The following is a 57122-nucleotide window of genomic DNA, read 5'->3' as shown; positions in this document are numbered from 1 at the left end:
TCAAATTGCTCGCCGCAGCGTTCCGGAAAATGCCGGGCAGGTTCGCCGGTGGCTCTCCTTCACCGATGCCCTGTTGATTGGCATGGCAATGGCCATGTCGAATTTCAGCCTGCTGCCGAGCCTGCTGTTTCTTACCATGGTGCAGTTCAATGCCCTGACCCAGGGAGGCGGGCGCCGCTGGTTTGAGCACAATACGGCGATGCTGCTCGGGGTTGGTATCGGCTACCTGATACACCGCCCTGCCCTTGTGGTCAACGCCGACCTCAATATCAGTGCGGCGAGCCTGATTGGTGTATTCACTTATTTCTGCTGCTACGCCTTCTACACACACAAGCAGATTGCCCGCCTGAAGGAGGACAATCAGCAACTGCAAAAAGAGCAGCGCATTGCCAATCTCGCCAGCTACAAGCTCTCGCGCTACCTTCCCAAGCGCCTGTGGCGCGCGGTGACTACCGGTAAAGAGAAAGAGATTGTTACCGAGCGCAAACTGCTGACGGTTTTCTTTTCCGATATCAAGGACTTCAGTCAGCTGACTGAAGAGATGGAGGCAGAGACACTCACCCGCCTGCTGAATAATTACCTGACGGAAATGTCCCGTATCGTCGCCCACTACGGTGGCACCATCGACAAGTTCATCGGCGACGCGGTGATGGTGGTGTTTGGGGATGACCAAAGCAAAGGCCCCAAGTCAGACGCCCTGCGCTGTGTGGCCATGGCACTGGCAATGCGCAAACGGGTGAGCGAGATGATGCAGGAATGGTACGACCAGGGCATCTCCCACCCGTTGCAGATCCGTATGGGAATCAACACCGGCTACTGTACCGTGGGCGTATTCGGCACTGCCGACCACCAGACGTACACAGTGATGGGTACCCATGTAAACCTGGCCGCGCGGCTGGAAAGCGCGGCAGAACCCGGTGAGGTACTGATCAGCCACGAAACCTGGGCGATGATCAAACAGACGGTCATGTGCCGCGACAAGGGTCACGTCACGGTGAAGGGTTTCAGTACTCCAGTGAAAGTTTACTCGGTTACTGACCTGCGTAAAAACCTGGGCGGACAGCAGAGCTACCTGGAAGAGCATGCCCCCGGTTTTGCGATGCACCTGGACCTGGACAAGGTGCGCAATTACGACAAGGATAAAGTGCTGCAGGCTCTTCAGACGGCGCAGGCGCGTCTGAAAAGTAAAGTAATTCTATAAACATCGGCCTGATTTACTTCCGGGTGAGCGCTCGCTGAACGTCTCATAAAGGTAGCAGCAACCTGATTGTTCCCCACGGCACCAATGAACGGAAACCAACCGATACCCGGACTGACGGACCAGCTTTATCAAGAGCTTCGGCACTGTGCGCGACGTATTCTCGCCAGCCAGAACGGCAACCTGACTCTTCAGACCACCGACATAGTGCACGAAGCCTGTATCCGGCTTATCGAATCGCCCTCTGAATATCAATCCAAGGCACACCTCTATCGCTGCGCCGCCAAGGCCATGCGCCACCTGTTGATTGACCACGCCCGAGCAAAATCGGCCCAAAAACGGAATGGGCAGCATTTGCGGACCATCTGGGTCGACGACCTGCTGGGAGATATCGATATCAATTTCGGTCTGCTCACCATCGACAAGACGCTGACCGAACTGGCCACCATCAGTGACCGCCTGGAAAGTATCGCTGAGCTCCACTACATGGCGGGCTTTACCCAGAAGAAAATTGCCGAATTCATGTCATTGAGCGTGGCCACTGTCGAGCGGGAACTAAAGTTCGTGCGTACATTTCTGACTGATCGCCTGCAACACAGCCATGCGTGACGCCACCGATCTGAAAAAAATCAAGCAGCTGTTCGACACCTGCGAGCCACTCAGCCAATCTGAGCGAGAAACAGTCTTCGCTGAGTCTCACCTCGACCGCCAACTGATAGACGAAGTGAAACGGCTCTTGGCTATTTCCGACGATGAACAGCCTGAAGAGCAGCAAGCAAACATCATTGGCCTCCAATTACAGGACCTCACCCAGAACCTCGAAACTAACCATCGACTCGGCATTTACCGGGTAGAGCGGGAAATCGGCCGCGGTGGTATGGGCATTGTTTTTCTGGCCCACCGTGACGATGGCAGCTATCAACAGCAGGTAGCGATCAAGATTGCTCCGAGTTTCGCCAGCGAAGAAGAACTGAAGCATTTTCACCGCGAGCGACAGATCCTCGCGCAACTGCAACATCCGAATATTGCCATGCTGCTTGATGGCGGCACCACACCGGAACAACGTCCGTACCTGGTCATGGAGTACGTTCAGGGCGTGCCAATTACTGACTATTGCGATCAGCACCAACTGGATTTGCGACGCCGCCTGAAGCTTTTTCTCGCCGTTTGTGACGCGGTGAGTTTTGCTCACAACCATCTGGTGATTCACCGGGATATCAAACCAGAAAATGTACTGGTTACCGCCGAAGGCAAAGTAAAGCTTCTGGATTTTGGTGTCAGCAAGATAATGAACACCGGGCAGAGCCCACAGCACACCACTCGACTCTCAGGGCTCACCCCAGCCTATGCCAGCCCGGAACAGCTCGCGGGCAAAGCAACGTCTATGGCAACCGACGTTTACGGCCTTGGTACGCTACTCTACCGGATGCTTTCCGGCACCACGCCCCACCAGAATGAAAACGCCTCCACAGAACAACTGATCCGTGCAATCTGCGAAAAAGAACCGGCCGCGGTCAGCAAAGCGGCAGCCAGAAGTGGATCAGCTATCAAGCAGAAGTCTCTCAAGGGGGATATCGACAACATTACGGCCACCGCGCTGCGCAAAGAACCGCAGAACCGATTTGCCAGTGTCGGTGAACTGCAATCCGATGTAGGCCGATTCCTTCGCGGTGATCCCGTCATGGCCACCCCTCCGGGTTTCCTATATCGGAGCAGTAAGCTTATCCGCCGATATCCTTTTGCGTCGGCACTGGCGCTGACGGTCTTCGTCACCGTCAGCGGAGGACTCGGCGCCAGCGCCTACCTCGCCAACAAGCTGAGACTTGAACGAGACAATCTATTGGTTGCAAAAGCGGAGACAGAGCGCCAAGCGGAAATCGCGCAAAGGGTCACAAAACTGCTGACAGAAATGTTCGACGCTGCGTCTCCGGCGCAGGCACAAGGGCATACGATCGATGTAGGGGAGCTACTACAAGGCGCTGCGCGCAAGACCAGATCATCGTTGAATGAAGAACCGGCTGTCAAAGCACAGCTACTCAACACGCTCGCGCAAGTGAGTTACAACTCCGGTAAATACCGGCAAGCGGTGGAGCTTCAACTGGAGGCCCTGGCACTAATACCGGAACCCGCTTCAACCAAAAAGTCTGATCGGGCAATAGCTTACGCTCACGCCCAGGCCGACTCTCTAATCCGGCTCGGGCGCTATTACCGCGAAATCGGTGAAATGGACTCTGCAGGACAGAAGCTGTCCCAGGCTTTTGACCTGCTAAATCAGTACCCCGATGTAAGGCTCAAGGCCCGAGCCCTACACAGGAAAGGCCAGCTGGTATCCAGAGTCGGGACTCCCGATCAAGCCATTGAAATTCTGAAGCAGGCTCAGGATCTCTGGGGTGAGCTTCCCGATAAGGGTGCGGAGCTCGGCTTCGCAGCCCGCCACAGCCTATCCAACGCGTATTTCAACAAGGCCGATTTCAGTATGGCAGCCAGAACGGAAGAAGCCGTACTGGCCGATCGAATCGCTCACCTCGGAGATACTCACCCGGACACTCTGAATAGCTATCGATTCGTTGCCAGAAGCTATATGCGCGTCGGCCGCTGGAACGAGGCACAAAAGCTGCTGGAGCATGCTTACCACACCAGCAAAAATATCTTTTCCCGCGATAGCAAGATTTATCGTCATACAGCCATCGCCTATGCACGACTCAAACGCAGACTGGGTTACCACCAGTTGGCGCTTGAGACATTAAGCGACTTGCTGTCAGAGCAAAGGGAGCAATTGGAAACCACGGCAGAGCTGCTCAACCACCGCGGTTACACGTATTTCCTGATGGGAATGTATACAGAGTCCAGGCGTGATCTGGAAAAATCAAATGCGATTCTGAGCAATTTATATCCGAGCTCTGCTGACTCCACACTACTCCCTCGCGCAAATCTGGGGTACGTAATGACGGCTACCGGTAATTTAGATGCGGGCGTAGCCCTGATTAATGCCGTAATGGAAGATAATATCGCCATGTTCGGCCAGGACGACTATGGTGTCGCAGCCTGGAACCTGATGCTTGCCCGAGTCGCACTGCGAGAGAATGACCTCGAGAAAGCCCGGGACCTTACCGAGCTATCGCGGACGATTTTTCTGAAAACCTACGGCCGCGGCCAACCACAGGTGCTCGAAACGGATGAGGTAGACGTGGCAATTTCCATGGCGCAGGGTGACGTTTATCAGGCGACTGCGCAGTGTCATGCGCTGCTCAACCGTTTCAAAAAAATATTTCCCGCCGATGCGCCAATTATTGCCAAATACGAAGCATTGCTGAACGACCTGCGCGAGCAAAATGAAAACCCTACCCGGAAGGCAATCGCAAATGCCACGCCCAGCGCCCCCAAATATGCCTCAAAAAATCGCTAACCCACCAGGTATTTCTGCGTTTCCGGATAATCCGACTGAAAGCGAACCAGCTGACCATCTGCCCGAATTTTCACCATGACCTGACTAACATCACCGGTCGAAACCCAGATTTTGTTGCGATCGGCCGACTCTATCGTTTTGATAGCGCCAGTATCGCGGTCATATTCCCCAGCCCTGACCGGGAAATTATTTTCTTGCGCGCGGGCATTGATCACTTTCGCGAGGGCGGCAGGCCAGCGCCAACTTTTGCCGTGATACTCACTGGGAACCTGGTAGCGGAAGCGCATTTGCTGGACGTTAGCGCCGGAGTTCAAAACAAGGACATCAACAATCTGGCCTGCCGCCAGTGAGCGGCCACCGATCGTAGTCATCTGCACAGGATCTAAGCGATCGATACGAGCGACATAATTGCCTTCCGGACCCCATATCCAATTCAGGCACGAAGAGCCGCTAGCACGCAATGAGCCGTCGGCCTGACGCACCCCCGCGGATATAGGAATATCTTTCTGCACGTTAATCGCACTGGCGAGATCCAGTGCGTACTCGTACTGATTCTGGTACCCCACTGACACCACATGGTCTACGGAGCCGAATCCTATCCCCCCTTCTGCAGCGCCATCCCCACTCAAGGTAACGCGCAACAGGGTACCTTCTTTTAGCGCAGCGCCTCCGCTGATTGCGCGGGTTTTGATTTGCACAAGTTTATTGCGGTGCAAGCGGGCCTTTATCCGCTTACCGCCTCGGCACCCCTCTACGTGCAAGCTCGCCAGGCTGCGACCAAAGCCCACATCCACAGTGTTTGCGTTTTCCATTCCGTACCATTCCACATTGTACTTACTCGCGGAAACATCGACGCCCACTGAATATGCTGCGTCAACGTTTCTCGGTCCAATGAAGTTAGTTACGGGATACGGGTACAAATCCCCTCATAGAGGGATGACTTTTTGAACGTCGAGTTTGGGTTGTGCGGGTGTTTACTGCCGGGCAAACCGCCCCGGGAACTCGATTTCACCCGAGGAGCTTCTCAGGGGGTTGATATCCAACCCACCGCGACGGGTATAACGCGCGCAAACGGTAAGCTTTTCAAATTCAGCAAGTCGCTGCAGATCACAGTAAATTCGCTCCACGCAGTGCTCGTGAAAGTCCTGGTGCTCGCGGAAGGAGATAATGTAGGCAAGCAATGATGCCCGATCGAGCGCCGGGCCACGGTACTCAATCGATACGGTAGCCCAGTCGGGCTGACCAGTTACCGGGCAATTACTGCGTAAAAGATGGCTGTAGAGAGTTTCCTGGACGATAGCCCCACCATCTTCCAACTTAAGAAGCCCCGCATCCGGCTGATAGATCCGGGCCTGAATATCCAGCTTGTCCACACAGATTCCGGACGGTGTGTGTACCGCCAGTACCGGATCTTCAACGTCGAACAGGGTCACGGCCACGTCGCTACCGGCGGCCGCACTCAGATCCTTCTCCAGTGTCTCGCGCACCGCATCAACAGAGGTGAACTCGGTCTGATTAAGGGAGTTCAGGTATAACTTGAACGATTTAGACTCGATCATCGACGGGCTGGAAGCGGCGAAACAGAAGCGGGCTACCGCTACCTGCGGTACCCCCTTCGGGTTCAGCCAGGACAACTCGAAGCCCCACCACTCATCCGCGCCGCTGAACGGCAGCGCCTGCCCTTCCAGCCCGAGGTGCGCGCGGGATACCGAGCGCGGAATCGGGTGCAATAGCTGCGGGTTGTAGTTGGATTCGTATTGGGTTTCTTGTCCCAGAGGCAGGTTTTGCCAGTCTTCTCGGTTCATGTTTTGACTCAAGCTTATTTTTCGCCTGCGGGGCAGGCTCCTACAAGGCACCCTGTAGGAGCCTGCCTTGCAGGCGAACCATTAATTTCTGATCAATGTCGCAGCCGCTTGCCGTGGCTCATCAGGTGCAGCGCCCAGGCCGACAGCAAGGCAATAAACACCAACACACCGGCAAAGGCCCAGCCCACATTGATATCGGAAACCCCGAGCACGCCGTAGCGGAAGGCATTGACCATGTAAAGCACAGGATTGAGTTTGGAGAGCCCCTGCCAGAACGGCGACAACAACTCGATGGAGTAGAACACCCCACCGAGATACGTAAGCGGTGTCAGCACAAAGGTGGGAATGATCGAGATATCGTCGAAACTGTTAGCGAAGATTGCGTTGATAAACCCGGCCAGGGAGAACAGCACCGAGGTCAGGAATACAATCAGTACCGTCAGTCCGATATGCTGGATGCTCAGGGAGGTGAACACGAGCGCGATCAGGGTAACGATAAACCCCACGATCAGGCCCCGCGCCACGCCGCCGAGAACGTAACCAGCCATCACCACCCAGTTGGGCGTGGGTGACACGAGAAGCTCCTCAACACTGCGCTGAAATTTGGCACTGTAGAAGGACGAGACCACATTGCCATAGGAGTTAGTAATCACTGCCATCATGATCAGGCCCGGAACCACAAACTCCATATAGGAATAGCCGCCCATCTCACCGATACGGCTGCCAATCAGGGAACCGAAAATCACAAAGTACAGGGACATGGTGATCACCGGCGGCACCAGGGTCTGTGGCCAGATACGGGTAAAGCGGCGCACTTCCCGGCGAAAGATTGTGGAGAAAGCGGTCCAGATTAGTTGCGGGCTCACGACTGCGCCTCCTGGCCTTCACCGGCATCATCAGATTTTTGCTGCTTATTTTCAGCCAACAGGGAAACGAAAAGCTCCTCCAGGCGGTTGGCGCGATTGCGCATACTGGTTACGGAAATACCTTGCGGGGTCAGAAGGGCGAATAGGTCACTGAGGGACTGGCCCTTTTCCACGGTGATCTCCAAGCTGTGCTCATCCAGCAGGCGACCTTCAAAGTCTCCGAAATCCGGTGCATCTCTCAGTGCTTCCCGGGTATCGAGAATAAACACTTCCCGGCTCAGGGTCTTGATCAGGGACTTGATCGAGGTGTTCTCGACGATATCGCCCTTGTCGATAATGGCGATATTGCGACACAGGCTCTCCGCCTCTTCCAGGTAGTGCGTGGTCAGGATGATGGTGGTGCCCTGGGCGTTGATCTCTTGCAGGAACTCCCACATGGAGCGACGCAACTCAATATCCACACCGGCGGTGGGCTCATCCAGAATCAGCAGCCTGGGCTCGTGAATCAGCGCGCGGGCAATCATCAGCCGCCGCTTCATGCCACCGGACAGCATGCGTGCCTGGGTACTGCGCTTGTCCCACAGGCCCAGTTTGCGCAGATACTTTTCTGTGCGCTCTTCCGCGAGTTTGCGCGGCATTCCGTAGAAGCCGCCCTGGGTGCAAACGATATCGAACACCTTTTCAAACTGGCTGAAATTGAACTCCTGCGGCACCACGCCGAGCTGCTGCTTGGCCTTTGGGAAGTCCTTGTCGATATCGATACCGAAGATCGAAACGCTGCCGCCCGTCTTGCGGACCAGGGAGCAGAGGATACCAATGGTGGTGGACTTGCCGGCGCCATTAGGACCGAGCAGGGCGAAGAAGTCGCCGGGTTGAACCTCAAAGCTAATGCCTTTGAGGGCCTGAAAACCGTTGTCGTAGGTCTTTTGCAGATCGCGTATGGAGAGTGCGGCTGTCATGCGTTCAACTGTATTCGCTAAAGGAAGGCGCTATTCAACGCTTATAGGGAGCACAATTCAACCGGGACCGGCTATAGCGACTTCAGCGCCGATCAGACTGAATCTGTGCTGTGCGGAACTCGCTGCCCGATTAACGGGCAAAAAAAAGCCGCTCATTGAGCGGCTTTTATTTTGGAGCGGGAAACCGGGTTCGAACCGGCGACCTCAACCTTGGCAAGGTTGCGCTCTACCAACTGAGCTATTCCCGCAAATTTGACCGAGCTGAAAGTAAATCTTCCTGCCCGGTAATGCAAGATCGTCGTTACGTTGCGACCTTGCGGTATTGGCATCCCCAAGGGGAGTCGAACCCCTGTTACCGCCGTGAAAGGGCGGTGTCCTAGGCCTCTAGACGATGGGGACATAGGAACTGGAGCGGGAAACCGGGTTCGAACCGGCGACCTCAACCTTGGCAAGGTTGCGCTCTACCAACTGAGCTATTCCCGCAGTGGCATCCCCAAGGGGAGTCGAACCCCTGTTACCGCCGTGAAAGGGCGGTGTCCTAGGCCTCTAGACGATGGGGACCCAGAATCCTTCATCGGCGGCGCTGAGTGCTTGGTGACAGTTCAGCTCTGCGTCAGAAGTGGGGCGCATTCTATGGACAGGCCGGGGGGCTGTCAACACCCGATTTAAAACTTTTCTGTAAATTTTTCCTTTCCATACAGGCACTTACAAAACCGCCGGCAAAATGCCGCGCTGCTCCAGTCGATTTCGTCAGCATCTCGGTCCACTGCCCAGTTGGCAATTGAGGCGCCACGTATACATCCGCCGATATCAGCTACTGCACCCGCTCCTCAAGCCTGCGCATGAACTCCCTGATTCTGTCTGCATTGCTACCGAAATCCCGCTCCCCGGTACGGGATGCCGAGCGCATATCCACCAGGGTGTTCCCCACGCCTTTCCCGGCACCTTTCCCGGCACCTTTCTCCGTACCCTTCGCCGTCTCGGCAGGCTGCGGCTTATCGGGGGTGCCTTTCTCTCCCTTGGCGTCGCTTTTCTCGCTCTTGGCGCCGGAGGTGTCGTTTTCAGGCCGGATTCTTACCACCACATCCTGGGTGATAGCCAGTACAGGGGTCCGCGCCACGGCCTCCAGACGCCCCTGCCCTGCCCGTACCGCAATGACCCGCCATCCGAGATCGCGTGCCACGGCTTCCGCGGCGGTCATCACCTTATCCGCGGGCACAGGTAGAACCAGGGTCTGGATATCCCGATACATGGTGGCGTCCTTCTGTACCGCTGCCGCAGCGGCCCCGGGATAATCGGCACTGTGGTCGCTGCTGTCGCGCAGGGAGAGCAGCAGGTCAAACTGGGGAGGGTCCGACAGGTCGGTGGTGATATCGTACAGGGCGGGTGCATTCAGGTGCTGCTGCCCGACGGTGAAAAGGGGAAGCGCTACCGGGATAACCCCCAGCACCATGGCCCACAGGGCCGCGGTGCGCGCTTCGCTGTGGCGGCGAATGAGCCCCCACAGAAACACCAGCATAGAGAAGAGTGCCACGGCCACCATTGCCAGCCCCAGCCCACCGAACAGAGAGAAAGCAGAGTCCAGCCCCAAAACGCCGGTGCGCACAGCTACGACGCCCAGACCTATTGCGGCGAGCAGCAGCCATTGGACTCGGTACAGCCAGCGCCCCCAGTGGCGAGGGCGGCCCGATCGAATCATGTCCATTCTCCTGGGTATCACGGTACCGGCGCTGGCCACCAATGGCACAGACGCGAGAGCGCAGAACGCAGCGCTCCGATACCGTGACTGAAGACGGCCCGGTCAGTCCGCGTTCTTATCCGGGTCATCCGGGTCGTGTTTTACTGACAGTGAATTAACACAATAGCGCAAGCCGGTAACCGTGGGTCCGTCCGGAAAAACGTGGCCCAGGTGGGAGCCACAGCTGGCACACAGGATCTCCGTGCGTTGCATCCCCAGGCTATTGTCCACCCGCTCCTCGACAACCCCCTGCTCCGCTTCGGCATCGAAGCTCGGCCAGCCACAGCCGGCATCGAACTTGGACTCCGCATGGAACAGCACCTCCCCGCAACAGCGGCAGCGGTACCTGCCATCCTCGAAGGTATCCCAGTACTCGCCGGTGAACGGCCGCTCGGTTCCCGCCTCGCGACAAACGCGAAATTCTTCCTCGGTCAGGCGCTCACGCCAGTAGTTATCGTCTTTTTCTTTTGACATACTGTTACTCCTTTTTTTTGCCTGATAAGTCAGTATCCAGCGGCACTACCCTGCCCGGCTCAACGCTTAGCGGCAGCACCTTCGCTACCCACGGTGTATATCCCATCGCGCCCGGTTCACCCAACCCCGTCCGGTGGAAAGCCCCGATTCCAAGACCGGCAGCAAAGCCTACTAAAAAACAGGCCCCGGTTAGAAGAATTTGCCAACTGGGCAGTCGTTGCAAGACTGACCGGTTTACTGTTCACAAGCCTATTTAAAGAACACAGCAATGAAGGATATTCACAAGTCGGAAAAACTCCACGGCGTCTGTTACGAGATTCGCGGCCCTGTCATGGAGCAAGCATCGCGCCTTGAAGAAGAGGGCCACCGGATCATGAAACTGAACATCGGCAATCCGGCACCCTTCGGTTTCGATGCCCCGGATGAAATTCTTCAGGACGTAATCTACAACCTGTCTCAGGCGCAGGGATACGTGGAATCCAAAGGCCTGTTCGCCGCGCGCAAGGCGATCATGCACGAGTGCCAGAACCTCGGAGTCCCCAACGTCGATATCGACGATATCTACCTGGGTAACGGCGTTTCCGAGCTCATCTCCATGTCCACCCAGGCGCTGCTGAACACCGGCGACGAAATGCTGTTGCCGATGCCGAATTATCCGCTGTGGATGGCCGCCACCAACCTCACCGGTGCCAAACCGGTACTCTACCGCTGTGACGAACAGGCCGGCTGGCTGCCAGATATCGACGACATCAAGTCCAAGATTACCCCGCGCACCCGCGGCATCGTGGTCATCAACCCGAACAACCCCACCGGCGCGGTTTATCCGAAAGAACTGCTGGAACAGATCGTCGAAGTCGCACGCCAGCACAACCTGGTGATCTTTGCCGACGAGATCTACAGCAAGATTCTGTACGACGATGCGGTGTTTACCCCCATGGGTACTCTCGCCGAGGATGTGTTGTGTTTGAGTTTCAACGGCCTGTCCAAGTCCTACCGACTGGCCGGGTTCCGCTCTGGCTGGATGGTGATTAGTGGAGCCAAGCACCGCGCGCGAGGATTTATTGAGGGCATGGACATCCTTTCGTCCATGCGCCTATGCGGCAATGTGCCGGCGATGTTTGCCGTGCAGACCGCCCTCGGTGGATACCAGAGCATCAAGGATCTGGTGCTGCCCGGCGGCCGCCTGCGCCAGCAGCGCGACCTGGCGTTGCGGATGCTGAATGACATTCCCGGTGTCAGTTGCGTGAAACCCGAGGGAGCCATCTACCTGTTCCCGCGGATCGACCTGAACAAACACAAGATCGAAAACGATGAGAAGTTCGTGCTCGAGTTCTTGCGCCAGGAAAAAATCCTGCTGGTACAGGGCAGCGCCTTCCACTGGGATGCACCGGACCACCTGCGCATCGTGTTCCTGCCCCGCGCCGATGACCTGACGCACGCCATCGATCGCCTGGGCAATTTCCTCGAGCGCTATTCCAAATAACAAAAGAGCGGCAAGCAGTAACGAGAGCGACCGATGCTGGACGATTTACATATCCACGATTTCTACCGCGATGCCGGGCGGATTCTACTGGCCCTGTTCCAGCAGTTTCCGGCACCGACCACGATTTACGTGGAAGATATTGCCGGCCCCGACACACCAGATGAATTCGGCCTGCACTCCCCCCGCCACCTCGCCTGCCTGGGGGCCATGACCTGGCTGAAAGAGTGCGGATATATCAATTTTTCGCAACTGGTGCGGCAAGAAGCTGTGGAAGAGGCGTCTTTGACCCATCACAGCTTTTTGCTTTTAGTGAGTCGTGGGGACGATGGCATCAGCAACGCGGAAAAGTTGAATAGCGCGGTACACGAAGGGTCCTCTCCCGAGCTGGCGAATCTGATGGTGGGTCTCATGAATAAACTTGGCCACTGATTGTCAAAACCGGGAAAAATATTTTGGCACGGGAGTCAGCGTGAGCGTGTTGACTCAGAGAAAGTCAAGCGTATGATTCTCACCACTTTCGAAACCGAACAAAGCAAAGACGAACAAATTGAAGATGAACTTAGCAAAGACGAACAAACACCTGGCAGCCGATGACGCGAGCTTAGCAAGGCAGCAGCCCTGCACGTTTATCTCGCTGTGGCGAGCTTATAGTGCTATGTGGTAGAACACCTTTTTTCGGGAGGGTGTGGGCCCTTCCGGAATTTCAAGTTCGTCAAGAATCTGAAAGCCCGGAAAGAAATTTCCGGGCTTTTTTCATGCCCTGAAAAAACCAAATATCAGGACCAGAGAAATGTATAGAAACACGGATAGATTAAGCAAGCGCCTTTGGGCGCGGTTACCGTTAAAACAATGGCGGAAGCCTGTATTTAGCAGGCCTAAAACCATCAGTACTAATGGAAATCAGTGCTTTATAGCCCCAATTTAACTTGCCGGCATGCCGGCATTCGAATGCCGGCTGCGTGGAATATCAAAACCCCGCGTGGCACAACACGCGGGTTTTTTTAGTTTTGGCCTTTTGATTTTCTCTGATGCAAAGCATTTGAGGGGTGATCAGGAGGTCGACACCGAGTTTATCGTTGACGAAGCGGACTGCGGCCCTGGTTCCGAAGACCAGGCTGGCGCGGTGGCCAGTGGCTTACCGTGTACCGACCGTTGTACGGGCGATAGGCATTGCTATTTAGCTCAATTGGTAGAGCAACGAACTTTGACTTCGTGTGTCGTGGGTTCAAATCCCGCAATAGCCATTAACATTCGACTGTAAATCGAAATTGTTTTTGCAAGGGGCCTTCGGGCCGGGGTGCAACTCCCCTCATGCCTTCGGAGCATGTAACAACGGGGGATCCACTGTGCCAGCTTTGGTGCACCGTGGGTCAGCCGCCGGCAGTATGCCTGTGTGCTGTGCCGGGCAGATCGGTAGAGGAGGGGCTGGGTGCAGTATTGCCTAGTAGACTATTCGTCTTTCCGTCTTCACCCATGTCTGTCTTCCATCTATACGCGTACCGCGCGTACAGGTGGATTGGCCCAACACCCAGCTGCTGTCGGCCGCAGACTCTGCGGGTGGACTCCCCCACTTTTTTAGCATGCGCTTGCGCATGCGTTTGTGAAAGATGCCATATGACAAGGAGGTGTCATGCTTTTTTGGAGAACAATCGAAATCCCGGAGAATGTGCGCGCACTGGTATTTCAGCGCGGGGGCTTTGTATCCCTGCTGGAGGCGGGAACCCATCGCTTTGGTCCGCACGTCTATTCCATGACGGTCGAGCATTATGAGGTTACAGATCTGACCATCCCGCGACCGAAGATGAAGTACCTGCTGCGCAATCACCCGGAGCTCGAGCAGTATATCGATTGTGTAGAGACTGGAGATGATGAGGTCGCGCTGCTGTACCGGGACGGGCGGTTGGACGATATCGTGCTGCCCGCCCGTGAATTGGCCATCTGGAAAGGAGTCGATCAGGTTACCGTAGACAAGATCAACCTTCACGATGCCTTTGCGCTATCTCCTGAGCTGGCGACAGCACTGCGCTTCAGTCTGCCTGCGTCACTAGAAACCAAGGTGCGTAACCTGGTGTATCTGACCGAGGTCCCGGATAGCCATCGCGGTATGCTGCTGGTCAACGGGCAGCTTGTCGACTGGCTGGAACCGGGTTATTACGCCTACTGGAGACCTGGACGAAGCATTCAGGTGAAGCTGATTGATTTGCGCATGCAACTGGCGGAGGTGAGCGGCCAGGAAATCCTGACCCGCGATCGGGTATCACTGCGAATCAACCTGTCTGCGAGCTATCGGGTAGTGGACGCAGAAAAAACCAACACCACCGCAGGCGACTACAGCAGTCACACGTATCGTGCACTTCAGCTTGCCCTGCGCGAAGCCGTTGGCACGCGTAAGCTAGATGAGCTACTCGAGAACAAGCGCGCCCTCAATGGGGATATCAAGGAAATCCTCGGCGAAGGCCTCAGCGGCATCGGTGTGGAGGTCTGCGATATCGGCGTCAAGGACATTGTCCTGCCGGGTGAGATGAAAGCCATTCTCAACCGTGTGGTCGAAGCGCAGAAGGAAGCCGAAGCCAACCTGATTCGTCGTCGTGAAGAGACGCAAGCGGTCCGCGCGCTGCATAACACGGCGAAGATGATGGAAAGCAACGGCACATTGATGCGTTTGAAAGAGCTGGAGGCACTTGAGCGTGTTACCGGCAAGATCGAGCGAATTTCTGTCTACGGAGGGCTCGATGGCCTGATGACAGAGCTCGTAAAGCTACGCAGCCCGGTGGATGCTGCGCGTTAACAGGGTGCCGCTAAATTTTGCGGCACCCTTTTTTGTTTCGTTTCTAGTTTCGCTTCTATATGTACCCAGTCGCCTACCGCCTAAACGCCACATGCAACATCTTCAGCGCTGCATCCGGGTCGCTATCGGGAAAGTCCGGGTTCTGCGGCAACCGCTCTACCACGGAATAACCGGGATTGGCGGCACGAATCAACTCGCGAAAATACGCCTCACTGTGCGCCGGTGAGTTCAGTACGAACAACAAGTCCGCCTGATCAGCGAGACATGCCGGCAATTTTTCAAGCAGCTTTGCATAATTGATCTCCACTTCAAACGCTCCTCTCTGCCGCGTCGGCGGATCCACCACGGCGAGCTGGAAGGGACCGCTGCGGTCATAGCGCTTGAAGTCTCGCACGGCATCCCGGGCAACAAAGCGAATGCCTTTCATGGGAAGGTCGTTGAACTGGTGATTCGCCTGCCCGCGTTTTAACACGCCCTTGTTCAGGTCGATATTGAGTATCTCCAGATCGCCGGCCGCCCGCGCCACCACCGAAAAGGCACAGGTAAACGAAAACAGATTGAGCAGCTTGAGGTTTTCCACCTTGCCCGCTTTTTCCCGCACCTGCTGCTCCAGCCACTGGCGGCCGGGCTCGATATCCAGAAAGAAGCCTACGTTTTGCCGATCAAAGGTCAGTGGGAATTCCAGCGCACCGCGGCGTGCAACCGGCGCTTCGACAGGCTCGCCGCACTCCCACAGGATCGGCGCGCGAGGCTGGTAACGGCGCTGCACGGCGATACCGGTATAACCGAAGGGCTGCACCAGTGACCACAGTTGCTGCGCAAGCGCGTCCTCACCCTCGTACTCTTCAAACAGGGTCACCAGAATCGCGGGGTGATAGCTGTCTACACAAACTCGCTCAAATCCGGGATACACGTTGCCGCGGCCGTGAAACAGGCGGCGGCTGTCCAAGGCGCTTTCTGCCGGGCGTGACTGCTCAAGTTTACTGCGCACAATCTGCAGCAGGGATTCCCAGTTCAATGTAGTACTCGCTGTTTTGTTACTGATAAAAGTAAGGCTGATAGTAATAAGAAAGGCTCACTGAGCCTGGCCGCTGCCGTCCCCGGACAGCGGATAAAGAATTTCGTCGCGGTACCCGGTAACTACGGGAATAAAGCCGCTCCAGGCTTCATCCAGTGACGAATCGCCACTGTCGATCAACAGCGGCCGCCCACCCAGCTCGGTGATTTTGGTTTTGGTGGCCACAACCATCAGGTGTTCGCGCCCAACCGCCCTCAGCACCGTCGGCGACAGCTGCTGGTTGCCACGACCTATGAGGTGCCCCTGGCCACCGATAGCCGTTAGTATGATTTTTACCGGCTTTTCCGCATTATCTTCGCGGTGACGCTGGATGGCGGCTTCTATCTCTAGCGCATTGACGTCTGCCGCCAACAGGGAACCGTCCTTCCACAGATCCACCCCCAGCAGGGTACCTTCCTCGCCCAACTCTGAGAGTACGGCGAGGGTGGTGGAGCCTGGACCGAAGATATACAGGGTCTGAGGATCCTGTTCGTCGATTTCCTCGATTATTTCCGCGGCAATATCGGCCACCGCCAACTCTTCCACTTCGCGGCCGGCATTTTTTACCGCCTGCAGGAAATGTCCCTCTTCCGGCACCAACAACTCCCCGTAATAGCGGGTGCTGACACGACCCTCGCGGAAGGACTTCTCGTCGATATCGCGCACTTCGTGCTGGTGCAGATCCACCAGTTCACCGGCCATCAGGCGGCGCAACACTTCCCCGCCCGCTTTCGGTGAAATGGCGAAGCAGGCGGAGTGCATTTTTACCCCGGCGGGAATACCCAGCACCGGAAAGTTGTCGCCCAGAGCATTCACCATATTGCGCGCGGTGCCGTCGCCGCCGGCAAATACGATCAGGTCGGCACCGGCAGAGCGAATGGCTTTTGCCGCCGCCTCGGAATCCTCTGGGGTTGAGCGGCCGGAGGTTGCGGCGCCGACCACCTGTACCGTGAACCCCAGCTCGCGTGCCAGGTCTTCACCCATGTCACCGGCAAAGGTGACAATTTCCAGCGCGTCGGCGAACGGCTGCAACGCCTGCAGTGCAATTGCCGCACGCTTGTGAGACTGCGGTTCGATGCCCGCCGCCAGTGCCTGCGCAACCGTCTCCGCACCATCACTGCCTTTAAGGCCTGCGGGGCCGCCGATACCCGCCCAGGGGTTGATGATCAGTCCGAGTTTCTTGAGTTTCACTTGAGCCCCAGGATTTCCAATTGCTTGCGCGTCTCAGCGTCCAGTTGCGGCGCCTCAAGTCGGAAGTGAGAAAATTCCAGGCGCCTGGGGTACTGCTTGCGCAGCTGATCGAAGGCGATCGCCATGGACTGCGCTCCGGCACGGGCTTGCTGTGCAGCGGCGCGCAGGCGTTGGTCGTCGGCGCGGGGATCGTACATTTGCAGCAAAAGGTCGCGAATCGCAGCAAAGCCCTTTTCTTTGGTGGTAACCGACTGCCACTCCCCTGTGGACTCACCATCGATCTCTACCGGCGGCAAAGACAGGGCACGATTTAACGCCTCACGCACCAGCCGGGTACCAGCCAGCTTCCCGTCGTGGCTATAACCTGCGATATGAGGGCTGCCGAGATCGGCTTTCTCCAGCAGATCGAGGCCGATATCCGGCTCGTTTTCCCACACGTCCAGTACACAGGTAAACGGTGCCGATTGCTGCAAAAGCGACAGCAGCGCGGCGCTATCAACCACGGCGCCGCGTCCAGCACTGATCAGCACTGCTCCGGGCTTGATGGCCGACAGCGCTTTCCCATCGATCATATGGTGGCTGGGATGTTCGCCACCTTTTACCAGGGGTGCGTGCAGGCAGATCACATCCTGCTGTAGCAAGGTCGATAGGTCTGCCGCGTCGGGATTGTCAGGGAGCCAGGGGTCGTAAACCTTGCAGGGGATACCCAGCGCACGGAGTTTGCGCTGCAGACTCCCGCCAACATTGCCGCAGCCAACGATGCCAAAACTGCGATTGCGCCAGTCCACATTCAGTGCAGCCAATACACAAAATACATACTCCACGACCGAATTGGCGTTGCAGCCCGGCGCAGCACTCCAGGAGATTCCCTGCTGCTCCAGCCACAGCGTATCCAGATGGTCGGTACCGATGGTACAGCTGCCCACAAAACGGACCGGGGTGCCTTCAAGCAGCTCTTTATCCACCTGGGTAACCGAGCGCACCAGCAATATGTCGGCCGCTGCCAGCTGCGCGCGGGTCATAGTGCGCCCGGGTACGCGGGTGATGTTCCCCAGGTCCGCAAACCAGGTATCCAGCCCGGGAATGTTTTCGTCGGCAACGATATTCATTGTCATTGGGTTGCTGTACTCATCAGGTTTTCGCGGTTTTGCAGACTTTCGAGTGTGCGGCGAATCTTTCCGGCAAGTCCGCCAATGCCAAACTCTTCCGCCAGCGCAATGGCCAGATCCGGTTCCCGTGGCGCACAGGCAATGCCTTCTATCCCGGCCTTACCGACCGCCAGCGGCACCTGATATTCCAGTTGTGCCAGCTGCAGTGCCATACGCATCTGATCCGCATGCTCGGTAATTTTTCTGGCAATGCCCGCAGCCCCGCGGATTTTCAGGGTGGCAACCTGATCCACTTTAACAATCAAAGACTCGACATCGTCAAACTCCGCCAGCAATCGCGCCGCGGTTTTGGCACCGATACCGGGGACTCCGGGGATATCGTCGATGGCGTCGCCGACCAGGGCCAGATAGTCGGCTATCTGGCCGGGGCGCACACCAAACTTGAGCCCTATCTCCGCACAGCCCAGATGCTGGTCGGCAGCGAAATCCCACAGGCTGGCGGCACCGCGCTCCAACAGCTGGCCAAGATCCTTGTCCCGGGTCACGATCACCGGCGCAGCGCCATTTTCCACGCACCGTCGCGTCAGGGTTGCCAGAATATCGTCCGCCTCGTAGCGGTCGCTGGCATAACTGGCAATACCCAGTGCTTCGGCCATTTCCCGGCAGGCTGCCAGCTGGTAGGCCAGTGCCTCATCTGGCAGCGCGCGGCTGCATTTGTAGTCCGGATAAATGTCGTTGCGGAAGCAATTACCCAGGGATTCGTCAAAAGCACAGGCGATATATGCGGGTTTGCGAGCCAACAGGTCGAGCAGAAAGTTGCTGAAGCCGTAGACCGCTTCTGTGGAGTAACCGCTGCGGCTCTCCCAGTTGGGCGGCAGCGCAAAGTAGTAGCGGAAAATATAGACCGAAGCGTCGACCAGGAAAGTCTGGCTCATCCGAGATCCTCCAGGCGGTAAGCACCCGGGTTGAACGGATCGCTGGTACCAAAAGCCGCCGCCAGTGCCCGAGCAAGCTGGCGGGCACGGGCGTTCATGTCGGTGTCAGTGCCTTTAACACAGTAAAGCTGCACCTGCTGCCAGATATCCCTCTTGAACTGGTCACTGGGCCCGAGGCCCGCATCCAGGTTGTCGGCGCTCACTCGAAATTTCATGCCGCAGGCAACGGAAAAGATCCACTCCAACGCCTGGGGTTTTACCTCCACCCGCTCGAACTCCGCCTGCTGCTCGGCGCTGCGGCCATCGGGCGCGTACCAGTAGCCGTAATCCGGCTGCAGGCGGCGCTCGGCTCCCGCCACACACCAGTGTGCGGCTTCATGCAGTGCACTGGCGGCGTAATCGTGGGTGAACTCCACCTGGTGCCAGTCACCATCACTCTCCGCTGGTCGGTAATAGGGCTCGGGATTGTCGCCCACCAAGCGCGTATTGAGCCCGGAAGGATCAGAAAAGCAGCCACCGAAGACGGTGACTATGCGTTCAGTCACAGATTGTTGTAGCTCAGAGTGCCGCGCAGGGGGTTGCGCGCCCCGAGAAGTATCGAAGTGGTATGGAACTTGCTCATCCAATAGTGCGTTCGGCAAAACGGTTGACTGCTCTGGTATCTGTACTGGGTACTGTTTTCATCAGGGATCAGGTCTATCCGCACGGACGGACACCCAATTGGCGCGGACTATATCAGGGGGCGGGCGGGGATCAAGGCTGGCCGGTTTTCAGCCGGGCTATATGCGGAATGCCGGGTCCGCCCCCACTTCGAATCCATTCAAGCAAAAAGGAGGCATTTAGAGGCAAAGAACCCCACTCCGCTGGTTGTATTTCTGCGGATCAGAATATACCTTTGAACATAGGGATACCGGAAACCAACTACCGCTCAACGCAGTCGCCCCATGGGCACAGAGTGGTTGTTTTCGGTTGCGGTACCGGCTTCCCAGGGAGGCAAAAAAAGCGCTCCCGGAGTCTGGATTCGGCGATTGGCCGCCCGGCCCTCGCTCGATATCCCTGCGCCGGTTGCACTTCATAAGTAGTACAAGACCTTCCCGCCCTACTACCGGCCCTGCAAGGAGGTGCTCTATGACCGACCACAGAACGAACAACGTGGTTGACCTCTTCACCGGCAAGCCAATCGAGACTTCAGAGAACCTGCGGTTTATTCGCCTGTCTCCGGAGCTGGACGGCTTGGAAATGCTCTACTCCAACAATTCCAGCGGAACTGACCTCTACAGCCTGAAAATCCTTTGCTGGGGCCTGCGTGCCAACGGCGAGATTGTCGGACTGGTTCCCTGGTTAAACGCCATTGTGGCCTGCCCGGATATCCAGGACCCTCTGGATGGACGGTTTGAAGGTTACTATGACCCGGGCATCGAGGAAATTTTCCACGAGCCTCCGATCCATAAAATCGTCGAGCTGGAGACTGCGGCGGAATACTTCGAGTACGAAAGCAATCAGGCGGACGAGGTTGTCCAGGAGATCCCCGACACCATTGGTACCCATGCGGTATTCATGGATGTCGACAAGGAGAACCTGACCCTGACCGAGGTGGTGAGCTGGCGCCTTTTCGCCAGCGGTGAGATCCACGGCATGCTGATTGATCACAACAGTGTGGAAACCACACCGGTTCTTCCCGGGGACGATTGCCTGTACCCGGCACAGGAGTCGGAATGTTTCCGTTACTTCTTCCAACACCACATCGCCAACAAGATCAAATCCGAGGACCCGGAGGCCCTAGCTGCGATCGCGGCGCTTGTCACTTCGCCCTAACTTATTTCCCTCACATTTACACAAAATAAGGGCGACCAGTGGTCGCCCTTATTACGTTTGAACAATTGTTGTGGCGGTCGATTCTGACTTCTGGGGTTCAATCCGCCTTCTTGATCCAGTAAACAAACTCATCATTCTCTTCCGCGTGCTTCACCAGCTCGTAACCAAGAAACTGACAGAACTTGGGTACATCGCGCTGAGTAGATGGGTCTGTGGCGAACATCTGCAATACTTCACCCTCCGCGACCTTGCGTACCGCGGCGTGGAGCATCATGACGGGTTCCGGGCACAGCAGGCCGCGGGCATCGAGGGTATGGTGTGATTTCATGGGGCTATTGTCAGGGATTTACGCCAGCGCGTCATCTGCAAACCGTGCCAGCCCGACCAGAACACCTGGTCATTTTGTGAAACCGGTTCGCCGAATGGCACCGGAAAAGACTAAACTGCACGCACCCTGTTCACCAGAACAGCTTATAACAAGTCACCAGAACAGTCGTTTCAGTAAGGATGAGAAAGCAGTCATGATTTATGTATTGATCGAGCGGGAAGTTGCCGAGGACCTGGAGACCACCTACGAGGATGCCGCCCGCCGACTGTTGACCAACGCCTACCAGACCACCGGCTTTGTGGACGGCCATACCTACACCGAACTGGACAACCCGCGCCGCCGCTTCACCCTGTCAAAATGGAAGTCGGTACTGCACTGGCAGCAGTGGTATGACAGCGAAGAGCGTCGGGAGCAGATGGCACAACTTGCACCGATGCTACTTCACGAAGAGCGGATTACAATTCTCGAGCGCGCATAAACTCCGCAGCCCTGTCAGCGGCAGCCTGCCAGTGTTGCTGCTGACTGAACCCACTGGCTTTGCGCGGCTTGAAGTCATGATCACCGTCCTCTAGCCAGCAGAGCTCGATGGCAGACGCCAGCGGATAACCCGCCACCTCTTCACGATTCCCCAGTTTGTCCCGTGTACCCTGCACAATCAATGTCGGACAGGTGAGCGGCACCAGATGTTCGGTGCGAAGCTTTTCTGGCTTGCCCGGTGGATGGAACGGATAGCCCAGGCACACAGCCCCGGCCACCCTCCCTTGTTCAAAATTCTCTTGCGCCAGCATACTCGCCACGCGCCCGCCCATGGACTTGCCACCGATAAACAACGGCGCCGCGGACAGCTCCTCGCCGGCGCGTTCAATCTGCGCCTGAAACGACGCCAGCAGCACCTCCATCTTGTTGGGTGGGCGGCGCTTGCCAGACTCCCTGCGCTCTTCCATATAGGGGAATTCAAAACGCACCACCCCAACGCCCTGAGCGGCGAGCAATTCTGCCTGCGCCTGCATAAAGTCACTGTCCATGGGCGCGCCGGCGCCGTGGGCAAAAAGGAACCAGGCTGAGGGCTCCTCTTGCGGCCTTCTGAGCAGCCAGTTGTCTGACATCAGTAATCTCCGCTTCCCGGGCCATCCTTCGGAATGTCTTCTGCAAGAATGAGGTTCACGGACTCTTCACCGGGCTCGAACCAGATCACCACTGTCTTGTTTTCCAGCTGCCGCCGCAGGTTCGCCACCTTGTCCAACAGGCTCACCTCCCGTTCACCGTAATCGGTGCCGTCGCGGGTGGCGTATTCTTCCAGCAGGTTTTGCAGGGTTTCTGGGTCCAGTTGTTGGTGCGGGATGATCATTATGTACCTGTAAAAAAAATGCCCCGGGAGTTCCGGGGCATTTTAACTTCGATCGAAGAGGAATATCAGGACTTGGGCTTGCGGAATCGCAGAGTCATGCGATCGCTTTCACCGATGGCCAGATACTTGTCCTTGTCTTCGTCACCAAGGCGCAGAGAAGGCGGCAGGGTCCAGACGCCTTTCGGATGATCCGCAGTGTCTTTGGGGTTTGCATTGATCTCGCTGGTTTCTTCCAGTTCGAATCCCGCCTTTTTCGCCAGGTCAATGACGTATTCCTGGGTCATGTAGCCGCTTTTCATCATATCTTCACGGCTGGTACCCGGCTTCGCGCGGTGCTCAACCACCCCCAGAACACCACCCGGCTTCAGCGCCTTGTAAAAGGTCTTGAACGCTGCCTGTTCGTCATTACCGCGCATCCAGTTGTGCACATTGCGGAAGGTCAATACTGCGTCTGCAGAACCTGCCGGCGCAATTTCGCTGTCGCCACCAGGTGCAAACTCGGTCAGTTTTACCGCACCGTAAGTGTCCTTCTCCTTCTTCAGCAGCTTTTCAAACCCTTCCCGCGAACGCTTGAAGTAACCGACCTCGGTATCTTTCGGGAAGTGTGCTGCGTAGAAGGTACCCTCTTCTTTCAGTGCAGGCGCGAGGATCTCGGTGTACCAACCGCCGCCCGGCCAGATCTCCACCACGGTCATTTCCGGCTTCACCTGGAAGAACGCCAGGGTCTCCGCCGGGTGACGGTACTTGTCCCGCGCGGCGTATTCAGGTGTGCGCTGCTCTCCTTCAATCGCCTTTTTCAAGGTGTCGGCCTGGGCAGCCCCCGCTGCCAGTGATACCGCACAGGCGGCGCCTGCCAGCCAATGAACCAGTTTCATCCTAATACCCTCTTGTTGATTTTCGTTCCTACGACCGGTGATTCAACACCGCCGCATGTTGCTTGTAAAGACTTCGACCATCGCGTCAAAGTTCCCTGGCTTCGTTGGGGAGATCTTTGCCCTGCGGGCACCACACTGGCTACAATTCAGCAATTAAACCGATTTAATAGCGCCAGTAAGTAAGGATGCCCTCATGCAACAGCACCTCGTGATCTCCATCATCAGTGACGACAAACCCGGTGTGGTGGAGATGCTCTCGGCCGCGGTGGCGGAAAATGGTGGTAACTGGGAAGACAGCCGGATGGCCCATTTTGCTGGCAAGTTTGCCGGTATTCTGCGGGTCAGTGTGGCCGCGGAGGACAGCGCGACGCTGAAAGACGCCCTGCAGAATCTTGCCGGGGATGACTTCAAGCTGCAGATTGAAGATGCGCTGGCAGTGGCTGCGGACAGTCGCCAGACGTTGCAGCTGAAGCTGGTGGGCAATGACCGCCCGGGTATCGTGAAGGAGATCTCCCGCGCGCTTGCGGCGCGCAAGATCAATATGGAGACCCTGGACACCCGCTACAGCAGCACTCCCTGGAGCGGCGAACCCCTGTTTTCCGCCGAGTGCACCATCAGTGTTGCGGAAGATGTCAGTATCGATGGCCTGCACGACGAGCTGGATGAAATCGCCGACGAGCTGGGAGTAGAGATCGACTGCGAAGAAACCTCCTCCGCGCTATAATCCCCGCCTTTTCAGCTTTGCCGCACTGGTCTCGTTCAGTGGCGGTGCCGCTAACGGGTATAGCCTTGTGAGACACGCCGTAAACCCATCCATGGGGGCTCTTCTGCGAGGTCCCTCTCGCAGAAGGTCTCACAAGGCTATACCCGCTACCGACACCTTCGCGTAAAGTTCCGTCGCCGATACGTTCGGCTTTAAGCGATTGACGTTGCAGCCATCATGTTCAAAATCGTGCTCTACCAGCCGGAAATTGCCCCCAATACCGGCAATATCATCCGCCTGTGTGCCAATACCGGTGCCGAGCTGCACCTGATCGAACCCCTGGGGTTCGCCATGGACGACAAGCGCCTGCGCCGGGCGGGGCTGGACTATGCGGAATACAGCCGCGTGGTGCGCCATCGGGACTGGGATGCATTCGTGGAGGCGGAGCAGCCAAAGCGGGTGCTGGCGCTTTCGACCAAGGGCAGCCGCCCGCACTCGGAAATCGAGTTCCGCGCGGACGACGCGATTGTGTTTGGCCCCGAGAGCCGCGGTCTGCCCGCGGAGTTTCTTGCCCAAACCGGCCCTGACCACACCCTGCGCATTCCCATGTGTGCAAACAGCCGTAGTATCAATCTTTCGAATGCTGCGGCCATTGTCATTTACGAAGCCTGGCGGCAGCTGGGCTATATCAATGCCCAAAGCTGAGTTAACCGCTCAAGGCTGAATCAACGCTAGTTAGTTTATGCGCGCACCTATCGGACTTTTTTACGGCTCCAGTACCTGCTACACCGAAATGGCGGCGGAGAAAATCCGCGATCGCCTCGGCGAGGAGTGGATCGATCTGCACAATGTGGCGGACGAGGATATCGCCCAGATGCAGGACTACGATTTTCTGATCCTAGGCATCCCTACCTGGGATTACGGCGAACTGCAGGAAGACTGGGAGAACTGCTGGGATCAGCTGGGACAACTGGACCTGAGTGGTAAAACCGTTGCCCTGTACGGGATGGGCGACCAGGAAGGCTACCCGCAATGGTATCAGGATGCCCTGGGCTACCTGCACGCGCAGGTGGTGGCGGTCGGCGCGAAGGCCGTTGGCTACTGGCCGGCGGAGGGTTACCAGTTTGAAGAGTCCAAAGGGTTAACGCCAGATGGCAGCCACTTTGTGGGTCTGGCGCTAGACGAGGAAAGCGAGTTCGACAAGAGTGACGAACGCCTCGACCAGTGGTGCGCACAGTTCATGCGCGAGTTCGGTCTCAAGTGAACAGCCTCTATGCCTGAGAAGAACTCACCCCCGGTTCACCACGCCAAACTGGAGTGGCGGGAAAATGGCCAGCCGGTATCCAGTGCGTTCGACGATATCTATTTTTCGACGGCTTCCGGGCTCGAGGAAACCCGCCACGTGTTTCTCGCCGAGAACCACTTGCCAGAACGCTGGGCAAATCTGGAACAAGGTACGCGTTTTACCATCGGTGAGACCGGCTTTGGCACGGGGCTCAATTTTCTTGCTGCGTGGCAGCTCTGGCTGCAGGTAGCGCCGGCGAAGTCGCAACTGCATTTTGTCAGTGTGGAGAAATTTCCACTGCACCCCCGGGATCTTGCGCGCGCACTGGGCATGTGGCCAGAGCTGGACGATCTCAGCCGGCAACTGATCGAACAGTATCCACAGCAACTTGCCCCGGGAGTACACCGGCTGAAATTTTCCGGTGGGGTTTACCTGACGCTGGTGATTGATGAGGCGAGTAGCGGTTTCGAGCGACTACTGCTGGACGACCCGGAGCGTGACAGCGCAATCGATGCCTGGTTTCTGGACGGGTTTGCCCCGTCTAAGAATCCGGAGATGTGGAGCGAGGAGCTGTTTCAGGCCATCGCCCGACTGAGCGCACCACAGGCTACTTTTGCCACCTTTACCTGCGCAGGTATCGTAAAGCGTGGGTTAAAGTCCGTCGGCTTTGAATTGCAGAAGGTGCCGGGGTTTGGCCGCAAGCGAGAAATGCTGCGCGGTGACTTTACTCGGGCATCGACCGACACTCCCCACGGGCACAAGACAACGCCCTGGCACTTGCCACCGTCGCAATGCCCAGAACAGAAACAGTCAATAAAATCTGTCGCCGTTGTCGGTGCTGGCATTGCCGGCGCGACCACTGCGCGGGCGCTGGCGGAACGCAACCTCAAGGTAACCGTATTCGAAAAGGGCGACGCCCCGGGAAGTGGCGCCTCGGGTAACGACCAGGGGATTCTTTACGCAAAGCTCTCACCGAAGCCCGGCCCCAACGGCGACTTCAACCTGCTGGCACTTCAGTACGCCCAGCGCTTTTACCCGGCAATCTGCCCGCAGGCGGTGCATTTCGATGGCCTGCTGCAACTGGCACAGACGGAAAAAGAACAGCAGCTGCAGCAGCAGATCGTCGAGCAACTGACACTGGACGGCGACTCCGCGCTCGCACAGCCCGTCACTGCCTCTGAGGCCAGTGCGCTCGCCGGTGTCCACCTTACAACTCCGGGACTACACTTCCCCCACGCCGGCTGGCTGCGTCCTCGTCAGGTATGCGCGAGCCTGCTGGATCACCCGAATATCGAAACGCGCTTTGACACCACTGTTAGCAGCGCCCATCTGATTGAAAAACGCTGGCAGCTGGACATTGCCGGCACCGCCGAGCCACTGGACTTTGATGCACTGATTCTCTGCACGGCCAACTTCAACCGTCAGTTTCCGCAAACCGCACCCCTGCCCCTGCAACCGATTCGTGGCCAGGTTTCATTTGCAGAAACCACGGCCGAATCGGAAAAACTGAAAATCGCCCTCTGTGCCGAAGGCTATATCGCCCCAGCCGATGGCAACAACGAGTCATCGAGCCACAGCTTCGGCGCCACGTTCAAGCTCAAACAGACAGACACCGAGATCCGCGGCGAGGAACACGAGGAAAACCTGCATACGCTGTCCTCACTACTCCCGGGTATCGCCGACTCCTTCTGCAACCAGCCACTCAAAGGGCGGGCAGCCCTGCGCGCCGCCACGCCGGACTACCTTCCCATGGCCGGCCCGGTGGCGGAGTGGACTCAACTGGAAAGCACCTACCACCCGCTGCGCAAAAACCGCAAGCAACTGATCGATCAACGGACCCCCTACCAGCCAGGCCTGTATGTGCTGGCCGGGCTCGGGTCGCGGGGATTCACCTACGCGCCGCTGGCGGCGGAGGTGCTGGCAGGATGGGTTACGGGAGAGGTAATGCCGGTGTCGGAGGAGCTGGTGAAGGCACTACACCCAATGCGCTTTGCGATTCGCGCACTGGGTAAGAACAGAGATCTTTAGCTTTTTATTTAGCTTCTTCGAGTACGGGTGGCACCAGTAGCGGTCCGCTGCCAGAACCGCAGGCAACGATGGATTTCATTGCCGCTTCCACGGTCACATGCGGCAGGATCTCTACGCACTCGGGCGGCAGGTGATAGACAAATCCGGACGTTGGTACCGGCGCCGTGGGCACATAGACGGTGTAATCCCCATTCGCATGCTGCGATGTCACAATCGCCGTCACCGACAGCGGATTACCGGCGCCATGAATACGTGCCCGCGCCACCGGCCCCGACAGCACCCCTTCACTGCCAGCACCGCCAATAAACTGCAGCACAAGATCCTTGATCGTGTTGTAGCCGGGCGCCAGTTTGCCCAGCCAGTGATCCAGGTGCTTGTGCGCCCAGCGACCCACACTGGTTTTCACCAGCAGGCCAATCACAAAGCACAGGCCGAGAATCAGCGCTATCACCACAAGTCGCGCGAAGTTATCCTTGAACTGGGTATGCGCCTGCATCCACTGGGTCGCCGGTGCCACCATTTCGCTGATCTGGCCAAACAGCCACTGGAACAACATCACGAAGATAGCGATGGGCAACACCACCGCCAGGCCACCGAGCAGGGTCAGGGTGACAAAGGTTTTTATTCTGGTCATAACTTACTGAACTGGAAACCGTTGAACAGGGAAAATTAACTATTATGGGCGCCGTACTGAAACCCCCACGCCGGCCGGCAACCGTTTTCATGGCAACGCTGCTGTTATGGTTCTGCAGCCACAGCCACGCCGTGGAGAAGGTGGAATACGAGCTGCTGGAGAGCAAAACCCGGCCAGCGGACCACTTTACCCAGGGGCTCTACTTTGACGGCGAGCGCTGGCTGGAAAGCAGCGGACGCTATGGCCACTCCTGGCTTGCGGAGTATACCGACCCGAGCAGCAATCCCGTAAGACGAAAATGGCTTGCGGGCAACCGCTTTGCGGAGGGGCTCGCGGTTCTCGAGGATAAACTGTACCTGTTGACCTACCGCGCCGGTGAAGTGCAGATCTACAACCGAGCAGATTTTACCCTGGACAAGGTGCTGCGTTACCGCGGGGAAGGCTGGGGGCTGACGACGGACGGCAAGCAGCTGATCATGAGCAATGGCAGTAACACTCTAACGTTCCGCGATCCTCAAACCTTCGAAGTTGTGCGCCAGGTCACCGTCAATGGCGGAGGGCAGAACTGGTCGCAGCTCAACGAGCTGGAATATGTGCACGGCCTGGTCTGGGCAAATATCTGGCAGGACTCCCGGATTATCGCCATCGATCCCGCGAGCGGAGAGGTACTAGGAGTCGTGGACGTAGAAAAGCTGCAGCGGGACAGCCTGCAAGGCCGCCGCCATATCGATGCCGTGGCCAATGGCATTGCCTGGGATCAAGCGCGCAATGGGCTCTGGGTAACAGGAAAGTTCTGGCCAAATCTCTATCTGATCCGACCGAAGGGGCTGGGCTTCGAGAAAGCGCACTAGCAGGTGCTACGCCGGCCCTTTGGCTATCACCCCTGCTCGGGCAAGATCAGTTCCGGTAATAATCGATCACCGTCAGGTAACCGCCGGTGCGAATGGACTCTAGCGCCGGTCCACGCACCTGTAACAGGTACCCCCGGTGCCGTCGCTCGACCGTCACTCCATCCATTTCCTCAGCACCATCGAACAGCATGGCGTGATCACCGCCCACACCGCGCCACTGGATGCCCTCGATATTGCGCATACCGGGCAGTTCAATGGTCACTGCCTGCAGATCGATCGGGAGTGCGCGCATTTCCATACGGGCGATACCGCTGGAGGTAGCGAGCGAATAGTTGAGCTGATTGGCGGGTGCCGGTTTCCAACCCAGATGAGTATCCGCGACCGCGGACTGGGCAAGATAGCGTGGATTGATCGGCTCGGGAGCCTGGGAGATACACCCGGCAAGCGATAAGAGCACTGCGGAGAGCGTACTCAGAAACAACACAGACCTCATTTCAGACTTCATTGTCATTGCGCGCATAGCTTTTCCCTGTCTATGTCTGCGGTGGGTGGATTATAGATCATTGTCACGAAAATAAGAGGCAAGATACGCCAAGAATTGGACCGTGGATCGTCGGTACCAGTTCGCCGCCACCACTCTCCCAAGGGTATACTCGCGCCCATGACAGACACACCCGCCCCCCAGAGTCCCCACTACATCCTCGAACACACGTTCGGCTACACCGGCTTCCGCGGTGACCAACAGGCCATTATCGACACACTGGTGGCGGGAGAAGACGCACTGGTACTGATGCCCACCGGTGGCGGTAAATCCCTGTGCTACCAGATCCCCGCCCTCGCCCGCTCGGGCTGCGGCATCGTGATTTCCCCGCTTATCGCCCTGATGCAGGACCAGGTGGAGGCGCTGCGCGCCGCGGGTGTCTCCGCGGCCTTTCTGAATTCCTCACTGGATTTCCGCACTGCGCAGGAAATTGAAGAACAGCTGCTGCGCGGAGATCTGGAGCTGCTGTACCTGGCCCCTGAGCGCCTGTTGCAGCCGCGCACCCTGGACCTGCTTATGCAGGCACCTATATCCCTGTTTGCCATCGACGAGGCCCACTGCGTGAGTCAGTGGGGCCACGACTTCCGCGCGGACTACCTGCAGCTCTCCTGCCTGCACCAGCGCTTCCCCGATGTGCCACGGGTCGCCCTCACCGCCACTGCGGACCAGCGCACCCGACAGGAAATTGCCCAGCGCCTGGACCTGGGCGAAGCCAGACACTTTATCAGCAGTTTTGACCGCCCGAACATTCAGTACCGCATTGCCCCCAAGAACAACCCCAAACACCAGCTGCTCCAGTTCCTGACCACGGAACAGCAGGGCCATGCCGGGGTTATCTACTGTCTGTCGCGCAACAAGGTGGAATCCACCGCGCTGTGGCTACAGCAACAGGGCTTCAACGCGCTGCCTTACCACGCCGGCCTCTCCGCAGAAGTGCGCGCCGAGCACCAGCGCCGCTTCCTGCGCGAAGAAGGCGTGGTCATGGTGGCCACCATCGCTTTCGGCATGGGGATCGACAAGCCGGATGTGCGCTTTGTCGCCCATCTGGACCTGCCCAAAAGTATCGAGGCGTACTATCAGGAGACCGGCCGCGCCGGTCGCGATGGCGAGCCGGCGACTGCACTGCTGCTCTACGGGCTGGAAGATGTGGTCAAGCTCAGCCAGATGGCCGCCACCTCCGAGGGCAGCGATGAACACAAACGCCAGGAGCGACAGCGGCTCGACGCCATGCTGGGGCTGTGCGAGATCACCAGTTGTCGCCGCCGTGCACTGTTGCGGTACTTCAATGAAGAGCTGGGAGCGGACTGCGGCAATTGCGACACCTGCCTGGAACCACCCGCCACCTGGGATGCCAGCGAGGCCTCGCGCAAGCTGATGTCATGCATCTACCGCACAGGCCAGCGCTTTGGTGCCGCCCACGTGATCGATGTGTTGCGCGGTGGGGATACGGAAAAAATCCGCCAGTTCAACCACAACCAGCTCTCTACCTATGGTATCGGCACCGACTTCAGCAGCAACGAATGGCGCGCAGTTGTCCGACAACTGGTGGTGCGCGGCTACCTGCGAGTAAATACCGAGGCTTTCAATGCCCTGCAACTTACCGAGCAGTGCCGACCCGTGCTGCGCGGCGAGGAGAGCCTGCAGCTGCGCACCCTGCCCAAAGCTCCGGCGAAGTCGGCCAAGGGCGGGGGCGAGTCCCGCTCCCGAACGCCGGTGGAGATCGTCGATGCCGACCTTCCCCTGTGGGACGCTCTGCGCGCACTGCGCAAGACCCTGGCCGAAGAGCGCGGGGTGCCGCCCTATGTGGTATTCCACGACGCGACCCTGCGGGAAATGCTCACGGCGCGCCCGCGCAACGAATCGGAGATGCTGGCGATCTCCGGAATTGGCGACAGCAAGCTGGCCCGTTTCGGGGCGCCGTTTCTGGATCTGCTGCGGGGATTCGATGGAGAGACCGCGTGACCGCCATTCAGAGTCTTACATAGCCACAACGAGCGTGCAGAATGACGAGCTCAAGGAAGGCAACGGCATGGACAATAACAACAACGATATCGGCCCAGTGGTCACCCGCGCACAGCTAGAGGAAATCGAGGGTCATATCGCCAAAGCAATGGCTAAATAAATTAAACGGAACCGGCTAACCACCCGTCGGCTTTGTTGCTATAGGGCCCCGTTTTTGACCTTTGAGTTTTGACCTCTGATAACCTGCCCGCTGTGCAAGGCCCGTTGCTAGAATCGCTGACAATCGAATTTCCCGATTTTTCCGCGGCTGACCACTGATACATATCCCGGTCTCCTCGGCCGTGATCTCATCACCAAGTGCCATTTTAAATACCAATGAAAAAAATAATTCTGACCACCCTAGCCTCCCTTGTCGGCCTGCTACTGGTACTTGCACTGCTCGCACCGATGCTGCTCGGGTTTTCCGTCACCCAACTGAACAGCGCGGTGCGCGTTGCCACCGGTATGGGGGCCAAGCTTGCCTGTTCCGGACACTATGTTTCGGGGTTCGATGCAGCGCGCAACCTGGACGACCTGGCATCCTACTCCCCCGCAAACCGACTGCTGGACCTCGAGTATGGCAACCAACGCGTCACCGCCAGCCTGCTGGGCATGGGGGAGCGCAGCGCGACCTTCCGCCCGGGACTCGGTTGCACCCTGGATATCGGCGACACCACAGCGCTCGATAAAGTCACCGCGGCTCGTGCGGAAGACATGGCTGAAGAGCAGGCAAAAGATTGGCCTGCGGGCTCAGCTGCACCGGATATCGATGCACAACTGCAGCGAACCCTCGACGAGATGCTGACGAAAGACAATCAGGCCGGGCTCAATACCCGTGCCCTACTGGTGGTAAGAGATGGAAAGCTGGTCGCGGAGTCCTACAGCGACGGCGTTACCGCAAACACCCAGCTACTCGGCTGGTCCATGGGCAAAAGCCTGACGGCAATGATGGTGGGCCGGCTACAAGCATTGCAACCACAACTGGAAGTCGCCACGCCACTGTTTCCCCAGTGGTCTGACGAGCGCAACCTTCTCACCCTGGAGCACCTGCTGCAGATGTCTTCCGGGCTCGACTTCGACGAGACTTACGCACCGGGCAGCGACGCTACCCGCATGCTGTTCAATGCCCACAGCGCATCGGACATAGCCCTGCAAAGCCCACTGGCGCACACGCCCGGTGAGCACTTTTCCTACTCCTCGGGCACTACCAACCTGTTGGCGCGCTGGCTCTACGAGCAACTGGGAGCAACGCCGCAGGCCAATGTGGACTTTTTCCAGCAGCAGATTCTCGCCCCCCTCGGAATGCATCACACCACGTTCGAGATGGACGCCAGCGGCGTTTTCGTGGGTAGCTCCTACATCTACGCCTCCGCCCGCGACTGGGCCCGTCTCGGCCTACTGATGCTGAACGATGGCCAGTGGAATGGCGAACGCCTGCTGCCGGAAGGCTGGGTTAGCGCGGCGAGCAGCCCCAACCAGAGTGAAAACGACCCCGCCTACGGCTACCAGTTCTGGCTAAACCACGGTGGTGAAACTGCGCGTTTCCCAGAGTTACCAGAGGACAGCTACTTTATGCTGGGCAACCGCAAACAGGTGGTAATGATCTCGCCTTCAACAAACACGGTGGTTGTTCGCCTGGGATGGAGCGCGGGAGACTACCCAACCGGCGAGAATTTCGCGCAGCTGCTGCCAAAGAGCTGACATTTGAAAATAGCCCGGCAGCGGTGCCGCTGCCGGGCTATCTCATTGATCTCACTGTTAATCTCACTACCTCGGCAGCTGCTGCTCAATCACCTGCACCGCCTGCTCAGAAATACCCAGCTTCTCGGCCAGAGTCTCCAGATACTGCTTTTCCTGGGCATTATCGGGATTGATGGTCATTGCCGACACTAGATACAGGTTGAATGCGGTCGCCGGGTCGTCCGCGGCCGATACGACCTCATCCATGCTCACCGGCTGCGTCAGAAAGGCTCGGAATTCATCCAGTGTGGCGGACTCCAATTGCCCCTCCAGTGCCTGCAGGATATTGCGCTGCTCCGCCTCATCGATTTTTCCATCTGCCTGTGCCGCGGCCACCATCGCCTTGAGCATGGCATCCGCCTGCCCCTCATCCCCCTCGGTATCGCCGTCCACGGTGTTCACAAAGCCGAATAGACCGCCCTTCCCACGGGCCGATGGGTTCTGCCAGTTCCCGGGGCTGCTCTGCGGCCCTTGTGGCCCCTGCTGCCCGAACTTACCGCCCGCGCGACCAAAGATCTGCCCGAGAATATCCCCCAGGCCACCACCGGCACCAGCACCCAGGCCACCGCCCCCGCCGGTTGCACCGCCAGGGGACTGCTGCATCTGCGAGAAAATCCGGCGGGCGATTTCCATTAGCACTGCTGCACCCCCAGCACCCGCACCGGCGGGAACTGCGCCGCCAAAAACGTCGCCGCCGGGAGCCTGACCTCCAGCATTGCCGCCAGGGCTCAGGCCACCGGGTTGGCCGGCGCGCGCGAGAATATCATCCAGGCTGGGACCGCCGGCACCGCCCTGCTGCTCCGGAGGCGGTACCTTGCTGAAATCTGGCCGCTGAAAATCCGGTGGCGGCGTACCGGGAGACGGGGCCGGCTGTTGGCGGATTTTCTTGTTGAGCATCGACATGCCCGCACCAATCAGGGCACCCAGGAGCAGCTTCTTGTTCATAGATTCACGGCCTCTGCCAGATTCAGAATCAGAGCAAACTGTAGAGTCCCGAATCTGCCCCCACCAGCAGGGAACTTACCAATCATCACTGCAAGGCAGCGCTATAGTCGTTACAATCGCCACCAAATTCACACCGCTCGCGGCGGACTGAACCGTACCGAATTTGAAGGAAGCCCATGATTCTTGCCTTTCTCGCGATACTTGCCGGATTTGTCCTGCTTATGTGGAGCGCCGACCGCTTCGTCGACGGCGCCGCTGCCACCGCCAAACATGCCGGCATGCCTTCGCTGCTGATCGGCATGGTGATCGTCGGTTTCGGCACGTCTGCGCCGGAAATGGTGGTATCCGCCATGGCGGCACTGGATGGGAGCCCCGGGCTGGCGTTGGGTAATGCCTACGGTTCCAACATTGCCAATACGGGCCTGATTCTCGGCGCCACGGCCATCGTTATCCCGCTCACCGTTAACAGTAAGATCATCCGCAAAGAGCTTCCGCTACTGCTCGCCCTCACCTGCGTAACTGCCGCCTTTTTCTGGAACGGTGGCCTCAGTCGCCTGGAGTCCGTCATCCTGCTAGCGGGCTTCTTTGGCCTGATTGGCTGGTCGATTTACTCCGCGTTGCGCGGCAAGGGCGATGTCATCGAGGGAGAATTCGACAGCGAACTGGAAGAGCACGCGATGCCCCTTGGCAAGGCGCTGTTCTGGGTTGTGGCGGGCCTGATCCTGCTGGTTGTGAGTTCACGCATACTGGTATGGGGCGCCGTCACCATTGCCCATCAATTGGGGGTCAGTGACCTGATTATTGGTCTCACCATTGTTGCACTCGGCACCTCACTGCCTGAACTGGCCGCCACCGTGGCCGCCGCGCGCAAAGGCGAACACGATATTGCCATTGGCAATGTGGTTGGCTCAAACATGTTCAACCTGCTGGCGGTAGTGGGGATCGCAGGTGCCATCGCGCCCATGCCTTCGGTACCACCAGAGCTCATCAGCCGCGACTGGCCGATGGTAATGGGACTGACGATCGCCCTGTTTATCTTCGGTTACGGATTCCGCAAACCTCACGGGCGCATCAACCGTTTTGAAGGCGCCGCTTTACTGGCCGCCTACCTGGCGTATACCGGTTACCTGATTTACGAAATCACCGATGCGGCACTGTAGGCATCGCGTCCTTACGTCAAAACTAGCGACATTCCGTCAAGGTTAGCGCCGTTCCAAGCGGCGGACGCGAGCACGGAGCTGCTCGATCTCTTCCAGTAGCTCCAGTGCCAGCGCCGCTCCGGCGTGATTCACTCCCAGGTCCCGCTCCAGGCGCACCACGCGCCTGACGCGCCGTACACAGATTCCGCTGAACATCATCGGACCAGCAGCGCGATACGGCTCAATCACGCCCTCTTCCATCAGCGCCATCACCTGCTCCGCGGAAAGAGAGCAGGCGATGCACAGTTCGCGCAATGTAAGCTGGCTGCTCTCATCCAGCACCACCGCAGGTTGCTCATTTTCAGGCGACATCTTGCTCTCCGTTTCGCACTCCGTTTCGCTCTCAGTTTCTCTCTGCGTACCACGTTTCCGCTTTACGCATGGCCGGAATCGGCGCGCGGGTCAAATGTGAAGGCATCGCGGAAGGCTGTATAAGCGGCCCGCTCTGCATCGGTATTTGCCGGCGGCGTCACCACATCCACCACCACGTAGAGATCGCCGGGCACTTTCGCCGGCAAGCCGCGGCCCTTGAGTCGCAGCTTGCTGCCACTTTTACTGTTGGCCGGCAGTGTCAGGTTGACCAGGCCATCCGGCGTTCGCACCGGCACCTTGCCACCCAGAGCTGCCTCCCAGGGTGCAACAGGAAGATCCAGATAGACGGTTTTCCCCTCGGTGCTAAATCGTGTGTGTCGGTTAAAGACAATTTCCAGGAAAAGGTCCCCGGGCTTACCTTCCCCCATCCCCGGCTCACCCTGGCCGGCCAGGCGAATCTGCTGCCCCTCGGTGACGCCTTTTGGAATAGTCACATTCAATTTGCGCTCTTTCACTACCGGGCGGCCGTCTGCCCCCAGCTCAGAGTGCTTGAGCGTAATTTGACGTTTCCTGCCGGTATAACTGTCTTCAATATCAATGGCGATCCGCGCATAGGTGTTTTGTCCATGCGCATGGAATTGTCGACGGCCCCGATGGAAACCACCTTGGGTAAATCCACCACGCCCGAACAGGCTCTCAAAAAAATCACTGAAGGCTTCCGGATCTGCCTCGGTATAACCGCCACCGTGAAACTCAAAGCCCTGATCCCAATCCGGCGGTGGCTTGAAGTCCTGACCACTATTCCAATTGCTGCCAAGCTGATCATAGGCGGCACGCTTCTCCGGATCCTTCAAAACCTCATAGGCTTCATTCACCTCTTTGAAGCGGTCTTCAGCATTGTCTTCCTTGCTTACATCGGGGTGATATTTGCGCGCGAGCTTGCGATAGGCTCGCTTGATTTCATCCTGCGGAGCACTGCGCTCCACGCCGAGGATCTGGTAATAATCGCGGTATTCCATGGAAACCAATTACGCCTTGAAACGCCTGTCCGCTATTAATGAAAAAGGCACCCGAGGGTGCCTTTCCGTTCATCCTTGAACGCTACTTTTCAATCTCACAAGTCGATTAGAAAGAGTAGCCAACGCCCAGGTTGAACACCCATGGGCTGAAGTCCACATCATTTACTGTCGCGCGGCGGGTAAGCGATGGGTCGCTAGAGCGCGCATCCTTGTAGTACACATTGAAGTCGGTGTCTGTATCGATATACAGAACCGCAGCGTTTACCAGGAACGCGCTTTCACGACCAAAGCGGAAATCCACACCGATCTGACCGGTGAAGCCCCAGGAATGTCCAAGGCCAAAGTGTGCGTCGGTAGCGAGCACATCATTGTCGATCAGCAAGTCGTTGTAGCGACGTGAGAAGCCTTCATCGCTAAAGTCGGTATAGTTCACCCCGATACCAACATAAGGCTGACCCAGGCAGTCGCGGCTCAGGGGATACCAGTTCAGGTACGCATTGGAGTACGACGCCTCGAAGCTGCCAATATCGTAACCATCGATGTCATAGATAACGTCATCAACGCGAACCCGATCCAGCTCCATATCATGATCGGTCGCACCGATATACATCAGTTCCACACCCCAGTGCTCTACTGGCAGCCAGGCACCGGAGATATTCCAGGTAGTATCGCTGTCGATATCGAAATCTTCTTTGATCCAACCATCATTAAGACGCAGGTTATCATCACTGTCATCCGGGTCCACCCAGCTGGCGCCCACACGGACAACAAAATCACCATCACTCAGCCAGTCGGCAGATGCTTGTTGAGCACCAACCATTGCGGCAAAAGCGATTGCAAGCGGTGTCAGAACGCGTGTCTTTTTCATTGAGAACTCCATCGTATTCGGCAAATTAAACAGCAATTAACCCAATCACTGTCAGTTTAGACACGGACACAACCAGCTGTAGAAAAAACAACCAAAAAAAATCTTTAACCGTGGAACTTTTGCACAATATTGACGCCACACACTTCCATTAAAGTAATTTTCGCGCCAGACGTAAAAATCAGCGTCAGTTATGCGCACTGGAAAAATGAAAATATAAGCGCCAAAAAGGTGCCTTCAAACGCCAAACTTTTCCACAGAAGATAATTTCAGTGCCACGTCTGTGGAAAACTCTTCGCGAGAAAATTCAAATAGGATAATTTCCGTCAGTCATTCAGACGACATTCAGGTCAGAAAAGAAGGGTCAGGAAGGAAGAAGGAAAGAAGGGAACGAAACGTAAAGAAAAGTTAGGGCGAGAAATTCACTCGCCCTAATCTCTGGCATCACCAGTTCAGTGACGAGGGAAGTCGTGGAGAAGAGAGCAATCTGGAGAACTTCTGCCAGCGTGCATCGCTCGTCTCGGCACCGTTTTCCACATATTGTTTCACCAAGGCTTTGCCCCAGTTGTAATTGATCACGTAGGCGCCGTAGGTATCCACAAAGCGCACCCGCTGCGCGGCCTTCTCCGGGCTCATGGCAGTGTACTTCTGGAATCGGGCGACAGCCTCGTCACGATCGATTTTGCCATCGATATATTCCCTCGCGACGATGTTTTCTGCGAACTTCAGCTGTGCCAGTAGTGACAGCACACGCTGATACTTCTCCGCCGTTGACGAATCGAGACCAGCGAGGGGATACAGCGTCTCCTGCTCGAAGCGGGTTTTCTCTCCCCCGGGAAAAGCGAGCTCGATGCCGTAGTTGGCACTGCCCTCTGCAATCAGTGACTGGGGGCTGAACAGAGGGTAAACGCTGTACTCAGGCCACCCCTGATCCTTCACCAGCTTCTGCTCGAGCAGCGCGTTGTAGGTGTGGTGCCCCGGATAGCCCTCGTGACAGCCAAGGTCTACCGCGCGATCAATATAAATGGGTAACTCGGAATTGATCTGGATCAGGCTGTGGGCATTGCCCTGATACCAGTTGTAGCCACTCCAGGGCTTGTCCTGCACGTACTCAAGTTCAAAGCTCTCGTTCGCCGGTAACGCCATATGCGCCAGAGTACGCTTCTTGCATTCTTCGATGGCCGCATTGAATACGGGTGCCAGCTTGTCTTCCGGTATCCGGTACTGCTGCTGGAATTTTTGTACCCGAAGGTGCAGCGGCTCGTTGCCAGGTAGTTCCTGCTCCAGCTGGGCCAGCACCGGGTCAAACTCGGCGTATTCCTGCACAGGTGGCTCGGTATCGTACAGAGCCTTGGCCTCCCGCTGGAAATCGCGAAAACTGGCATCGGCGATATGATGGGCGTGGGCGGCCACCGCTTTCAGCTGGGTTTTAAGGTAATGCTGGCGCAGGGTGTGCAGGTCGCTCGCCGGCTCAATATCCTGTGGCAACTTACTCAGTAACATTTCTGCCCGGCTGGCGAGCTCTGCCGGAGAGGCGGCATCCGCTTCGGCTTCTGTCTTCCACTCCGCTGGGCCGTAGTAGGCATCCACGTAACTTTTATCGTGGTTACCCAGCGTCAGCACTAGACGGACGTATTCCTGAGCGACCTGGTCCAGTGCCGGGTCGACATCGGCTTTTTGCGCTTCCGACGCAGAGGGCGTATCCGTCCCGGATTGCTGCTCTTTAGACTCCTCCTCAGGTGATTTACGCCCGTCACACCCGGTCAGCGTCGACACGATCAATGCAGCAAGCAGAACAATGCCTGGAACTTTTGATAATTTATTATTCATATGATTCCCTGAAGGTTCTATCAAGATTCCTTAATAGCTCCCGATAGCGGCTAAGTAATGGCTAAGTAATGGCTAAGTAATGGCCAAGTAGTGGCCAAGTAGCAGCTAAGTAATCGCTGCCGGCGGACTAGCTCTTTTCAAGCTCCTTCTGCCAGAAGCGCTGCATTTTCAAAAACAGGAAGGAGGCGGTCCAGGTGATCAGTACCAGCCCGGTGAGCGCCTCCAGTCCCACGGTGAAACGCAGGTCACCGTGGGGCTCGATATCTCCGAGCCCGAGAGAGGTATAGGTCGTAAATGAAAAGTAGACACAATCCTGCAGAGTTCCCGTGAAGTTCCCCTCGAGCGTACCGAAGTACGGCGAGTGATACATATAAAAGTACCCTATCGCGAACAACCAGATCTCCGCGTTGTGCGCAACCAGCGCGCCGAATACACCGATCAGCACACCTACATTGCGCCGTACGTTGAGCTTCCGCCCTAACCAGAATAGAAAATTCAGCGCTTCGTGATGAATCACTACCGCCACAGCAACCAGCAGCGAATTGATCAGAATTGCCAAGAGCATATCTAGCGCCGTTTCTTGAAAAAGTCCCGGACCAGGGCGCCGGCGTCTTCTGCCAGTACGCCCCCCTCCACTTCGATCTTGTGATTGAAGAATGTTTTCTCCGCCAGCTGAAGCTGGCTAACCACTACGCCCGCGCGGGGTTCAGCAGCACCGTATACGAGGCGTGCTATGCGCGCGTGTATCAGGGTTCCAAAACACATGGTACAGGGTTCAATGGTCACGTACAGGGTAGCACCGGGCAAACGGTAGTTCCCCTGGTGCGCTGCCGCCGCACGCAGCGCCTTTACTTCTGCATGGGCACTTGGATCAGATGCAGAAATTGGCTGATTAAAACCCTCGCCGATCACTTCGCCATCAAGCACCACCAGTGCACCCACTGGCACTTCACCGAGCTCGGCCCCTTTGGCAGCCAGCGCCAGTGCCTGCTGCATAAACATGTAGTCACGCGGCGTTGCCACTTGTTAATCCTGCCCTTCGTTCTTTTGGTATACACGCAACAGAAAATCCGCTTCCAGCGTCAACGTTTCCTGTTGTTCCAGCGCCTCGCGGGCTTCCGCGCGCCCTTTCCAGGCGAACGGTGTCATAGCCAGAAAGTCTCGTACCTGAGCATTGGATTTTATGCTCAGGGGAAACTCGCAACGCAATTCGCTCACCGGAGCCAAACCTTGCACCGCTTCGGGTGACTCGTGCCGCTGCGGATGATCGTACAGACGGCTTTTAAGACTCCAGAGATGTTCTGGCCCAGGGGAAACGTCCACCAGGACACCACCGGGCTTCAGTACCCGCCGGAGTTCTTCGGCCGGTCCTGGCGCAAACACGCGCAACACGGCGTTCACACTACTGGCGGCCACCGGGAGGTGGTAATTGCTCGCCACGGCAAAATGCGCTTGTGGTTGTTTTTTTGCCGCCAGCCGCACGCCGGCCTTGGCAATATCCACTCCAAATACATGCGCTGGAGGCCAGCCATGCTCTACTAGCCTTCGCGCATACCAGCCTTCTCCGCAGCCTACGTCGAGTACAGGTGCTGGTCCTGCAGAAAGACTCTGTAGCTGCGCGCCAATCGCATCCGCCAGCGGGCCGTAGTGCCCCGCTTCGAGAAAACGCCGGCGAGCGTTGAGCATTTCAGCAGAATCCCCCGGCTCACGGCTGCGTTTTTGATTAACCGGCAGAAGATTGACGTACCCCTCTTTGGCACAATCAAAACTATGGCCATTGGCGCAGCGCCAGGTTCGCTCCGCTAACTCAAGAGACTCTCTGCAATGGGGGCACTGCCAGATCATGCGCTTTCGCTGATTTCCTGATGTTTGTGTAGCGCGGGTTTGGCGAGAATCATTTCAGCCGCTTTTTCCGCAATGGCGATCACCGGCGCATTGGTATTGCCGCTGATCAGGGTGGGCATTATGGAGGCATCCACCACACGCAGTCCATCCACACCGCGCACACGCAGTTCGCTGTCGACCACGGCCATGTCATCCCGCCCCATTTTGCAGGTACCAACAGGGTGATAGATAGACTCTGCTTTTTGCTGAATAAAATTAGTAATGGCTTCCTTACTGGTCAGCGATTGCTCGGGTAGCCACCAGCGTTTTTGCAATTTTTTCAGTTCAGGCTGCTCGATAATTTCTCTCGCCATTTCAAATCCCTCCACCAGCACCTGGAGATCCTCTGGATCGGAAAGATAATTTGGCTGAATTGCGGGCAGCGCCTTGGGATCCCGAGACACCAGGGAAATACTGCCGCGACTTTTTGGCCGCAGTGCGCAGGCGTGCAGCGAATAGCCGTTACCCGGTTTTTTATTGAACCCGTGATCGAATAGAGGCACCGCGCTCAGGTGAAATTGAATATCCGGGTACTCCCCGGCCAGACTGGAACTGGCAAACCCTCCTGCCTCCGCCACATTGTTGGTCAGCATGCCCCGATTCAAGAACAGGTATTCTGGAAGTCGCAGCGCTGCCTTGAACTTCGGCCATAGGGCATCGTTAAACCCGACCGCCCGGTTGGTTTCTACTACTTGGGTAATATCCAGGTGGTCCTGAAGATTCTGTCCCACGCCGGGCAAGTGGCACTGGGGAACAATCCCCAGTTTCTTCAACTCACCCTCGGGCCCCACCCCCGACAGCATCAACAACTGTGGGGACTGGATCGCGCCCGCGCACAAAATCACTTCTTTGTTGGCAACAATGCGATGACCATTGCGCAGAGTTACGGCGCACACACGGTCGCCTTTAAATTCGAGCTGTGCGGCGGGCGCACTGGTAAAAATGCTTAGGTTGGGGCGGTTTTTGACCGGGTGGAGATAGGCAGTAGCCGCCGAGCAACGCCGGCCAAATTTCTGCGTAACCTGGTAAAAGCCGACGCCATTCTGGTGGTGCCCGTTAAAATCGTGATTGGCGCGATGGCCCGCCTGCCGTGCGGCACTCACAAATGCCTCACCGGCAGCAGACTTCCATTTGAGATCGGAAACTGCCAGCGGGCCGTAACCACTGTGATAGGCATCACTGCCACGCTGATTGCCTTCGGCGAGCAGAAAATACGGCAGCATGCCAGCCCACCCCCAGCCTGGGTTTCCCGCGCTCTCCCAGGCGTCATAATCACCCGGATTTCCGCGCGTGTAGATCATGGCATTGATGGCGCTACTGCCACCCAACACACGGCCGCGCGGCCAGAAAAGGCGCCGGTTCTCAAGATTCGGCTGGGGCTCGGTATAGTGATGCAGATTGAAACGTTTGCCCGGTACCAGATATCCGATTCCCACGGGCATCTGGATCAGCAGGTTGTGATCGGAGGGGCCAGACTCCAGAAGGCAGACCCGATTCTGCTCGTCCGCACTCAAGCGATTGGCGAGTACGCACCCAGCGGACCCCCCGCCGATAATCACGTAGTCGTATACCTTGCTTCTCGCCATGGCCCTCTCCCTTGTAAAAATTATGTTTTTTCGAAAATGGCAACACCGGTACCGGGTATGCAATGCTCAATCTAACACCGAATCCCGGCGATAGAGCGCGAACAGCGCGGTAATACACTGGTAATTCCGAAATCCGTGAGAGATTCGCACACACTTGCCGGTAACTGCTCCAGCAATTGTAGACATGCGCGGCGAGGTACTTGCGGCGGGCGGTCGACCGTGCGAGCCCGGATAGCAAGAAATAGAAAGTACAAAGAGGAAAGCGAGGGAGATAGTGACCAAAAGGTCAAGATGAGGGGGACGAGTCGGCACCCAAAATCGGGCGCCCGATAGACGGGCACCCGGTACTCTGGATTTAACTTAGAGGGTTTAACTTAGAGGGGTTAACTTAGAGGGCTACCCTTGCGTCCAGTGCTACCGGTCGCCCGGCGCGCTCGCCATCAGCACTACGTGCGCGGATAGACTGTACCGCTTCCGGCGCCACGGCTTCGCCGAGTGGCTGCCAGATTTCTCCATTGAAATACTCAACAGTCAGCCCGGGGTACGGCAGTGCCGCTTTTATATGGTCGCCCTCAATCACTGCACCGGGAACCGGCACCCGATAACCGATACCCGCACGATCCAGCTTGAGCAGCTCTTTCTGCCCCAGTGCTGCGGAGAAGCCCACCCAGTCTTTCGCCAGGGCCTGCTTGTCGACAAAAGTGGTTTCGCCAGAGAACGTCTGCCCTTCTTTAATCGGAAGTTCCCACGAGGCCTGATGCCAGGCGCGCTCCGCCAGGGCCAGTAGGCGTGGGAACACCTGATACTCCACCGCTTCGTCGGTGCGCACCACTTCACTCCACAGCTGCCCCTGGATACCACGCACACTGTCGGCAAACTCCGCGGACGGAGAGGTCGCGTCCCAGCTGTGGCCATCGCGGTTGGGGTACAGCTCCGCTAACTGCGCTGTATTCAGCGGTGCGTAGCTGAAGGTTTTACGGGTATCGGTATAGCGAGACGCCCAGTAGTAACCGCGCTCTTTCGGATCTACCTCCTGAGGCATATCGAAGTAGAGATAATCGGAGTGCGATTGCACCAGGTCAAAACCTGTCTCGGCGAAATGCGTGCTTTCATTACCACCACCCCAGAACAAAGGCGCCCAGGAATTGACATAATTGTGCTCGGTGGCCAGCTCATCACCGGCGTTACTGATTTTCTTCACACCGTCGTTCCAGGCAGCCATGGTGGGAATGCCAGCATCGGCCACCAACTTGCTCACTCGCTTGGCGTAGAGTTCGCCCAGCTCATCAATGGCCTCTACTTCACCGCTGGCGATCAGCGCTTTGCACTGGGGAGACTTGCTCCACGGCTTATCGCGTTTTTCGGCACCGACGTCACCCTTATCGGGATTTTCACCGGGGCCCACTTCAAATGCGTCCGAGGCGAGAATATTTACGGCTTCATCGCCACCGAAGTGCCAGCTTTTCAGCGGGTGTCCAGCGGTGTGATGCATGGTTTTGACTTCGCTGATCAGCTTGCCCACGAAGTTATAGGTGGAGTCCATACAGGGGTTGATATAACTGTCGTTATAGAACTGCACCGACAGGTACTGGGTATCATCCTGCGGGTCGATCAGGCGATAGGCCTCAGCGGCCGCCAGATCTGAGTCCTTCAGCTTACGATAGCGAGCCTCCATCGCTACCACCGCGGCGCGCGCATGCGCGGGCATATCAAACTCCGGCACCACTTCAATCTGGCGGTCGGCGGCGTAACGCAGGATTTCTACATAGTCATCAACGCTGTAATAACCGCTGCCGAAATTGTTCGCATGTGGCCCTGAACCCAGCTGGGGCAGCAGGCAACGATTTTCATCCAGATCAAAACAGCGCTGGCTGCCGATTTCCGTCAGTTCCGGCAGGCCCGGTATTTCCAGCCGCCATCCCTCATCGTCCGACAGGTGGAAGTGAAAGCGGTTGAGCTTGTACGCAGCCATCTGGTCCAAAAGCTTCAGCACCACCTCCTTGCTGTGGAAGTTGCGCCCCACATCCAGGAAAAAGCCGCGGTGCGGAAAGCGCGGGGCATCCTCAACCACAGCCTGCGGCAGGCTGTTACTCTGCAGATCTACCAGCGCCAGCAGTGACTGAACGCCATAAAAAGCGCCACTCTGGTCCGCGCCGCTTACTTCTGCACCTTTCCGACCAACGGAAAGGCGATAGGCACCCTCGGGCTGCCCCGGAAAGGCAGCGGCATTTACAGTGACGGATACCGCGTAAGCTTCAGAGCCGGTGGCCGCCAGCCCCAGCGTTTCGATCCGCTGCTGCAGAGCAGTCACACTGCCCTCCGCCAGGTCTTCCGCCTGAATAGTCACGCCCTGTGCCAGTTTCACCGGCATACCCTTGGTGAGCTTCATCGAAGCGGGCTTGGGGATAATCCGGCTACGCCAGTCGCTACCCTCATCGGCAACCAGCTCCGCGTCTGCAGTAAATTGCGTGAACCGGCTCGCAGCCGTAGCCAGGGTGTTGGCGTCATCGGCCGCCCGTTTCCAGTTGTCTGGGTCGTTCTTGGTAATCGGCAACACGATATCGCTCAGATCATCCGTATCCGTAGACTGGATGACATGTGCCTCTCCCTCAGCGTCCACAACAAACAGACGCGGCTGGAAATCGGACTCAAACTGCATCCAGCTCTCTGCCAGGAAGTCCAGCGGCAGCGTCTCGCCAGCGGCGATACCGGCAAACTTTTCCGTCGGGACCAGGCGGTGCAAGTCCCCATTTACCCGCTCCAGGGTGAAGGCGTCACTGTTCAGCAGTGCCAGCGAGCGGCGCACACTGTGGAAGTAGAGCGTCCAGTCGCGCTCGTCAGCACCAATGGCAGGGCCGTTATTGATCAGGCTGATCCGGTAAGTGGAACACGTCGCCCCGCTGCCGCCAGCGTTCTTGCACTGGGCCCGCAGATCCGCATTTGCGCCCTGAAAATTGATCAGCACTTCCTGGGTTACATCAAAATTGGCGGCAATACGCGCCGGCGCTGCCCCGGCGCCCGCAGCAGATTGGGCAGGGCTGGCAGACTCCGGATCTGCACAGGATGCAATAAAGGCGGATAGCGCCAGGCTGGCAAAGAGGGGGAGTCGTTTCATCGATCTTCTCTTTATAAGTGGAAGCACCGTGTACTGATGCCAATAGTGTTCTTATGTGTCACTCCGGAAATTCACAATCCGGTCGGTGATCCACCATAGCGAAAAAGACAGCGCTGTCAACAAGCGGGAGGATAATCTCTGTTTCCGTCAACTTGATCGATGATTCGGGCGACCATTTGTGCGCCACCAGTCATATGACTGCTGAACCAGTTTTCCCGTTAACGATCCAATACCGGAACGACTAGACAAAGTTTTTATAAGGCGGATTGCGACTCAATGGTTTTGGTCTTAAAAAACATTGGCGGGTTCCGCCCTGCAGGCCCCGCAGACTGGGCAAAACTCTAGATATCCAGTAACTGCGGGCCCCACAGAAACATGACTACAAGCAACAATGAAGTCAGACATGTCGTTGGAAAAACACCGGAAATTGTGAGATACAACAGTTTATAAAGGGTGAGCCATAATAAATTCAGACGCTGTTCATCAGCTTTCTGAGCCAGTAAAACGCCCGGGGTGGAAAAATGGAAACTTGCAGTACTCGGTTTCGTTCCAACAAGCGCCTAGTATCCAGCCTGCCGGCTGCGATCGTGTTCGTGCTATTGCCTGCTTCCGCCCCCCTGCTTGCCGACGACATCTTCATTCCCGACTCCACCAGCGCCCTGAATCTTCAGGCTGACAACGCCTTTTTCATTGATAGCGCCTTTGGCATGGACAACCAGGCCCTGTTCGAATCAGCCGAAAACCTGCGCAACAACTCTATGGGCATGGTGCACCGTCGCCTGAACCACCAGTGGCTGGAGCAACACACCCGCCCGGAAGAGACCCAGAACGTGACCGGTGGCCGCGCAGTGAATGAGATCCTGAAGATGGGCTTCAAGACCTATATGGAACAGCACAAGCGCAGTAAACAACATCCGCTGTTGCGCTACACCAATAGCGGTGGCCGCCTGAACAATGCGCTCGACTATGACTTCCGTCTGTCGGATGACAAGTTCAAGATTTCTATACAGTACGAGTTCTGATCCACTCCAGCGAAATATCGGATCACCGTCCTGAAGAACCGCAAGGGGGCTATGGCCCCCTTTTTACCACCTTTAGCCCCCTACTCACTCTCCCCGGCCCCTGCACCTTTTTGCTAGAATCGCCGCCAGTTCTTACCGGCGGAGATACCCGTGCCCGAAACAGTCAAGACTCCCACCCAATTCAACCAGCTTCCCCACGCCCGTGTGTTGCCTCGGCTGATGGCCCTGGTCTATGACATTCTGATCGTCGCTGGACTGTGGATGGTGTACGGATTTTTCGCCTTGCTCGTCGCCACCACCTTCGGCGGCCTGCACTGCCAGCCGGAGCATATCGACTACACCCCCTGCGTGGGCGGCCCCCTCTATCAGCTCGGTCTGCTTCTGGTTACTGCGGGCTATTTTTTCTGGTCCTGGCGCGCAGCCGGCCAGACCATTGGCATGCGCGCCTGGCGGCTGATGGTGGCGAACAACAATGGCGTACAGCTGAGCTGGTACCAGTGTTTTATCCGCGCCCTTGTAGGACCAATTTCTGTGGGTTGTTTCTTTCTGGGGTTTGTGTGGGGTTACTTCCGCACGGATGGCGCCAGCTGGCACGATCTGGCATCGGACTCGGAAGTGCGACGACTGCCGAAGAAAAAGAAAGAGAAGAAGCTCTGATTCCGGGCGAATGCAGATGCGCGCCCGATAACGCTGCGACGGAGCCGCTACCACGCAGCAGCTCCTTCACAGAATATTGTTGTGTTTGATGGCTAGCGCGCCCGCTTCAGCAACAACCAGCCAAGCAGGAAGCTGGCCAAAATGGGGACCAGTACCGCGATAAACGGCGGGAATCCGAACACCACCGACGATGGCCCCAGCATATCCTGCACCGTCTGGAACACGATCCCCACGATCACCCCGGTAAACACCCGCAGACCAGTAGTCACTTCCCGCAGCGGCCCGAAAATAAACGAGATCGCCATCATCACCAGGCCGGCAATGGTCAATGGCTGCAGTACTTTCTTCCAGAACGCCAGCCAATAGCGGGCAGACTCTTCACCCTTGCGGTCAAGAAACTTGCCGTAGGACCAGAGGTTGCGCGGCGACAGATCGGACGGCAGAGGTATTACCAGGGAGAACAGATCCGGCGAGATATCCGAATCCCAGTAGGAGCGGGCCTCCACGCTACTGGATGCGTGCTCGGGTGTCAGGCTGGTCTGGCGACTGTTCTGCAACGTCCAGCGCCCGCCTTCATAGAGCCCGCGCTCGGAAAACACGACGCGCTCCAGCTGCCGATCTTCATCAAACCGGTAGCGGGTGATGCCAAACAGGGTGCCGCCAGGCAATGCGGCATTGAAATGAACAAATTCGTCTCGGTCGTGCAGCCACAACCCCTGCTCCAGACCGGAGTTTTCCAGTTCCCCCTGGGCTATAGCCCTGCGGCTCTCGGCAGTCTGGTTTGTTACAGGGATTACCAGCTCTGCGAGAAAAAGCCCCAGTACAATCAATATCAGTACCGGTTTCATCACCGCCCAGGCAATCCGCCCAATGGATATCCCGGCAGCGCGCATAACCGTAAGTTCACTGGTGCCTGCCAGTGTGCCCAGCCCCACCATACACCCCACCAGGGCGGAAAATCCCAGCTGACTGTATATGCGCTCTGGCAGAGTCCACAGCACGTATTCGAGTATATTGGTGAATTGGTAATCGCCACCGAGGTCCTCGAGCTGGTCAACAATGGCCGAAATCACGTCCAGTCCAAGGATGACAAGCAGTACCGCGAGGATTGCCAGGGTTATGGTGCGGGCGATATACGCATCAAGCCGGGACATTAGCGCCTCCATTGTCGTCACCCGCCGGTGGATCCAGTCTGCGTTTGCGTGGCTTGCGATTGCGCCCGCCCAGCAGTAACAGCCCCAGGATGAGGAACGGCGGATGCACCAACCAGATGGCCCAGGCCTGTTCTATCTTGCCGTCTTCGATTGCACCTCGAACGCCCTGCAGGGCCACCAGATAGACGATGTACAGAAGAACCGCGGGGATCATTTTGGCGTAGCGCCCCTGTCGGGGATTGGTGCGACTCAGTGGGACCGCGAGAATCGCCACCACAAGAACCAGCACCGGCAGACTAAAGCGCCAGTGCAGGTTGACTCGTTCCCGCGGGTTCTCGCTTTTCCACAGTGCCGCCGTCGACATGGACTGCAACTTCTCACTGGCTTTGGAGCGCAGTCGGGGAATATCCAGCAGTACTTCGTAACTGTCGAACGCCATCTGCCGGTAATCGCTCTGTCCGGGCACACCTTCGTAGCGATAACCATCACGGAGCACCAGGTATCGCAAACCAGTTTCCGAGTCTATTTGCTGCACACCTTCACGGGCCACGGTAACAATCTGATGATCCGTGTCCATGTTTCCCCGCGAGTTACCCAACTCGGCGAGAAATACATCATGCATGGTGGAGCGGTCTTCGCTCAGCCCATCCGCGTAGTACACCGCACGGCCACCGCCGGTGGCGACAAATTTCTTCGGCACCAGGTGATCAAACTCATTGCGGGTTTTATCGGCAGTCAACAGGTGAGAGGTACGTTCAATACCGGTGGGAGTCAGGTAGAGGCTCATCGCCGTAACCAGTGCTGCCACTAATAACGCGGGTACCAGGGTGTAACGCAGCAGCTGGCGCTCGCTGAAGCCGCAGGCGTGCAGCACCGTCATTTCACTCTCGATATAGAGGCGTCCATAGGCCAGCAGAATACCGACGAAAAAGCCCAGTGGAACTACCAGCTCCAGAAAGCCTGGCAGGCGGTAGCCCATTAGTGAAAACAGTATGCCCGCGGACATGTCGCCCGCCGCCGCTTCCGCCAGATACTTCACAAAACGGCCGCTCATCACCATCAACAGCAGCACGGCACTGACTGCCAGCGTCGCACCAAGCAGTTCGCGACAAAGGTAGCGGAAAATAATCACTGAGTGTCCAGCGTCCCTGGTTGCGGTTCGAAAACAGAAGCGAGTGGAATCAAAGTTCCAGTTTAGATACCAATTGGAATCCCCCGGCGTCAGCATAGGACACCGGATAAAGCAATCCGATCCTTATCGGGTTAAACTTGTGCGGCGCATTATCACCAAAAAGCCCGACAATGTCTCGGCCCGGAAGCTTGCCGAGCGACGAGATCCCGCTACCGTTGAATGCCAAACGTAGCCTGGGAAAGCTTCGGGCCATCTAGTAGAACATCAAGGAACCGTCTACATGCAGTTTACCGCCAAGGTCACCGACATCAGCAAACAGCGCACTGCCTGCGCCATTATCGCCGTCGACAACAAAAACCGCTTCACCGACAGCGGCAGCACCCTCGACAAGGCAAATGGCGGCAGCCTCGCCAAGTTGCTCAAGCGCGGCGACCTCGGCAGTGCCGCTGGCAGCACCTTGCTGGTGCCCGCTGTAGAAGGCAGTGCGGAGCGTATTTTGCTGGTTCGCACCAGTAAAGCACCAATCTCTACCGCCGAGTTCCGCAAACTGGCCAGCGCCAGTGCAAACGCAGTCAAGTCCCAGAAAGACGCGACCAGCTACCTCACCGAGGTTGCTGTTAAAGACGTCGATGTGGCCTGGCAGGGACAACAGCTGGCACTGGCCGCGGGCCTTGCCGGTTACAAATTCACCCGCTGCCTCAGCGACGCCAAGCCCTACCCTCTGGCGAAATTTGCGGTACATGCACCGGACAAGAAGCAACTGAAAGCCATTCAGCAAGGTGTTGAGTTCGGCGGCGGCCAGGCGAGCGGCAGCAATATCGCACGCGAGCTGGGCAACTTGCCCGGCAATATCTGCACCCCCAGCTACCTGGCTTCGGAAGCCAAGGCGCTGGCGAAAAAACACGCAAAACTGACCACCACCGTTCTCGACAACAAAAAAATGGAATCCCTCGGCATGGGCGCCTTTATGAGCGTTGCCAAGGGTAGTGACGAGCCGGCGGCGATGATCGCGATGAACTACAAGGGCGGTAAAGCCGGCCAGAAACCCATCGTTCTCGTGGGTAAGGGCATCACCTTCGACACCGGCGGTATCAGCCTGAAGCCCGGCGCCATGATGGACGAAATGAAGTTCGACATGTGTGGTGCGGCCAGTGTCTTCGGTGTAATGAACGCACTGGTTGAGATGAATGCGCCGGTCAACGTGGTGGGCGTTGTCGCCGCTGCGGAAAACATGCCGAGCGGCCGCGCCAGCAAACCCGGCGACATCGTTACCTCCATGAGCGGCAAGACCATCGAGATTCTCAACACCGATGCCGAAGGCCGTCTGGTGCTCTGCGACGCCCTGACTTGGGCGGGCAAGTTCAAGCCCAGCGTGGTCATTGACGTCGCCACCCTCACCGGAGCCTGTGTAATCGCCCTCGGTAACCACGCCACCGGCCTCTACGCCAACCAGGACAAGCTCGCGGAAGAACTGATTGCCGCAGGCGAAACCACCGGCGACCGCGCCTGGCGCATGCCCCTGTGGGACGAGTACCAGCCCATGCTGAACTCCAACTTCGCAGACATGCAAAACATCGGTGGCCGTGAAGCCGGCTCCGTCACCGCGGCCTGCTTCCTGGCCCGGTTCGCCGAGGACTACAACTGGGCACACCTGGATATCGCAGGCAGTGCCTGGAAATCCGGAGCGGCGAAAGGTGCAACCGGACGTCCGGTGCCTTTGTTGCTGCAATACATCCTGAACAAAAAACAAACGACCGTTTAAACCGAAGCACAATTGCTGATGAGAAGGTGCAGGTGCTGGGGACGATTTGCGAGACCGTCTGCGGCCAGGACGGCCGCAGCCGAGCCCCCATGGATGGGTTTACGGCGTGTCTCGCAAATCGTCACCAGCACCTGTACCGCCACCACGCTAGATTCTGAAGCACAGAACAAGTGAAATGGCGGCGCCGCTACCCGGTACCACTTTGTGAAACGCGCCGTAAACCCATCCATGGGGGCTCTTCCGCGAGGTCCCTCTCGCGGAAGGTTTCACAAAGTGGTACCGGGCATCGGCGCCTTCGCATCGACCATTTTGTGCATTGAAAGCAGCATCTGATGACTCGAATAGACTTTTACGTCCTACCGTCTGAAAACCCGGAAGAAATCCAGGTTTTTGCCTGCCGTCTCGCTGAAAAAGCCTTCCGCAATGGCCTGCGCGTGCTCATCGCCGTTGATGGCGAACAGCAGGCCAAGCAACTGGACGAGACGCTGTGGACCTTTCGGGAGGATAGCTTCCTGCCCCACGCGCCCCAGAACCTGGACCAGCAGGCGGCCATCGAAATTAATAGTGGCGAAGATCCCGGCCAACACCACGGCCTGTTGATCAATCTTTGTGCCGAGATTCCCACCTGGTTCAGCCAGTTTGATCGCCTTGCGGAGATCGTTTGCCAGCACCCCGACTCCCTCGCACGCTCCAGAACGCGATACAGCCACTTCCGTGATCGGGGATATCCGTTACAATCGCACAAGATACCCAACTGATCTGAAGCGGAAACGAAAACCAGCTCCATGTCCGGTCGCAAGAAAAACAGAAAACATCGCCACGGCCAGCCACCCCATGAGCTGCTCAATGAGCTGAACTCCCTGCGGGACCTGCTTGGAAGCGATATGGAAGCGGATATTCCCCTGCTGAATCAGGTAGCAGCGCCTGGTGCCAGCCCCAGCAAAGGCGAAAACTCCGAGGCTTCCAAAGCAACAGCTCCACCGCGCCCCCCGATCGCACCCCAGCGTCCGCTCCAGGAAGCCGACCTGCCGATCCTGTTCAGCCCGGTGGACGAAGAGCCCGCTGAGGAATACACCCCGTTGCTAAGCGAAGCCGACCGGGCCCTGCTGCGCCCATTGCAGGATCTGCCACGTAAAGAGCAAGATCTGCCGCCAACTCAGCAGATTCCCGCGGATGAAATGCGCACTATAAGCCAAAGCGAGCCACCACCGGCGACAGAGCCCATGACCGAGCAACAGCGTCAGCGGGAGGAATTTCAGCCCAGCCTGTTCGATGCGCCGTCTGAAAAAAAGGCGCTGTCCGGCGACGGCAAAGCGACTTCTGTCGAAACAGAAGTCGAAAGCAAAAAAGAGACAGAAAGCCGACCAATACCCGCCCAAGAGCCGGCAGCGGGAGCAAAGCAATCGGGAAAAGCCGCGGCAAAGGTACAAAAGCCCCTGCCGGCAGCACTTACCGAAAACCCGTTTTTGCCACCACATATCAGGGCCCGCCTCACCGGCGGCAAGATTCCGCGCCCACAAGATGATTCCCAAGGCAAAGTCGAGCGGGCTGAGCAAACACCAGCACCCGAAACGGCAGCAGTCGAAGACGTCGTTGTATCTGGTAGCGAGGCAGAAGCCCCCGAAACCTCCAGTGCGCGTGAGCGCCTGATCGAGCAGCTGATGGCAGAGCAGCTGCCCGAGCTCGAGCGCCAGCTGCGCGCCAACATTACCCTGATGGTCGACGAAATCTATCCGGACGAAGACTGACCCAGTGCTTGTCGTTGCCCTACACTTTTACGCTATCTAATTGCCTGATCCTTTTGCCCTGAACGACCCAGCGGTATAATTCCGCCCCTTTTTATTTATTCATCGCCCCCGGCAAGATTGTGACCGGGCGGCCAGCCCATACAACGCAAGGCATTCCCCCGCGCATGGACAAGACATATCAGCCCAACGCCATCGAACAGCAGTGGTACAAAACCTGGGAAGACAACGGCTATTTCAAGCCCTCCGGTGATACCGAGGCCACCCCCTACTCCATCATGATTCCCCCGCCCAATGTTACCGGCAGCCTGCATATGGGCCACGGTTTCCAGGAATCCATCATGGATGCACTGATCCGCTATCACCGCATGAAGGGTGATAACACCCTATGGCAGGTGGGCACGGACCACGCCGGTATTGCCACCCAGATGGTGGTTGAGCGCCTGCTGGCCGCGGAGGGTAAAGATCGCCACGAGCTGGGCCGCGACAAATTCATCGAAAAAGTGTGGGAGTGGAAGGAAGAGTCCGGCGGCAATATCACCCGCCAGCTGCGTCGCCTTGGCGCAAGCCCGGACTGGTCCCGTGAGCGCTTCACCATGGATGACGGCTTTTACAAAGCCGTACAGGAAGTCTTCATTCGCCTGTATGAAGACGACCTGATCTACCGCGGCAAGCGCCTGGTGAACTGGGACCCGAAACTGCACACTGCCATTTCCGACCTGGAAGTACTGAACGAGGAAGAACAGGGCCACCTGTGGCACTTCCGCTACCCGCTCACCGATGGTAGTGGCCATCTGGTCGTTGCAACAACACGTCCGGAAACCATGCTCGGCGATACCGCCGTGGCCGTGCACCCGGAAGACGAGCGCTACAAGCACCTGATCGGCAAGACCATCAAACTGCCGCTGGCGGACCGTGAGATCCCGATTATTGCGGACGATTACGTGGACCTCGAGTTCGGCACCGGCTGTGTGAAGATCACCCCGGCGCACGACTTCAACGACTACGAAATGGGCCAGCGCCACGATCTGGAAATGATCAACATTCTGGACCAGGACGCCAACCTGAACGAAAACGTGCCGGAGAAATACCGCGGCATGGAGCGCTTCGCCGCGCGCCAGCAGGTCGTGGACGATCTGGACGCCCTGGGCCTGCTGGAAAAAATTGAACCGCACACCCTGAAGGTTCCCCGTGGCGACCGCAGCGGCGTGGTGATCGAGCCCTGGCTGACGGATCAGTGGTATGTAAAAACCCAGCCGCTGGCAGACGAAGCCATCAAGGTGGTGGAAGACGGCCGCGTTGAATTCGTACCGAAAAATTACGAGAACATGTACTTCTCCTGGATGCGCGATATCCAGGACTGGTGTATCTCTCGCCAGCTGTGGTGGGGCCACCGAATCCCCGCCTGGTACGACAACGATGGCAACGTCTACGTTGGTCGCTCCGAAGAGGAAGTTCGCAAGAAGCACAACCTCGGTGATATCGAGCTGCGCCAGGATGACGACGTACTCGACACCTGGTTCTCCTCCGGCCTGTGGACTTTCGGTACCCTGGGCTGGCCGGAAGAAACCCCGGAGCTGGCGGCCTTCCACCCCACTTCCGTACTGGTAACCGGCTTCGATATCATTTTCTTCTGGGTCGCGCGCATGATGATGCTGACTCTCTACTTCAGGAAGGAAGTACCGTTCAAAACCGTATACGTGCACGGACTGGTGCGCGACGGCCAGGGCCAGAAGATGTCCAAGTCCAAGGGCAACGTACTGGACCCCATCGACCTGATCGATGGCATCGACCTGGAAAGCCTCGTGGCCAAACGCACCGCGGGCATGATGGTGCCGCGCCTGCGTGAAAAAATTGAAAAGCAGACCCGCAAGGAATTCCCGGAAGGCCTCGCCGCCTACGGTACAGATGCGCTGCGTTACACCTATTACTCACTCGCCTCCACCGGCCGCGATATCAAGTTCGACGTCGGTCGTATTGAAGGTTTCCGCAATTTCTGCAACAAGATCTGGAACGCCTCCCGCTATGTGCTGCAGAACTGCGACGGTCACGACTGCGGACAAGACGGCAGCGATGATTTCGAGCTGTCTATCGCCGACCGCTGGATCATCTCGCAGTTGCAGCGCACCGAAATTACCGTCAAAGAGGCTATAGAGAGCTACCGCTTCGACCTTGCATCCCAGGCCCTTTACGACTTTGTCTGGAGCGAATACTGCAGCTGGTATCTGGAGCTGTCGAAGCCGGTACTGTGGGATGACAACGCCAGTGACGCGGTAAAAAAAGGCACTCGCCGTACCCTGATCCGGGTGCTGGAGACGATCCTGCGTCTTGCCCATCCTCTGATGCCTTACATCACCGAGGAAATCTGGCAGCGGGTAAAGGAGCTGGCAGGCAAGGCCGGCGACACCATCATGTTGCAGCCCTATCCGGAAGCCAACGAAAATCGCATCGACGAGAATGCCGAAGCGGCGATTGCCTGGCTGAAGGACGTGATCGAAGGCGTGCGCAATATCCGCGGCGAAATGAATATTTCCCCGGCGAAAAAGATCCCGCTGATCCTGCGCAACGGTTCCGAACACGAAGCAGACCTGCTTAATCAAACCCGCAGCCTGCTGACCAAGCTGGCCAGCCTGGAGTCTATCCAGTGGCTGGATTCGGGAGCGGAAGCGCCGGCTTCCTCTACCGCGCTCGTGGGTGACCTTGAACTGCTGGTACCCATGGCTGGGTTGATCGATGTAGCGGCGGAAACCGCCCGCCTGCAGAAAGAGATCGACAAACTGGACAAGGACCTGAAACAGGTAGAGGGCAAGCTGAACAACCCCAACTTCGTGGACAAGGCGCCGGAAGCGGTGGTCAACAAAGAAAGGGACAGACTTGCAGACATGAAGAGCGCGCGTACCCGACTGCACCAGCAGCAGGAAAAAATCCGCCAGCTATAATGTCGCTCGCATAATACTGTGAACAACAAACGGGGGCTTCGGCCCCCGTTTGTTGTTAATAACGCCCTTGATCGCCCCTGAAGAAAATCGGGGCTCCCATTCTGCCTGAGCGCACGTACAACTCCCGATGGGGCGCCCGCCTCATCCTGTAGGCGCTTCCAACGACCATGCTTCTACTATCCTGAGGGCAGCTCTTTACCTTGGGCTTACTCAGTTAAAATGAGCATCGTCTATGTATAACCCGAACGCTTCGGAAGACTCATCCAAAGCCTCCCCCGAGGAAGCCAAACTCAAACCCCTTGTGTTTTACAGCGCGGTTGTTGGCATCACTCTGTTTTCCCTGTGGGCAATGTTCTTCACCGAGCAGGCGAGCAATGTAATTTACGGCGCCCTGGCATGGATATCCGGCAGTTTTGGCTGGTTTTACTTCCTCGCCATCGTGGCCTACCTGGTGTTTGTTATTGTGGTCGCTGTCTCAAAGTATGGTGACATCAAACTCGGCCCGGACCACGCCGAGCCGGAATTTAACGTGGTTACCTGGGCCGCCATGCTATTCGCCGCTGGCATCGGTATCGACCTGATTTTTTATTGCATTGTAGAGCCCCTCACTCAATTCATGGCGCCGCCAGTGGGCGAAGGGGGCACCGTGGAAGCGGCCCGCCAGGCCATGGCACTGACGTTTCTACACTGGGGCCTTTCCGGCTGGGGCGTCTATACACTGGTAGGCATGTCACTGGCTTTTTTCAGCTATCGGCACGGTCTACCCCTGACGATACGCTCTGCGCTCTACCCATTGTT

At 57.4% G+C, this 57122-nt stretch carries 53 protein-coding genes and 5 tRNA genes (2 of these 58 running past the window's edge); 25 read left to right on the top strand and 33 right to left on the bottom strand.

The features are described 5' to 3' along the window. The 3 genes from LC059_RS03360 to LC059_RS03350 form a co-directional block, all read left to right on the top strand. Positions 1 to 1201 carry the 3' portion of an adenylate/guanylate cyclase domain-containing protein gene (locus LC059_RS03360; protein ID WP_226702406.1) on the top strand. Its footprint begins 194 nt before the window's first position, so 1201 of the gene's 1395 nt are visible here — the last part of the coding sequence; its start codon lies off the left edge, out of view; its stop codon occupies positions 1199 to 1201. A gap of 84 nt (positions 1202 to 1285) precedes the next feature. Further along, positions 1286 to 1807 carry an ECF-type sigma factor gene (locus LC059_RS03355; RefSeq protein WP_226702405.1) on the top strand — a complete coding sequence of 174 codons (522 nt, stop codon included), beginning with the start codon at positions 1286 to 1288 and terminating at the stop codon, positions 1805 to 1807. Then, a complete protein-coding gene (locus LC059_RS03350; protein ID WP_226702404.1) occupies positions 1800 to 4604 on the top strand; it encodes a serine/threonine-protein kinase in 2805 nt (934 codons plus the stop codon). Before LC059_RS03355 ends, LC059_RS03350 begins: the two co-directional genes overlap by 8 nt. Here LC059_RS03350 and LC059_RS03345 read toward each other — a convergent pair. From LC059_RS03345 to msrB, 10 genes are all read right to left on the bottom strand, one after another. Beyond that, entirely contained in the window at positions 4601 to 5416 is an 816-nt protein-coding gene (locus LC059_RS03345) for a hypothetical protein (RefSeq protein ID WP_226702403.1), read from the bottom strand. The genes LC059_RS03350 and LC059_RS03345 overlap by 4 nt on opposite strands. 162 nt (positions 5417 to 5578) lie before the next feature. Continuing rightward, on the bottom strand, positions 5579 to 6409 hold the full coding sequence (gene queF / locus LC059_RS03340) for an NADPH-dependent 7-cyano-7-deazaguanine reductase QueF (RefSeq protein ID WP_226702402.1): 831 nt from the start codon (positions 6407 to 6409) through the stop codon (positions 5579 to 5581). 92 nt (positions 6410 to 6501) lie between these two features. Then, positions 6502 to 7275: an ABC transporter permease gene (locus LC059_RS03335; protein WP_226702401.1), complete on the bottom strand. Its 774-nt coding sequence runs from the start codon at positions 7273 to 7275 to the stop codon at positions 6502 to 6504. Next, positions 7272 to 8234, bottom strand: coding sequence for an ABC transporter ATP-binding protein (locus tag LC059_RS03330; RefSeq protein WP_226702400.1), 963 nt, complete (start codon positions 8232 to 8234; stop codon positions 7272 to 7274). The genes LC059_RS03335 and LC059_RS03330 overlap by 4 nt, the downstream gene beginning before the upstream one ends. Before the next feature lie 172 nt (positions 8235 to 8406). Beyond that, positions 8407 to 8482 (bottom strand) — tRNA-Gly (locus tag LC059_RS03325). A gap of 75 nt (positions 8483 to 8557) precedes the next feature. Beyond that, positions 8558 to 8633: transfer RNA gene (locus LC059_RS03320), tRNA-Glu, on the bottom strand. Positions 8634 to 8641: 8 nt separating this feature from the next. Then, a tRNA-Gly gene (locus LC059_RS03315) sits at positions 8642 to 8717 on the bottom strand. Between the two features lie 2 nt (positions 8718 to 8719). Further along, positions 8720 to 8795, bottom strand: a tRNA-Glu gene (locus LC059_RS03310). Between the two features lie 253 nt (positions 8796 to 9048). Beyond that, the gene (locus LC059_RS03305) at positions 9049 to 9933 is read right to left on the bottom strand and encodes a DUF1499 domain-containing protein (protein WP_226702399.1); all 885 of its coding nucleotides are present in this window, start codon (positions 9931 to 9933) and stop codon (positions 9049 to 9051) included. Positions 9934 to 10035: 102 nt separating this feature from the next. Further along, on the bottom strand, positions 10036 to 10446 hold the full coding sequence (msrB, locus tag LC059_RS03300) for a peptide-methionine (R)-S-oxide reductase MsrB (RefSeq protein WP_226702398.1): 411 nt from the start codon (positions 10444 to 10446) through the stop codon (positions 10036 to 10038). 268 nt (positions 10447 to 10714) lie between these two features. Between msrB and LC059_RS03295 the strand changes: the two genes are divergently transcribed. The 4 genes from LC059_RS03295 (at position 10715) to LC059_RS03280 (ending at position 14717) form a co-directional block, all read left to right on the top strand. Then, positions 10715 to 11929: a pyridoxal phosphate-dependent aminotransferase gene (locus tag LC059_RS03295; RefSeq protein ID WP_226702397.1), complete on the top strand. Its 1215-nt coding sequence runs from the start codon at positions 10715 to 10717 to the stop codon at positions 11927 to 11929. A 33-nt stretch (positions 11930 to 11962) separates the two neighbouring features. Continuing rightward, positions 11963 to 12358 carry a hypothetical protein gene (locus LC059_RS03290; RefSeq protein WP_226702396.1) on the top strand — a complete coding sequence of 132 codons (396 nt, stop codon included), beginning with the start codon at positions 11963 to 11965 and terminating at the stop codon, positions 12356 to 12358. A gap of 743 nt (positions 12359 to 13101) precedes the next feature. Then, positions 13102 to 13173, top strand: a tRNA-Gln gene (locus LC059_RS03285). Between the two features lie 386 nt (positions 13174 to 13559). Further along, positions 13560 to 14717 (top strand): slipin family protein, encoded by a 1158-nt coding sequence (locus LC059_RS03280; protein WP_226702395.1) that lies wholly within the window; start codon positions 13560 to 13562, stop codon positions 14715 to 14717. Between the two features lie 73 nt (positions 14718 to 14790). Here LC059_RS03280 and LC059_RS03275 read toward each other — a convergent pair whose 3' ends face one another. From LC059_RS03275 to LC059_RS03255, 5 genes are read right to left on the bottom strand one after another with little or no spacing between them, the layout of a single operon-like run. After that, entirely contained in the window at positions 14791 to 15735 is a 945-nt protein-coding gene (locus LC059_RS03275) for a class I SAM-dependent methyltransferase (RefSeq protein WP_226702394.1), read from the bottom strand. Between the two features lie 57 nt (positions 15736 to 15792). Further along, positions 15793 to 16965 (bottom strand): ATP-NAD kinase family protein, encoded by a 1173-nt coding sequence (locus LC059_RS03270; RefSeq protein ID WP_226702393.1) that lies wholly within the window; start codon positions 16963 to 16965, stop codon positions 15793 to 15795. Continuing rightward, positions 16962 to 18080, bottom strand: a complete 1119-nt coding sequence (locus tag LC059_RS03265; RefSeq protein WP_226702392.1) for a 4-phosphoerythronate dehydrogenase — start codon at positions 18078 to 18080, stop codon at positions 16962 to 16964. Before LC059_RS03265 ends, LC059_RS03270 begins: the two co-directional genes overlap by 4 nt. Further along, on the bottom strand, positions 18077 to 19009 hold the full coding sequence (locus tag LC059_RS03260; RefSeq protein WP_226702391.1) for a 5'-3' exonuclease: 933 nt from the start codon (positions 19007 to 19009) through the stop codon (positions 18077 to 18079). The genes LC059_RS03265 and LC059_RS03260 overlap by 4 nt, the downstream gene beginning before the upstream one ends. After that, positions 19006 to 19554 (bottom strand): elongation factor P hydroxylase, encoded by a 549-nt coding sequence (locus LC059_RS03255; protein ID WP_226702390.1) that lies wholly within the window; start codon positions 19552 to 19554, stop codon positions 19006 to 19008. Before LC059_RS03255 ends, LC059_RS03260 begins: the two co-directional genes overlap by 4 nt. 583 nt (positions 19555 to 20137) lie before the next feature. Here LC059_RS03255 and LC059_RS03250 point away from each other — a divergent pair. Continuing rightward, positions 20138 to 20824, top strand: a complete 687-nt coding sequence (locus tag LC059_RS03250; protein ID WP_226702389.1) for a hypothetical protein — start codon at positions 20138 to 20140, stop codon at positions 20822 to 20824. A gap of 97 nt (positions 20825 to 20921) precedes the next feature. Here the strand turns inward: LC059_RS03250 and tusA are convergent, their stop codons facing one another. After that, entirely contained in the window at positions 20922 to 21152 is a 231-nt protein-coding gene (gene tusA, locus LC059_RS03245; protein WP_226702388.1) for a sulfurtransferase TusA, read from the bottom strand. A gap of 193 nt (positions 21153 to 21345) precedes the next feature. Between tusA and LC059_RS03240 the strand changes: the two genes are divergently transcribed. Continuing rightward, positions 21346 to 21630, top strand: coding sequence for an antibiotic biosynthesis monooxygenase family protein (locus LC059_RS03240; protein WP_226702387.1), 285 nt, complete (start codon positions 21346 to 21348; stop codon positions 21628 to 21630). Here LC059_RS03240 and LC059_RS03235 read toward each other — a convergent pair. From LC059_RS03235 to LC059_RS03225, 3 genes are all read right to left on the bottom strand, one after another. Then, on the bottom strand, positions 21608 to 22258 hold the full coding sequence (locus LC059_RS03235) for an alpha/beta fold hydrolase (RefSeq protein ID WP_226702386.1): 651 nt from the start codon (positions 22256 to 22258) through the stop codon (positions 21608 to 21610). The two genes, LC059_RS03240 and LC059_RS03235, sit on opposite strands and share 23 nt — an antisense overlap. After that, positions 22258 to 22500, bottom strand: coding sequence for a YheU family protein (locus tag LC059_RS03230; RefSeq protein ID WP_226702385.1), 243 nt, complete (start codon positions 22498 to 22500; stop codon positions 22258 to 22260). The genes LC059_RS03235 and LC059_RS03230 overlap by 1 nt, the downstream gene beginning before the upstream one ends. Positions 22501 to 22565: 65 nt before the next feature. Then, positions 22566 to 23375 carry a class I SAM-dependent methyltransferase gene (locus tag LC059_RS03225; RefSeq protein ID WP_226702384.1) on the bottom strand — a complete coding sequence of 270 codons (810 nt, stop codon included), beginning with the start codon at positions 23373 to 23375 and terminating at the stop codon, positions 22566 to 22568. Positions 23376 to 23568: 193 nt separating this feature from the next. Here LC059_RS03225 and LC059_RS03220 point away from each other — a divergent pair, with 193 nt between their 5' ends. The 4 genes from LC059_RS03220 (at position 23569) to mnmC (ending at position 27391) form a co-directional block, all read left to right on the top strand. Beyond that, on the top strand, positions 23569 to 24099 hold the full coding sequence (locus LC059_RS03220; protein WP_226702383.1) for a glycine cleavage system protein R: 531 nt from the start codon (positions 23569 to 23571) through the stop codon (positions 24097 to 24099). 216 nt (positions 24100 to 24315) lie between these two features. Then, the gene (gene trmL, locus LC059_RS03215; protein WP_226702382.1) at positions 24316 to 24783 is read left to right on the top strand and encodes a tRNA (uridine(34)/cytosine(34)/5-carboxymethylaminomethyluridine(34)-2'-O)-methyltransferase TrmL; all 468 of its coding nucleotides are present in this window, start codon (positions 24316 to 24318) and stop codon (positions 24781 to 24783) included. Between the two features lie 37 nt (positions 24784 to 24820). Continuing rightward, positions 24821 to 25342 (top strand): flavodoxin FldB, encoded by a 522-nt coding sequence (fldB, locus tag LC059_RS03210; RefSeq protein WP_226702381.1) that lies wholly within the window; start codon positions 24821 to 24823, stop codon positions 25340 to 25342. A gap of 9 nt (positions 25343 to 25351) precedes the next feature. Then, positions 25352 to 27391 carry a bifunctional tRNA (5-methylaminomethyl-2-thiouridine)(34)-methyltransferase MnmD/FAD-dependent 5-carboxymethylaminomethyl-2-thiouridine(34) oxidoreductase MnmC gene (mnmC, locus tag LC059_RS03205; protein ID WP_226702380.1) on the top strand — a complete coding sequence of 680 codons (2040 nt, stop codon included), beginning with the start codon at positions 25352 to 25354 and terminating at the stop codon, positions 27389 to 27391. A gap of 4 nt (positions 27392 to 27395) precedes the next feature. Here the strand turns inward: mnmC and LC059_RS03200 are convergent, their stop codons facing one another. Next, complete coding sequence (locus LC059_RS03200; protein WP_226702379.1) at positions 27396 to 28025, bottom strand: DUF502 domain-containing protein; 630 nt, start codon at positions 28023 to 28025, stop codon at positions 27396 to 27398. A 44-nt stretch (positions 28026 to 28069) separates the two neighbouring features. Here LC059_RS03200 and LC059_RS03195 point away from each other — a divergent pair, with 44 nt between their 5' ends. After that, positions 28070 to 28876, top strand: a complete 807-nt coding sequence (locus tag LC059_RS03195; RefSeq protein WP_226702378.1) for a glutaminyl-peptide cyclotransferase — start codon at positions 28070 to 28072, stop codon at positions 28874 to 28876. Between the two features lie 46 nt (positions 28877 to 28922). Here the strand turns inward: LC059_RS03195 and LC059_RS03190 are convergent, their stop codons facing one another. Beyond that, positions 28923 to 29360 (bottom strand): hypothetical protein, encoded by a 438-nt coding sequence (locus LC059_RS03190; RefSeq protein ID WP_226702377.1) that lies wholly within the window; start codon positions 29358 to 29360, stop codon positions 28923 to 28925. 177 nt (positions 29361 to 29537) lie between these two features. Between LC059_RS03190 and recQ the strand changes: the two genes are divergently transcribed. The 3 genes from recQ to LC059_RS03175 all read left to right on the top strand — a co-directional run bounded on the left by recQ (position 29538) and on the right by LC059_RS03175 (position 33119). Beyond that, positions 29538 to 31379, top strand: coding sequence for a DNA helicase RecQ (gene recQ, locus LC059_RS03185; protein ID WP_226702376.1), 1842 nt, complete (start codon positions 29538 to 29540; stop codon positions 31377 to 31379). Beyond that, positions 31363 to 31539, top strand: a complete 177-nt coding sequence (locus LC059_RS03180) for a hypothetical protein (protein ID WP_226702375.1) — start codon at positions 31363 to 31365, stop codon at positions 31537 to 31539. The genes recQ and LC059_RS03180 overlap by 17 nt, the downstream gene beginning before the upstream one ends. Positions 31540 to 31754: 215 nt before the next feature. Then, positions 31755 to 33119: a serine hydrolase domain-containing protein gene (locus tag LC059_RS03175; protein ID WP_226702374.1), complete on the top strand. Its 1365-nt coding sequence runs from the start codon at positions 31755 to 31757 to the stop codon at positions 33117 to 33119. A 66-nt stretch (positions 33120 to 33185) separates the two neighbouring features. On the opposite strand, the gene LC059_RS03170 is transcribed toward LC059_RS03175, so the two are convergent. Continuing rightward, entirely contained in the window at positions 33186 to 34103 is a 918-nt protein-coding gene (locus LC059_RS03170; RefSeq protein WP_226702373.1) for a DUF533 domain-containing protein, read from the bottom strand. 176 nt (positions 34104 to 34279) lie between these two features. On the opposite strand from LC059_RS03170, the gene LC059_RS03165 reads away from it, so the two are divergent. Beyond that, on the top strand, positions 34280 to 35263 hold the full coding sequence (locus LC059_RS03165; protein WP_226702372.1) for a calcium/sodium antiporter: 984 nt from the start codon (positions 34280 to 34282) through the stop codon (positions 35261 to 35263). A gap of 42 nt (positions 35264 to 35305) precedes the next feature. Here the strand turns inward: LC059_RS03165 and LC059_RS03160 are convergent, their stop codons facing one another. The 9 genes from LC059_RS03160 to LC059_RS03120 form a co-directional block, all read right to left on the bottom strand. Then, positions 35306 to 35614 carry a chaperone modulator CbpM gene (locus tag LC059_RS03160; RefSeq protein WP_226702371.1) on the bottom strand — a complete coding sequence of 103 codons (309 nt, stop codon included), beginning with the start codon at positions 35612 to 35614 and terminating at the stop codon, positions 35306 to 35308. 62 nt (positions 35615 to 35676) lie between these two features. After that, positions 35677 to 36633, bottom strand: coding sequence for a DnaJ C-terminal domain-containing protein (locus tag LC059_RS03155; protein WP_226702370.1), 957 nt, complete (start codon positions 36631 to 36633; stop codon positions 35677 to 35679). Between the two features lie 106 nt (positions 36634 to 36739). Next, positions 36740 to 37501, bottom strand: coding sequence for an OmpW/AlkL family protein (locus tag LC059_RS03150; protein ID WP_226702369.1), 762 nt, complete (start codon positions 37499 to 37501; stop codon positions 36740 to 36742). Positions 37502 to 37942: 441 nt separating this feature from the next. Then, positions 37943 to 39328 (bottom strand): hypothetical protein, encoded by a 1386-nt coding sequence (locus tag LC059_RS03145; protein WP_226702368.1) that lies wholly within the window; start codon positions 39326 to 39328, stop codon positions 37943 to 37945. Between the two features lie 127 nt (positions 39329 to 39455). Next, a complete protein-coding gene (locus tag LC059_RS03140; RefSeq protein ID WP_226702367.1) occupies positions 39456 to 39893 on the bottom strand; it encodes a potassium channel family protein in 438 nt (145 codons plus the stop codon). Between the two features lie 2 nt (positions 39894 to 39895). Further along, positions 39896 to 40330 (bottom strand): tRNA adenosine(34) deaminase TadA, encoded by a 435-nt coding sequence (tadA, locus tag LC059_RS03135; protein WP_226703178.1) that lies wholly within the window; start codon positions 40328 to 40330, stop codon positions 39896 to 39898. Between the two features lie 24 nt (positions 40331 to 40354). Beyond that, the gene (rlmA, locus tag LC059_RS03130; RefSeq protein ID WP_226702366.1) at positions 40355 to 41173 is read right to left on the bottom strand and encodes a 23S rRNA (guanine(745)-N(1))-methyltransferase; all 819 of its coding nucleotides are present in this window, start codon (positions 41171 to 41173) and stop codon (positions 40355 to 40357) included. After that, the gene (locus LC059_RS03125; protein ID WP_226702365.1) at positions 41170 to 42798 is read right to left on the bottom strand and encodes a GMC family oxidoreductase; all 1629 of its coding nucleotides are present in this window, start codon (positions 42796 to 42798) and stop codon (positions 41170 to 41172) included. Before LC059_RS03125 ends, rlmA begins: the two co-directional genes overlap by 4 nt. Positions 42799 to 43186: 388 nt before the next feature. Further along, entirely contained in the window at positions 43187 to 45913 is a 2727-nt protein-coding gene (locus LC059_RS03120; RefSeq protein ID WP_226702364.1) for a family 20 glycosylhydrolase, read from the bottom strand. A 521-nt stretch (positions 45914 to 46434) separates the two neighbouring features. Here LC059_RS03120 and LC059_RS03115 point away from each other — a divergent pair. Then, complete coding sequence (locus LC059_RS03115; protein WP_226702363.1) at positions 46435 to 46935, top strand: hypothetical protein; 501 nt, start codon at positions 46435 to 46437, stop codon at positions 46933 to 46935. 150 nt (positions 46936 to 47085) lie between these two features. Further along, positions 47086 to 47592 carry an RDD family protein gene (locus tag LC059_RS03110; protein ID WP_226702362.1) on the top strand — a complete coding sequence of 169 codons (507 nt, stop codon included), beginning with the start codon at positions 47086 to 47088 and terminating at the stop codon, positions 47590 to 47592. Positions 47593 to 47684: 92 nt separating this feature from the next. Here LC059_RS03110 and lptG read toward each other — a convergent pair whose 3' ends face one another. After that, positions 47685 to 48746, bottom strand: a complete 1062-nt coding sequence (gene lptG / locus LC059_RS03105) for an LPS export ABC transporter permease LptG (RefSeq protein WP_226702361.1) — start codon at positions 48744 to 48746, stop codon at positions 47685 to 47687. Next, on the bottom strand, positions 48733 to 49878 hold the full coding sequence (lptF, locus tag LC059_RS03100) for an LPS export ABC transporter permease LptF (RefSeq protein ID WP_226702360.1): 1146 nt from the start codon (positions 49876 to 49878) through the stop codon (positions 48733 to 48735). The genes lptG and lptF overlap by 14 nt, the downstream gene beginning before the upstream one ends. Before the next feature lie 280 nt (positions 49879 to 50158). Here lptF and LC059_RS03095 point away from each other — a divergent pair, with 280 nt between their 5' ends. The 5 genes from LC059_RS03095 to betT form a co-directional block, all read left to right on the top strand. After that, the gene (locus LC059_RS03095; RefSeq protein ID WP_226702359.1) at positions 50159 to 51640 is read left to right on the top strand and encodes a leucyl aminopeptidase; all 1482 of its coding nucleotides are present in this window, start codon (positions 50159 to 50161) and stop codon (positions 51638 to 51640) included. 332 nt (positions 51641 to 51972) lie between these two features. Then, the gene (locus tag LC059_RS03090; RefSeq protein WP_226702358.1) at positions 51973 to 52398 is read left to right on the top strand and encodes a DNA polymerase III subunit chi; all 426 of its coding nucleotides are present in this window, start codon (positions 51973 to 51975) and stop codon (positions 52396 to 52398) included. A 27-nt stretch (positions 52399 to 52425) separates the two neighbouring features. Beyond that, positions 52426 to 53388, top strand: coding sequence for a hypothetical protein (locus tag LC059_RS03085; RefSeq protein ID WP_226702357.1), 963 nt, complete (start codon positions 52426 to 52428; stop codon positions 53386 to 53388). Positions 53389 to 53552: 164 nt separating this feature from the next. After that, positions 53553 to 56324 (top strand): valine--tRNA ligase, encoded by a 2772-nt coding sequence (locus LC059_RS03080; RefSeq protein WP_226702356.1) that lies wholly within the window; start codon positions 53553 to 53555, stop codon positions 56322 to 56324. A 232-nt stretch (positions 56325 to 56556) separates the two neighbouring features. After that, positions 56557 to 57122 carry the beginning of a choline BCCT transporter BetT gene (gene betT, locus LC059_RS03075; RefSeq protein ID WP_226702355.1) on the top strand. It continues 1501 nt past the right edge of the window, so the window shows 566 of its 2067 coding nt (coding positions 1–566); its start codon is at positions 56557 to 56559; its stop codon lies off the right edge, out of view.

It is taken from the genome of Microbulbifer elongatus (assembly GCF_020524885.1).
Classification (GTDB): domain Bacteria; phylum Pseudomonadota; class Gammaproteobacteria; order Pseudomonadales; family Cellvibrionaceae; genus Microbulbifer; species Microbulbifer elongatus_A.
Note: the sequence above shows the minus strand (reverse complement) of the source record. Positions and strands in the feature narration are given on the sequence as shown.

Bases quoted from the DNA above. Each gene is read 5' to 3' on its own strand.
- LC059_RS03095 (WP_226702359.1), top strand. From the start codon at position 50,159: ATGCAGTTTACCGCCAAGGTCACCGACATCAGCAAACAGCGCACTGCC.
- LC059_RS03220 (WP_226702383.1), top strand. From the start codon at position 23,569: ATGCAACAGCACCTCGTGATCTCCATCATCAGTGACGACAAACCCGGT.
- LC059_RS03240 (WP_226702387.1), top strand. From the start codon at position 21,346: ATGATTTATGTATTGATCGAGCGGGAAGTTGCCGAGGACCTGGAGACC.
- trmL (WP_226702382.1), top strand. From the start codon at position 24,316: ATGTTCAAAATCGTGCTCTACCAGCCGGAAATTGCCCCCAATACCGGC.
- LC059_RS03295 (WP_226702397.1), top strand. From the start codon at position 10,715: ATGAAGGATATTCACAAGTCGGAAAAACTCCACGGCGTCTGTTACGAG.
- LC059_RS03120 (WP_226702364.1), bottom strand. From the start codon at position 45,913: ATGAAACGACTCCCCCTCTTTGCCAGCCTGGCGCTATCCGCCTTTATT.
- LC059_RS03260 (WP_226702391.1), bottom strand. From the start codon at position 19,009: ATGAGCCAGACTTTCCTGGTCGACGCTTCGGTCTATATTTTCCGCTAC.
- rlmA (WP_226702366.1), bottom strand. From the start codon at position 41,173: ATGATCTGGCAGTGCCCCCATTGCAGAGAGTCTCTTGAGTTAGCGGAG.
- LC059_RS03350 (WP_226702404.1), top strand. From the start codon at position 1,800: ATGCGTGACGCCACCGATCTGAAAAAAATCAAGCAGCTGTTCGACACC.
- LC059_RS03195 (WP_226702378.1), top strand. From the start codon at position 28,070: ATGGGCGCCGTACTGAAACCCCCACGCCGGCCGGCAACCGTTTTCATG.
- LC059_RS03080 (WP_226702356.1), top strand. From the start codon at position 53,553: ATGGACAAGACATATCAGCCCAACGCCATCGAACAGCAGTGGTACAAA.
- LC059_RS03265 (WP_226702392.1), bottom strand. From the start codon at position 18,080: ATGACAATGAATATCGTTGCCGACGAAAACATTCCCGGGCTGGATACC.
- LC059_RS03180 (WP_226702375.1), top strand. From the start codon at position 31,363: ATGGAGAGACCGCGTGACCGCCATTCAGAGTCTTACATAGCCACAACG.
- LC059_RS03355 (WP_226702405.1), top strand. From the start codon at position 1,286: ATGAACGGAAACCAACCGATACCCGGACTGACGGACCAGCTTTATCAA.
- LC059_RS03345 (WP_226702403.1), bottom strand. From the start codon at position 5,416: ATGGAAAACGCAAACACTGTGGATGTGGGCTTTGGTCGCAGCCTGGCG.
- LC059_RS03115 (WP_226702363.1), top strand. From the start codon at position 46,435: ATGGAAACTTGCAGTACTCGGTTTCGTTCCAACAAGCGCCTAGTATCC.
- LC059_RS03125 (WP_226702365.1), bottom strand. From the start codon at position 42,798: ATGGCGAGAAGCAAGGTATACGACTACGTGATTATCGGCGGGGGGTCC.
- LC059_RS03235 (WP_226702386.1), bottom strand. From the start codon at position 22,258: ATGTCAGACAACTGGCTGCTCAGAAGGCCGCAAGAGGAGCCCTCAGCC.
- mnmC (WP_226702380.1), top strand. From the start codon at position 25,352: ATGCCTGAGAAGAACTCACCCCCGGTTCACCACGCCAAACTGGAGTGG.
- LC059_RS03250 (WP_226702389.1), top strand. From the start codon at position 20,138: ATGACCGACCACAGAACGAACAACGTGGTTGACCTCTTCACCGGCAAG.
- LC059_RS03305 (WP_226702399.1), bottom strand. From the start codon at position 9,933: ATGATTCGATCGGGCCGCCCTCGCCACTGGGGGCGCTGGCTGTACCGA.
- tadA (WP_226703178.1), bottom strand. From the start codon at position 40,330: ATGTTTATGCAGCAGGCACTGGCGCTGGCTGCCAAAGGGGCCGAGCTC.
- LC059_RS03090 (WP_226702358.1), top strand. From the start codon at position 51,973: ATGACTCGAATAGACTTTTACGTCCTACCGTCTGAAAACCCGGAAGAA.
- LC059_RS03330 (WP_226702400.1), bottom strand. From the start codon at position 8,234: ATGACAGCCGCACTCTCCATACGCGATCTGCAAAAGACCTACGACAAC.
- LC059_RS03280 (WP_226702395.1), top strand. From the start codon at position 13,560: ATGCTTTTTTGGAGAACAATCGAAATCCCGGAGAATGTGCGCGCACTG.
- tusA (WP_226702388.1), bottom strand. From the start codon at position 21,152: ATGAAATCACACCATACCCTCGATGCCCGCGGCCTGCTGTGCCCGGAA.
- LC059_RS03155 (WP_226702370.1), bottom strand. From the start codon at position 36,633: ATGGAATACCGCGATTATTACCAGATCCTCGGCGTGGAGCGCAGTGCT.
- LC059_RS03160 (WP_226702371.1), bottom strand. From the start codon at position 35,614: ATGTCGCCTGAAAATGAGCAACCTGCGGTGGTGCTGGATGAGAGCAGC.
- LC059_RS03165 (WP_226702372.1), top strand. From the start codon at position 34,280: ATGATTCTTGCCTTTCTCGCGATACTTGCCGGATTTGTCCTGCTTATG.
- queF (WP_226702402.1), bottom strand. From the start codon at position 6,409: ATGAACCGAGAAGACTGGCAAAACCTGCCTCTGGGACAAGAAACCCAA.
- LC059_RS03230 (WP_226702385.1), bottom strand. From the start codon at position 22,500: ATGATCATCCCGCACCAACAACTGGACCCAGAAACCCTGCAAAACCTG.
- LC059_RS03145 (WP_226702368.1), bottom strand. From the start codon at position 39,328: ATGAATAATAAATTATCAAAAGTTCCAGGCATTGTTCTGCTTGCTGCA.
- LC059_RS03225 (WP_226702384.1), bottom strand. From the start codon at position 23,375: ATGAAACTGGTTCATTGGCTGGCAGGCGCCGCCTGTGCGGTATCACTG.
- LC059_RS03175 (WP_226702374.1), top strand. From the start codon at position 31,755: ATGAAAAAAATAATTCTGACCACCCTAGCCTCCCTTGTCGGCCTGCTA.
- LC059_RS03140 (WP_226702367.1), bottom strand. From the start codon at position 39,893: ATGCTCTTGGCAATTCTGATCAATTCGCTGCTGGTTGCTGTGGCGGTA.
- LC059_RS03085 (WP_226702357.1), top strand. From the start codon at position 52,426: ATGTCCGGTCGCAAGAAAAACAGAAAACATCGCCACGGCCAGCCACCC.
- LC059_RS03290 (WP_226702396.1), top strand. From the start codon at position 11,963: ATGCTGGACGATTTACATATCCACGATTTCTACCGCGATGCCGGGCGG.
- LC059_RS03150 (WP_226702369.1), bottom strand. From the start codon at position 37,501: ATGAAAAAGACACGCGTTCTGACACCGCTTGCAATCGCTTTTGCCGCA.
- LC059_RS03170 (WP_226702373.1), bottom strand. From the start codon at position 34,103: ATGAACAAGAAGCTGCTCCTGGGTGCCCTGATTGGTGCGGGCATGTCG.
- lptG (WP_226702361.1), bottom strand. From the start codon at position 48,746: ATGTCCCGGCTTGATGCGTATATCGCCCGCACCATAACCCTGGCAATC.
- recQ (WP_226702376.1), top strand. From the start codon at position 29,538: ATGACAGACACACCCGCCCCCCAGAGTCCCCACTACATCCTCGAACAC.
- fldB (WP_226702381.1), top strand. From the start codon at position 24,821: ATGCGCGCACCTATCGGACTTTTTTACGGCTCCAGTACCTGCTACACC.
- msrB (WP_226702398.1), bottom strand. From the start codon at position 10,446: ATGTCAAAAGAAAAAGACGATAACTACTGGCGTGAGCGCCTGACCGAG.
- LC059_RS03200 (WP_226702379.1), bottom strand. From the start codon at position 28,025: ATGACCAGAATAAAAACCTTTGTCACCCTGACCCTGCTCGGTGGCCTG.